This is a genomic window from Caballeronia sp. LZ024, from assembly GCF_031451455.1.
GTDB classification, from domain to species: Bacteria; Pseudomonadota; Gammaproteobacteria; order Burkholderiales; family Burkholderiaceae; genus Caballeronia; species Caballeronia telluris.
Map to the genome: position 1 here is coordinate 1 of NZ_JARUXL010000001.1, position 57,671 is coordinate 57,671.

The 57,671-nt window shown below is 63.5% G+C and carries 44 protein-coding genes and 3 tRNA genes (1 of these 47 running past the window's edge); 29 read left to right on the top strand and 18 right to left on the bottom strand.

The features are described from left to right. The first annotated feature begins 240 nt into the window (after positions 1–240). Entirely contained in the window at positions 241–1,401 is a 1,161-nt protein-coding gene (locus QCE48_RS00005; RefSeq protein ID WP_309786832.1) for a hypothetical protein, read from the top strand. A 225-nt stretch (positions 1,402–1,626) separates the two neighbouring features. Here QCE48_RS00005 and QCE48_RS00010 read toward each other — a convergent pair. Together QCE48_RS00010 and QCE48_RS00020 are read right to left on the bottom strand one after the other, a co-directional pair. Further along, positions 1,627–1,702 (bottom strand) — tRNA-Ala (locus QCE48_RS00010). Between the two features lie 410 nt (positions 1,703–2,112). Beyond that, positions 2,113–3,024 carry a YafY family protein gene (locus QCE48_RS00020; RefSeq protein ID WP_205803150.1) on the bottom strand — a complete coding sequence of 304 codons (912 nt, stop codon included), beginning with the start codon at positions 3,022–3,024 and terminating at the stop codon, positions 2,113–2,115. Between the two features lie 139 nt (positions 3,025–3,163). Here QCE48_RS00020 and QCE48_RS00025 point away from each other — a divergent pair, with 139 nt between their 5' ends. The 5 genes from QCE48_RS00025 (at position 3,164) to QCE48_RS00045 (ending at position 10,939) form a co-directional block, all read left to right on the top strand. Further along, positions 3,164–4,633, top strand: coding sequence for a DUF3375 domain-containing protein (locus tag QCE48_RS00025; RefSeq protein WP_309786830.1), 1,470 nt, complete (start codon positions 3,164–3,166; stop codon positions 4,631–4,633). Then, on the top strand, positions 4,617–5,354 hold the full coding sequence (locus tag QCE48_RS00030) for a DUF4194 domain-containing protein (protein ID WP_309786829.1): 738 nt from the start codon (positions 4,617–4,619) through the stop codon (positions 5,352–5,354). Before QCE48_RS00025 ends, QCE48_RS00030 begins: the two co-directional genes overlap by 17 nt. Beyond that, positions 5,351–8,704 (top strand): SbcC/MukB-like Walker B domain-containing protein, encoded by a 3,354-nt coding sequence (locus QCE48_RS00035; RefSeq protein WP_309786828.1) that lies wholly within the window; start codon positions 5,351–5,353, stop codon positions 8,702–8,704. Before QCE48_RS00030 ends, QCE48_RS00035 begins: the two co-directional genes overlap by 4 nt. Next, on the top strand, positions 8,679–9,914 hold the full coding sequence (locus tag QCE48_RS00040) for a DUF3322 domain-containing protein (protein WP_309786826.1): 1,236 nt from the start codon (positions 8,679–8,681) through the stop codon (positions 9,912–9,914). Before QCE48_RS00035 ends, QCE48_RS00040 begins: the two co-directional genes overlap by 26 nt. Positions 9,915–10,132: 218 nt before the next feature. Next, positions 10,133–10,939 (top strand): hypothetical protein, encoded by an 807-nt coding sequence (locus tag QCE48_RS00045; RefSeq protein ID WP_309786825.1) that lies wholly within the window; start codon positions 10,133–10,135, stop codon positions 10,937–10,939. Positions 10,940–10,984: 45 nt separating this feature from the next. On the opposite strand, the gene QCE48_RS00050 is transcribed toward QCE48_RS00045, so the two are convergent. From QCE48_RS00050 to QCE48_RS00065, 4 genes are all read right to left on the bottom strand, one after another. After that, the gene (locus QCE48_RS00050) at positions 10,985–11,887 is read right to left on the bottom strand and encodes a plasmid partitioning protein RepB C-terminal domain-containing protein (protein WP_309786823.1); all 903 of its coding nucleotides are present in this window, start codon (positions 11,885–11,887) and stop codon (positions 10,985–10,987) included. Continuing rightward, positions 11,884–12,786 carry a plasmid partitioning protein RepB C-terminal domain-containing protein gene (locus QCE48_RS00055; protein WP_309786821.1) on the bottom strand — a complete coding sequence of 301 codons (903 nt, stop codon included), beginning with the start codon at positions 12,784–12,786 and terminating at the stop codon, positions 11,884–11,886. Before QCE48_RS00055 ends, QCE48_RS00050 begins: the two co-directional genes overlap by 4 nt. Further along, on the bottom strand, positions 12,783–14,348 hold the full coding sequence (locus QCE48_RS00060) for a recombinase family protein (protein WP_309786820.1): 1,566 nt from the start codon (positions 14,346–14,348) through the stop codon (positions 12,783–12,785). The genes QCE48_RS00055 and QCE48_RS00060 overlap by 4 nt, the downstream gene beginning before the upstream one ends. Before the next feature lie 155 nt (positions 14,349–14,503). Beyond that, the gene (locus QCE48_RS00065) at positions 14,504–14,947 is read right to left on the bottom strand and encodes a hypothetical protein (protein WP_309786818.1); all 444 of its coding nucleotides are present in this window, start codon (positions 14,945–14,947) and stop codon (positions 14,504–14,506) included. A 727-nt stretch (positions 14,948–15,674) separates the two neighbouring features. On the opposite strand from QCE48_RS00065, the gene QCE48_RS00070 reads away from it, so the two are divergent. Next, positions 15,675–15,980 carry a hypothetical protein gene (locus QCE48_RS00070; protein WP_309786816.1) on the top strand — a complete coding sequence of 102 codons (306 nt, stop codon included), beginning with the start codon at positions 15,675–15,677 and terminating at the stop codon, positions 15,978–15,980. A gap of 7 nt (positions 15,981–15,987) precedes the next feature. On the opposite strand, the gene QCE48_RS00075 is transcribed toward QCE48_RS00070, so the two are convergent. From QCE48_RS00075 to QCE48_RS00085, 3 genes are all read right to left on the bottom strand, one after another. Further along, complete coding sequence (locus QCE48_RS00075) at positions 15,988–19,425, bottom strand: AAA family ATPase (protein ID WP_309786814.1); 3,438 nt, start codon at positions 19,423–19,425, stop codon at positions 15,988–15,990. Continuing rightward, complete coding sequence (gene sbcD / locus QCE48_RS00080) at positions 19,422–20,645, bottom strand: exonuclease subunit SbcD (protein WP_309786812.1); 1,224 nt, start codon at positions 20,643–20,645, stop codon at positions 19,422–19,424. The genes QCE48_RS00075 and sbcD overlap by 4 nt, the downstream gene beginning before the upstream one ends. 67 nt (positions 20,646–20,712) lie before the next feature. Next, positions 20,713–21,591, bottom strand: a complete 879-nt coding sequence (locus tag QCE48_RS00085; RefSeq protein WP_309786810.1) for an AraC family transcriptional regulator — start codon at positions 21,589–21,591, stop codon at positions 20,713–20,715. A gap of 492 nt (positions 21,592–22,083) precedes the next feature. Between QCE48_RS00085 and dbpA the strand changes: the two genes are divergently transcribed. Both dbpA and QCE48_RS00095 read left to right on the top strand, forming a co-directional pair. Then, the gene (gene dbpA, locus QCE48_RS00090) at positions 22,084–23,466 is read left to right on the top strand and encodes an ATP-dependent RNA helicase DbpA (protein ID WP_309786809.1); all 1,383 of its coding nucleotides are present in this window, start codon (positions 22,084–22,086) and stop codon (positions 23,464–23,466) included. 104 nt (positions 23,467–23,570) lie between these two features. Further along, positions 23,571–25,346 (top strand): tetratricopeptide repeat protein, encoded by a 1,776-nt coding sequence (locus tag QCE48_RS00095; protein ID WP_309794046.1) that lies wholly within the window; start codon positions 23,571–23,573, stop codon positions 25,344–25,346. Here QCE48_RS00095 and QCE48_RS00100 read toward each other — a convergent pair. Together QCE48_RS00100 and QCE48_RS00105 are read right to left on the bottom strand one after the other, a co-directional pair. Further along, positions 25,303–26,664 carry an MFS transporter gene (locus tag QCE48_RS00100; protein ID WP_309788312.1) on the bottom strand — a complete coding sequence of 454 codons (1,362 nt, stop codon included), beginning with the start codon at positions 26,662–26,664 and terminating at the stop codon, positions 25,303–25,305. The genes QCE48_RS00095 and QCE48_RS00100 overlap by 44 nt on opposite strands. 158 nt (positions 26,665–26,822) lie before the next feature. Next, on the bottom strand, positions 26,823–27,755 hold the full coding sequence (locus tag QCE48_RS00105; RefSeq protein ID WP_309786807.1) for a 2-hydroxyacid dehydrogenase: 933 nt from the start codon (positions 27,753–27,755) through the stop codon (positions 26,823–26,825). A 165-nt stretch (positions 27,756–27,920) separates the two neighbouring features. Here QCE48_RS00105 and QCE48_RS00110 point away from each other — a divergent pair, with 165 nt between their 5' ends. Next, positions 27,921–29,978 (top strand): bifunctional diguanylate cyclase/phosphodiesterase, encoded by a 2,058-nt coding sequence (locus tag QCE48_RS00110; RefSeq protein WP_309786806.1) that lies wholly within the window; start codon positions 27,921–27,923, stop codon positions 29,976–29,978. Positions 29,979–30,090: 112 nt separating this feature from the next. Here the strand turns inward: QCE48_RS00110 and QCE48_RS00115 are convergent. Beyond that, positions 30,091–30,166: transfer RNA gene (locus QCE48_RS00115), tRNA-Lys, on the bottom strand. Between the two features lie 206 nt (positions 30,167–30,372). Here QCE48_RS00115 and QCE48_RS00120 point away from each other — a divergent pair. The 3 genes from QCE48_RS00120 to QCE48_RS00130 are packed head-to-tail and all read left to right on the top strand — an operon-like array spanning position 30,373 to position 32,152. Further along, positions 30,373–30,777: a PaaI family thioesterase gene (locus QCE48_RS00120; protein WP_309786803.1), complete on the top strand. Its 405-nt coding sequence runs from the start codon at positions 30,373–30,375 to the stop codon at positions 30,775–30,777. A 20-nt stretch (positions 30,778–30,797) separates the two neighbouring features. Continuing rightward, entirely contained in the window at positions 30,798–31,664 is an 867-nt protein-coding gene (locus tag QCE48_RS00125) for a patatin-like phospholipase family protein (RefSeq protein ID WP_309786801.1), read from the top strand. Positions 31,665–31,675: 11 nt separating this feature from the next. Continuing rightward, the gene (locus tag QCE48_RS00130) at positions 31,676–32,152 is read left to right on the top strand and encodes an OsmC family protein (RefSeq protein ID WP_309786800.1); all 477 of its coding nucleotides are present in this window, start codon (positions 31,676–31,678) and stop codon (positions 32,150–32,152) included. A 3-nt stretch (positions 32,153–32,155) separates the two neighbouring features. On the opposite strand, the gene QCE48_RS00135 is transcribed toward QCE48_RS00130, so the two are convergent. Beyond that, positions 32,156–33,175, bottom strand: coding sequence for a D-2-hydroxyacid dehydrogenase family protein (locus tag QCE48_RS00135; RefSeq protein WP_309786799.1), 1,020 nt, complete (start codon positions 33,173–33,175; stop codon positions 32,156–32,158). A gap of 511 nt (positions 33,176–33,686) precedes the next feature. Here QCE48_RS00135 and QCE48_RS00140 point away from each other — a divergent pair. Then, complete coding sequence (locus QCE48_RS00140) at positions 33,687–35,552, top strand: phosphoenolpyruvate carboxykinase (GTP) (protein WP_309786798.1); 1,866 nt, start codon at positions 33,687–33,689, stop codon at positions 35,550–35,552. Between the two features lie 325 nt (positions 35,553–35,877). Next, positions 35,878–36,990, top strand: a complete 1,113-nt coding sequence (locus QCE48_RS00145) for a LysR family transcriptional regulator (RefSeq protein WP_309786797.1) — start codon at positions 35,878–35,880, stop codon at positions 36,988–36,990. 87 nt (positions 36,991–37,077) lie between these two features. On the opposite strand, the gene QCE48_RS00150 is transcribed toward QCE48_RS00145, so the two are convergent. The 3 genes from QCE48_RS00150 to dprA all read right to left on the bottom strand — a co-directional run bounded on the left by QCE48_RS00150 (position 37,078) and on the right by dprA (position 41,672). Further along, positions 37,078–39,729 (bottom strand): DNA topoisomerase III, encoded by a 2,652-nt coding sequence (locus tag QCE48_RS00150; RefSeq protein ID WP_309786796.1) that lies wholly within the window; start codon positions 39,727–39,729, stop codon positions 37,078–37,080. A 204-nt stretch (positions 39,730–39,933) separates the two neighbouring features. Continuing rightward, complete coding sequence (locus tag QCE48_RS00155) at positions 39,934–40,311, bottom strand: thioredoxin family protein (protein WP_309786795.1); 378 nt, start codon at positions 40,309–40,311, stop codon at positions 39,934–39,936. 107 nt (positions 40,312–40,418) lie between these two features. Beyond that, entirely contained in the window at positions 40,419–41,672 is a 1,254-nt protein-coding gene (dprA, locus tag QCE48_RS00160; protein WP_309786794.1) for a DNA-processing protein DprA, read from the bottom strand. Positions 41,673–41,872: 200 nt separating this feature from the next. On the opposite strand from dprA, the gene def reads away from it, so the two are divergent. From def to QCE48_RS00230, 14 genes are all read left to right on the top strand, one after another. Continuing rightward, positions 41,873–42,376: a peptide deformylase gene (gene def / locus QCE48_RS00165; RefSeq protein ID WP_116561280.1), complete on the top strand. Its 504-nt coding sequence runs from the start codon at positions 41,873–41,875 to the stop codon at positions 42,374–42,376. Positions 42,377–42,419: 43 nt separating this feature from the next. Beyond that, positions 42,420–43,406 (top strand): methionyl-tRNA formyltransferase, encoded by a 987-nt coding sequence (gene fmt / locus QCE48_RS00170; RefSeq protein WP_309786793.1) that lies wholly within the window; start codon positions 42,420–42,422, stop codon positions 43,404–43,406. A 60-nt stretch (positions 43,407–43,466) separates the two neighbouring features. Continuing rightward, positions 43,467–44,111, top strand: a complete 645-nt coding sequence (locus QCE48_RS00175) for a LysE family translocator (protein ID WP_309794050.1) — start codon at positions 43,467–43,469, stop codon at positions 44,109–44,111. Positions 44,112–44,228: 117 nt separating this feature from the next. Then, positions 44,229–45,083, top strand: coding sequence for a zinc metalloprotease HtpX (htpX, locus tag QCE48_RS00180; protein WP_309786792.1), 855 nt, complete (start codon positions 44,229–44,231; stop codon positions 45,081–45,083). A gap of 155 nt (positions 45,084–45,238) precedes the next feature. After that, the gene (gene rsmB, locus QCE48_RS00185) at positions 45,239–46,729 is read left to right on the top strand and encodes a 16S rRNA (cytosine(967)-C(5))-methyltransferase RsmB (protein WP_309786791.1); all 1,491 of its coding nucleotides are present in this window, start codon (positions 45,239–45,241) and stop codon (positions 46,727–46,729) included. Then, a complete protein-coding gene (locus QCE48_RS00190) occupies positions 46,726–47,322 on the top strand; it encodes a DUF4390 domain-containing protein (RefSeq protein ID WP_309786790.1) in 597 nt (198 codons plus the stop codon). The genes rsmB and QCE48_RS00190 overlap by 4 nt, the downstream gene beginning before the upstream one ends. 22 nt (positions 47,323–47,344) lie before the next feature. Beyond that, positions 47,345–49,735, top strand: coding sequence for a PAS domain-containing sensor histidine kinase (locus QCE48_RS00195; protein WP_309786789.1), 2,391 nt, complete (start codon positions 47,345–47,347; stop codon positions 49,733–49,735). Next, positions 49,736–50,452 carry a response regulator transcription factor EsaR gene (esaR, locus tag QCE48_RS00200; RefSeq protein WP_309786788.1) on the top strand — a complete coding sequence of 239 codons (717 nt, stop codon included), beginning with the start codon at positions 49,736–49,738 and terminating at the stop codon, positions 50,450–50,452. Positions 50,453–50,533: 81 nt separating this feature from the next. Beyond that, positions 50,534–50,609 (top strand) — tRNA-Phe (locus QCE48_RS00205). A gap of 359 nt (positions 50,610–50,968) precedes the next feature. Beyond that, the gene (gene queC / locus QCE48_RS00210; protein WP_309786787.1) at positions 50,969–51,703 is read left to right on the top strand and encodes a 7-cyano-7-deazaguanine synthase QueC; all 735 of its coding nucleotides are present in this window, start codon (positions 50,969–50,971) and stop codon (positions 51,701–51,703) included. Positions 51,704–51,728: 25 nt separating this feature from the next. Then, complete coding sequence (gene queE, locus QCE48_RS00215; protein WP_309786786.1) at positions 51,729–52,361, top strand: 7-carboxy-7-deazaguanine synthase; 633 nt, start codon at positions 51,729–51,731, stop codon at positions 52,359–52,361. A gap of 20 nt (positions 52,362–52,381) precedes the next feature. Then, positions 52,382–52,828, top strand: a complete 447-nt coding sequence (queD, locus tag QCE48_RS00220) for a 6-carboxytetrahydropterin synthase QueD (protein ID WP_309786785.1) — start codon at positions 52,382–52,384, stop codon at positions 52,826–52,828. Positions 52,829–52,967: 139 nt separating this feature from the next. Beyond that, on the top strand, positions 52,968–53,750 hold the full coding sequence (locus QCE48_RS00225) for an aldolase/citrate lyase family protein (protein ID WP_309786784.1): 783 nt from the start codon (positions 52,968–52,970) through the stop codon (positions 53,748–53,750). Next, positions 53,747–54,424: a tetratricopeptide repeat protein gene (locus QCE48_RS00230; RefSeq protein ID WP_309786783.1), complete on the top strand. Its 678-nt coding sequence runs from the start codon at positions 53,747–53,749 to the stop codon at positions 54,422–54,424. The genes QCE48_RS00225 and QCE48_RS00230 overlap by 4 nt, the downstream gene beginning before the upstream one ends. An 82-nt stretch (positions 54,425–54,506) precedes the next feature. Here the strand turns inward: QCE48_RS00230 and rodA are convergent, their stop codons facing one another. Further along, on the bottom strand, positions 54,507–55,655 hold the full coding sequence (gene rodA / locus QCE48_RS00235; RefSeq protein ID WP_309786781.1) for a rod shape-determining protein RodA: 1,149 nt from the start codon (positions 55,653–55,655) through the stop codon (positions 54,507–54,509). Positions 55,656–55,667: 12 nt separating this feature from the next. Further along, positions 55,668–57,671, bottom strand: partial view of a penicillin-binding protein 2 gene (mrdA, locus tag QCE48_RS00240; RefSeq protein ID WP_309786780.1) — the 3' portion only. The gene runs 327 nt beyond the window's last position; only the last 2,004 of its 2,331 coding nucleotides appear in the window; its start codon lies off the right edge, out of view; the stop codon is at positions 55,668–55,670.

Consider the following 57,671-nt stretch of genomic DNA (forward strand, 5'->3'; position numbering starts at 1 on the left):
GCCGGCAGCTCGTCGTCTCCGGGGCTACGCCGCCTTCGACTTCTCACTACCGGCCAAGATGAATGTCGCTACACCGGACTTAACCATTGTCGCCGCCCATACGGCACCGGCCCGCGGTACATCGCAAGTCTGTGCTCCTAGCCAAACCTCGATGCGCGTGCTTTCTGTAGTTCAAAATCGTCCGTGTGAGTATCTGTCGGGAATTACTGCAGGACTCTGCCAAACACACCGTGTACTTATATGCCCTACGTCCATCAAGACTTTGAACGCGAGAAGTTGTATGAAGAAATCTGGTCGGAGCCAGTCAGCAAGGTGTCAAAAAGGTATCAAGTGTCTGATGTGGGTCTTCGAAAGATTTGTCTGAGCCTGGATGTTCCAGTCCCACCACGCGGCTACTGGGAAAAACTTGCTGCCGGCAAGGCCGTGAAAAAGCCATCGCTGCCGCCGACCAAGGGAGCCACAACTTACCGACGCTCGGTCTTCAGAAACCCACAGGACGATGAGCTGTTACTGCGCACCCAGGTGCGAATCGATGAGGACGCCACCGGTGCCCCGGATGCGCCATCCGTCAGCATGCGCACATCTATTGACGAATGCGTGCCCCTGGTCAAACGGATGGCGAAAAAGCTCGAAGGTAAGCAGCGCGATTCGCGGACATGGCCATATTGCGAAGGAGCCGGACTGATGCGGGCCGCCGTGTCCCCGCAGAACTCGCTGCGCGCGCTTCTCGTGCTGAACATGCTTATCGAGACACTAACGGGCGCAGGATATTCGCTTTCATCTGGCGGCAAAGAGGACGAGCCCGCATATGTGACTCTGCTTGGCAGCAGGTTGACGTTCCGCGTGAGGGAGCGAGCCCGCCAGGAGAATATCCCATTGTCCCGCGAGCAACTGGCCGAAAACAAGCGCGCCGGATACAACCTGCACAGCCAAGGCTACGTCTACCATCCCACGAACGAATTGGAAATATCGGCTTTCAGTGTCGGAAGCACTTATGCAGCGGCAACCGCTGCGGACAGTCGGAGCGCCCTAGTGGAAACGAAGATGCAGGCGTTCGTTGGAAGGCTTCGACATCTGGTTATACGCAACTCTGTACAAGCCGAGATGCGGATTGAACAACGGGCAGCCGCCGCTGTGCAAGAGGCCGAACGCGCAAGGCTGGCGGCGGTTCGTCGAGCGGCATCTGAGCAACTCAAACGGGTCGAAGAATGGGCCTCGAAGCTTGAGCGAGCGAATCGCCTGCGGACGCTCGCAAACGAGTTCGACCTCAAGAAGCTGAAGTCGTCCGACGATGTTATTGATGCCACATGGCTGCGACGAGCTGCGGACTGGCTGGACCCGACTGTCGAATGCCGATGGGACGATATGGACAATGCGCCAGCTGGATACGGTGAGTTCTAGCGGTTGGCTGCCGGCCGTATGTAAGCCGAGTCAGTAACGATGGTATTCAGAACGCTGGCGAGCGTTTGCTGCGAAGGCGTCCAGCGTCGTGGCCAACCTATTGCATCGATGTGCTGCACTGACGTGTTCAGGCGGCAACAGCGGAGCGCACCAGATGGCGCAGGCCGCATCGAAACGCAAAGCAGCGCGTCGCGGGACGGAGCGCGCTTTCAAAAGGCAAATTTTTGGTGGAGCGGAGGAGGCTCGAACTCCCGACCTTCGCATTGCGAACGCGACGCTCTCCCAGCTGAGCTACCGCCCCACGTCGTTGCAATATTAGCATGGCGGAATATTAATTTTCCATGCGATGTGTCGGGGCGTGACCACGATAGTCCTTTTGAGACCAATGGCCTTTAAGTTGTCGACGATTTCCGAATACCCGCCCATTCCGTTCCCGGGGTGATGACTTCAATCTGGGAGACGGAGACCATCCAGATTTCTCCAGGCTGTTGCCGCGCGTTCACGCAATTCTCCTTAGGCGGGTGCGCTCAGCGATGCCATAGTGGTAATCCAGCGCGTCAAAGCGATAACTCTCAAACTCGATGGGGTTTTGGTCGGCGAGGGATGCGAGGTTGCCGGCAATCCAAATGTGGCGGCAGGTTGTAGTCCGGCGTCGATGCATTCGTCCGGTCGAGCGGAACGGGAACACTGATGTCCGGCAGAAGGCGCGTATCAAAATGCACCTTCGTTCAACATGTACGTCTCAACTTCTAACCGGTTCTTTAGAGCAATCTGCTGCGCCTCCGGTTTGGCTTCGCCTTCGAGGTCCAGGCGCAGATGTCGCAGAGCGTAAAAGAGAAACGCCTGTCTGCAATGGAACTCGACTTGTCCGTTCTCCATCCCAAAATCAAGTTCAATGGCAAGTCTGTGCGACTTGCTCAGTTCGGGATGCGGAATCAATACTAAAGGCACTATGGTGTGCCACTTCACATCATCATCCGGACTTGCGGCGGCCGGCTCAAAGCTGTCAACCTCCAGCATGCGCGCAACAACGAAGTCCAGAAACTGGTTGCGCATGTGGCAGTAGGCGCGTGCGTGCCAGCGGAAGCCATCGTGAGCAAGTGCATGCGGAGAAATCGTACGCGGGGAAGGCTGTGGTCGTGTCATCGATTGGTACAACACGCGTATCGCACAGCGCTCGCGAATGGCTCGAAGAAGCGCGACCAATACATCGACACGGATGGTTCGACCTGGATGTGGCACTGTTGCGACCGGAGGCGCCCAAGTGATGAAGCTGCTTTCCTCTGAGTCCAGCCCGGAAGCGTGCGACAACAACTCGTTGAGATAGCGACCAGAGTCGCTCGACGGGTACAGCGGCTTAAAGTCGGCAGACGCTATGTAGACCCGGGAGCTGCGGTCGTAATTTAAGTTAGTCGACGCCAGTTCCGTATATTTAGCGATGTCTAGCGACGCTTGGGGCACGGAAATGCCAAAGAACTCTGTGAGGTCACTGCGGTTGAGACGGCCGTCCCACCGAAGTCGAAAGTCAATGAATTCCAGGCGACGGTCCTGGCTCCACCGACCAGGGGCGCGGCTACTGGATGACCCTGTTGGGTCCGATGTGGTGGGCAAGCGTTCGGGCATCGTCGGAATTCTCTCACGAGTAGTAAAAAGATGTGCGAATAAAAACTAGACTCGTATAGAAAGTAGTCGTATAATGGCTCCAGCAGATTGTCTCGGAGGTCCAAGTGGATAGCGTCACTGGTTACCGTTTCGTTGGGAGATGGGCGTGAAGGCGCTTCGGGGCGCAGCGGCCCTGCGCAATCTGCGCGAGCAACCCCTCTGGCGCCTGTTGGCAGCCACCAAGGCACCCGTAATAATTGCCTTGTTCCAGTCGCTTTTCACGGGCACTGACAAGGCGTTGCCAAGTTCGGTGCTTCATGAGCGCCTCGCTCGTGACATCGACTCGCTTCGCTCGACCGGCGAAGACCTTCCCCAAACATCCCAAGCGTACGTCTCTGAGTGGCTCAATCAAGGCTGGTTGACGCGCCGGTTTCCCCTCGGGGCTCCCGAAGAAGAGTACGAATTGTCGGCCGAAGCGCTTACTTCGGTGCGCTTTGTCACGGGACTCTTGACGCCGAGAACGACCGCCACAGAGAGCCGGCTTTCAGTGGTCATTCACCAACTGTCGCGACTGGCTGAAGAGACCAATACCAACCCCGAAGCACGCTTGGCAGCGCTGCGCGCTGAGCGCGAGCGTATCGACACGGCCATCGCTGATGTCGAGCGTGGCAGCGCGAAGGTGCTGCCCCCGGACCGCGCCATCGAGAGCGCGCGCGAAGTCATCGCTCTGGCCCAAGACCTTGCGGCCGACTTCCGAAGCGTCCGTGACGAGTTCGAGCGGTTGAACCGGGGGCTGCGGCAGAGCCTCATGGAGAACGAAGGTAGCCGTGGTGACGTGCTTGAACAGCTTTTTGCCGGCGTTGACCTTATCGGCGAGAGCGATGCTGGTCGCACTTTCAACGCGTTTTGGCGTTTGCTGACAGACAGCGAGCAAGCCGCCACTCTTCGAGAGTCGTTGGACGAAGTGACGAGCCGGCCCTTTGCGCGACAGTTGGAATCGCACGAACGCAAATTCCTGCATGGGCTAACGGGCGCTCTGTTGAACGAAGGACGAGCGGTACACGACGTGTCGCAGCACTTTGCACGGAGCCTCAAGAGCTTCGTGCAGAGCCGCGAGTTTCTTGAGCACCGGCGGCTGCACCGCCTACTGAAAGAAGCAACGCAGGCAGCGCTCACCGCCAAGAATGCAGTTCGCCCTAATGAGCAGGTTGGTTTCGAGCTCATGCAGTCTAGCAGCCGCATCCGGTCAGTATCACAGTGGGCGCTCTATGACCCCACGCAACGAGTGACGGATTCGTCAATGCGGGTTGCGGAACCCTCTGAGCTCGACCTGGAAACCGTGAGCGAGCTCGTGCGGCAGTCGGAAATCGACTTTCGAACGCTCAAAGCCCACTTGCGGACCATTCTCGAGCGCCAGTCGCAGGTCACCATTGCTCAAACACTAACCGAGTTTCCAGCGGAACAAGGTCTTGGTAGCGTTGTTGGCTATGTGGCGTTGGGTGCCAGGCACGGCGAGGTCACGGACAGCACCGAGCTCGTCTCATGGGAAGGCGACGACGCGACCCAGCGTCGCGCCAAAATTCCAACCATCTATTTCATGAGGGAGCGCTATCTTGAACTCGTTGACTGACCCTACCGACGAAAGCGTCGCTGGCGAGCACGCGCCCGATACCCCAGTTGCTGAGACTGCGACGTTCCGAGGCGATACCGGTTCGCTTCCAATTGATACCAGGCGGGTGCTGGTACAACTGCTTCTGGGCCCTTCCGTGGACGCCCGGCGCCAGTCAAAGCTCTGGCCGGTGCTGCTTCGCGATGAAGCCGTCGTCCGCTCGCGCATGCATGACCTCTTTCTCGAGGTCGTCATTGACCACGAGCAGCGAGTCGCGTTCACGCGGCAGGTCGCCTCCGAGGACATCGATGTCCCCATCCTTCTTCGCAAGGCATCGCTCACCTTCCTGGACACAGCGTTGCTGCTCTTCTTGCGACAGCGCCTGACTCAAGCCGACGCGCAGGGCGAACGGGCTGTCGTGTCGCGCGATGACATGCAAGAACACCTGTCGGTGTTCGAACGGGGGAACAACCCCGACCACGCAAAATTTGAGAAGCAAATCGTCAACGCCGTCGACAAAGCCAAGAAGCTCAGCCTGCTGCAATTCGTTCGCGGCTCTGGCGAGAGGTACGAAGTCTCACCGACGCTCAAGCTCCTCTTCTCGGCTGAAGAAATTCAAGACCTGACACGAACTTATGCCGCTCTGGCGTCCTCGCATTACGCGATAAACACCGGCGAAGGCAACGCCACTGAAGACGATGCATCGGCCAGCAGTGCCGAAAACGAGGAGGACTCGCTGTGAGCATCGACCAGCACGTGTTGTTGGACGGCAGCGATGACCAGTTCCGCCTTACGCGCATACAGACGTTCAATTGGGGAACCTTCTCCAACGTCTTCGACTTCCCCATCCCCAAAGAGGGCTACCTCTTCGTGGGGCCGTCTGGTTCGGGGAAGTCGACGGTTCTGGACGCTCACGCGGCGCTGCTGACGCCACCGAAGTGGTTGGATTTCAACGTTGCAGCGCGTGAAGCAGACCGACATGGACGCGACCGCAGCGCCATGACCTACATTAGGGGGGCTTGGGCCCAGCAAACGGGAGATGGTGGCGAGTACGTTTCACAATACCTTCGCGGCGGCACGACCTGGTCTGCCATCGCCGAGACCTACCGCGATGCACAAGGTCGGGTGGTCGTGCTCGCGCAAGTCCTATGGGTCAAGGGCAACACCACGGCGTCAAGCGACGCCAAACGGCTGTACCTCACCCTCGAGCGTGAGTTCGAGATTCAGGAACTGGAGTTCTTCGCCAAGAACGAGTTCGACACCCGCCGCTTCAAACACGACTTGCTCGATGCGAAGGTGTACACCGAATTCAGCGCATATCAGGAGCGCTTTCGTCGTCTGCTGGACATCGATAACGAGCGCGCCCTCCGCCTTCTGCATAAGACGCAGTCGGCGAAGAATCTCGGCGACCTCAACGTGTTCCTGCGGGACTTCATGCTGGATGAGCCTGAGACGTTCGCCATCGCCACCAGCCTAATCAACGAGTTTGGTGAACTGAACGAGGCACACCAGGAGGTAGTGGCTGCCCGCAACCAAATCCAGATGCTCAAGCCGGCGCGGGAAGAGCACATGGAGCTTGAACGTGGCAACAACGACCGCAACGGGCTGCAGGCAATCCAGACTGCCATTGACCAGTATCGAGAGCACCGTCGCAAGGTCCTCGTGGACGAGCGGATTGCAGAGCTGGAGGTCGACGAGGAAGCATCGCGGCAGGAAGTCCAACGTCTCTCGCAGATTGCCGATGACGAGTCCGTCAAGCTGACGGACCTACAACGTCAGAAGCTCAAAATCGGGGCTGATGTCTTGGTTCGTCTCGAAGAAAGCATCAAGGCGGCGGAGGCAGATAAACTCGTCCGGATGAATAAGCGTGACCAGGCGGCTGTCGCGTGCAAAGTCATGGGATGGGCGATGCCTGACAGCGTGGTGTGGTTCGTCCAGCGAGTCGAAGCGGCCAAACAGCGAGTCCTCAGGGCTCACGACCTGACGAAGGAAGTAGAGGACCGAAAGGACCAGCTCAAGGCAGACCATCGGCAGGCCAGTGAAGAATTCACCACAGCGGTGGCCGAGGTCAAAGCCCTGGAGCGTCAAAGGTCCAACCTTCCGGCACGGCTCGTGGACTTGCGTGAGCGCATGGCCCGTGACCTTTCGATACCCGAGGCGAAGCTGCCTTTCGCGGGCGAACTGGTGGAAGTGCGTTCTGATTCGACCGAATGGCGGGGCGCCATTGAGCGCGTCCTCGGCGGTTTCGCGCGCTCTATCCTCGTGGATGAGAAGCTCTACCCGGCGGTCTCGGCTTACCTGAACGAGCGCAACATTGGCGAGCGACTGGTGTACTTTCGGACTGTCCAGCAGACATCCGGACGCACGCCTGGTCCCAATTCTCTGGTGCGAAAGCTGAACTTCGCGCAGGGAAGCTTTGGTGAATGGGTGCGGGAGGAGCTAAAGCACTCATACGACCTTGAGTGCACCGACACGCTACACGCGTTCCGCAATGCCCCTCGTGCCGTCACCCAAGAGGGCCTGGTCAAACACAACACGGTGCGGCACGAGAAGAACGACCGCCACTCAGTCAATGACCGCAGCCAGTGGGTACTGGGCTTTGACAATAAGGACAAGCTCACTCTGTACAGGAACAAGGCAGCAGAGCTTGGCGGACGCATCGCTGAACTGCGGATGGCGCTGGACAAGATTGGGGATGAAGAAGTCCTCCAGCAACAACAGCTCTTGCACTGCCAGAACCTGTCGAACCTGACGTGGAACGACGTCGACGTCGGCGCACTTCTGGCCCGCATCGACGACTTGACGACACGCCTCAACGCGGAGCGGGACGCCAGGCCGGACCTTGCCATCCTGGATGACCGCATTAAGACGCAGGAGGACGTCCACTCCAAGGCCGTTGGCAAGAAGAACGATGAGGATGTCAAAGGTCGCTCCATCAAGTCCGACATCGAGAAGCTAAATGTCAAGCTGGCCGAGCTGGCTCGTTTGTGGCCCGCCTCTGACAGGCCACCGGCGTTCGCCGCCCAAATCGAAGCGCGGTATGCGGCCACCGGCAAGCAGGTTACTGTCGACAACCTTGACCAGGTGAACGGGCAGGTGGACCGGGGCCTCAGCAATGAATTGCGTGCGATTGAGAGTCGCTTGGGCGACTTGCGTAATGCTATCGTCCAGCGTTTCGTAGAGTTCAACCGCTTGTGGCCTTCGGTTGCTGGTGGTCTGGACGCTACGCTGGCCAGCGCCGACGACTATCTGGCAAAGCTCAAGCGGCTGGAAGATGACAACCTTCCGGCGTTCGAAGACCGGTTCTTTGGGTTGCTACGCGAGCAGAGCGACCAGAACCTAACTCTTCTGGCTACCAAGCTCGACGAGGAGCGCTCGGCAATTCGCTCGCGCATGGAACTGGTCAATGAGAGCCTCGAGACGGCGCCGTTCAACCCGGGAACGCACCTCGTCATCGAAACGACCGACAAGTCGCTCGAGGATGTGCGGCTCTTCCGCGCGAGTTTGAGGGAGTCGCTCAGCCACTCGTTCTCGAACGACCGCGACCTGGCCGAAGAGCGCTTCAAGACGTTGGCTGCCTTGGTTAAGCGCCTCGCCAGCCAGGAAACTGTGGACAGGAACTGGCGAAATCTGGTGCTCGACGTCAGGCAGCACGTGGAGTTCGTTGCTCGCGAGCTTGACGAGGACGACGTCGAGGTGGAGGTCTACCGTAGTGGCGCAGGAAAGTCGGGGGGACAGCGCCAGAAGCTGGCTGCTACCTGCCTGGCGGCAGCCCTGCGCTATCAGCTTGGCGGCCAGGACCGCGCGCTTCCGAGCTACTCCACCGTGGTGCTCGACGAAGCTTTCGATAAAGCCGATGCAGAGTTCACTGCGATGGCGATGAACATCTTCAAGACATTCGGGTTTCAGATGATTGTGGCCACCCCTCTGAAATCCGTGATGACACTGGAACCTTTCATCGGGGGAGCATGCTTCGTGCATATAAAGGACCGCAAGAAATCTGCCGTCATACCCATCGAGTACGACGGCGAGTCCAATCGCTTGAAGTTGACTCAGGACGTACGCAATGCCGAAGAAACTGCTGTCTCCTGAGTCGGCGCGCGAGTTCCTTGTTCGTCGCTTCAATAACCAGCACGAGAGCTGGCTTGCTGGGGAGGGAGCTTGGCCGCTGGTCGTCGCGCTGGGTGCTCCCACCGACAAGGACATCGCCGAGGATGCTTCGGCGGTCCGCACATGGGCTTCCGCTTGGCAGTCGAGAATGGGTCCGGGTGAAGTTGTCTTCGAAGAGCGCCAATTTGCTCGGTTTGGACGGCATCGCCTTCCTGTCAGCCTGAGCTTCGCGAATGCGACTGCGGTTGCGACTGCCGTCGGTCAGACCAGGCGCTGGGAAACTGCAACGGAGCGCTATCAGCAGATGTTGAATCGCTGGCCGGTGCTTGCAAAAAACAAGTTCTTGGCATCGAGGTTCGATGTGCTAGCCGACTACCATCCGGCAGACTTCGAGCGGCTGGTGACGCTGTTGACATGGCTGGAAGCGAATCCCGATTCCGGACTCTATCTTCGGCAACTTCCTGTCGAGGGGCTTGACACGAAGTGGTTGGAGAAGCGAACGGGCCTGGTGGCGGGGCTCCTTCGGTCGTTGCGCGGAGTCACTGTCGACGACACCGACTTCCATGCTTTGTCCGGCCTGAGGAAACCTGCGCACAGGGTCCGAATCCGACTCCTATGCCCAGTCTTGCGCGAACGGGTCGGTGGCCTTTGTGACATCGAGGCACCTATAGCTGAACTTGCGACGCTGCCTATTGAGCCCAAAGCAGTGGTTATTGTCGAGAATCTTGAGACGGGCATGGCACTCCCGGATGTTCCGGGTACCGTGGCAATCATGCGGCTTGGTAATGCGGTGAGTGCGTTGCATGTCCTGCGATGGTTGCGCGGGCCGCAGATTGTCTACTGGGGTGACATCGACACTCACGGTTTTGCAATTCTCGACCGCGCCCGCAGGGTCATGCCTCAGCTTCGGTCGGTACTTATGGACGAAGCAACACTGGTTTCGCACCGCCCGCTGTGGGTGGAGGAATTTTCACTGTGTCCCAATGTCCCGTTTGATGAACTGACGGCTGAAGAGCGACGCGTCTACGACAACCTACGCGCTGGTAGCTGGGGGCAGCGCGTCCGTCTTGAGCAAGAGCGTCTGTACTGGGCTACGTCGATAGAAACGCTAGTGCATGCGCTTGAGGGTCGGACTAACGTCGAGGAAGGCGTGGGACTATCCGTTTCTCCGAACGGCCTCCAGCTGTCTTGAGGTCGGGAAGCTTGGTACGGAGTTTCTCAGCTTATGCGTCCGTTTTTGGCGATGAAAAGGGGAGCGATTTGAGTTCGCTTGGCATGGATAGGAACGGGGACGTACGCAGCGCCTCTGAGTTCAAAGAAATCTTCGGGGAGACCGGTAACTCATACGGTCCGTACAAGTGCCCCTTCTGTGAAGTTCCGTTCGAAGACCGATGCATCGTGACGGAGTGTGTGAAGGCGCCACATTTCAAACTTCCGAACGGAACCGCCCACCGCAATGGTTGCAACGGTGAGGCGGGCGATGGTGTGACTGCTGGCGCGAACGCCCCGTCAGAGGCATCAAAGCGGACCGTCGTGGGGAAAATCGAAATACCTGAGGCTTTGGTGCGCCGACGAAAGGCGTCATCCGTACGCAAACCCGGCGACGATGGGCTTGGAGCACCGCCGGATGCGATTGAAATTGTCCGGCGTCGCAGATTGATTGACTCCGACAAGACCATTTCAAGTTGCTTTACCACTTCACAGCTCCGGCCCATTGTCCACGCATACAAGCGGCTACGGAAGCATGCATACGAGCAGGCTGTCGCAGCCGGGCTCGAGCGCGGAAGTGCCGCATACAACGCACGGTTCCGCGAAATTCTCGACGCCCATGACTTATCGCTTTACAAACAAAAACTGACGTACGGAAGCGCGTTTCAAGGGAGCAGGTTGTCGCCTTGGCATGTAGAGCGCGTATATAACGGTTCAGGGAAGGTCCTTGCGGAGAATGACTGCCTGGTCATCAAAGATATGAATACGTGGCCGAGGCAGCTAAAAAGCAGGGACCTCATACCGTTCGAAATTAAGGTCAGTAAGGCGCTGGCATCAGATGCACCCACCAGTCTTTTGCGCGCGCTAGCAGAGCTGGAACACATTGCCGCATCGGGTGGCGAAGTCGAATGGTGGGCTTACGGCGTGCCGCTTCTTCAAGGTCAGAAATTTGAGCTCTCTGTAGATTCTTTGGACCATATCTACTGGATTGGCCAACATCAGCGTTGAAACTTGAGCTAGATGCCGGCTGGCGTCGCGCGGTTCAGAGTTCGGCTAGAGGGCCGCGCTGAATTGCTGCTGGTCGAGAGAAATGGCCGCAATGATGGACTCGAATTCCACCATTAAATCCGGATGGTGCTGGGCAACGTACTGACGTGCAGATTCGTTTTCGAGGAGCTTGGCGAGATACCCTTTGGCGAGCACCAGGTTGAGCACATCCTGGCCGTAGTTCTGCTCGACCAACTTGTATTGACCTTGGAGATTGCTCATTTCCCGCTCCATTTTCGCCATCTGCTCCGGACTGACACCGGTCAGTTTTTGTGGCTTCTTACCCTCCACCAGAAGCGCTGCTGGCGTAGCAACCAGCAATGCCTCGGCGTAGGCAACGGACACATTGTTCGCGGCGACCATCAGCTCGACGCATTCAACTTGCCGCGTCGGCTTCATTTTGCGGATAGCGCGAACAAGTTCCGCCGAAAACTGCCGGTCGCCGAGAAGTTCAGCCGCTTCCGGGCACACGCCATCGAGGAGCGACATCTTCTTCATGATTTGGGATACGTCGACGGAAAGAGCTTTCGCCAACCGCTCGGGCGATACGCCTCTCTCAATTACGCGCCGTATCATGTAGTGCTCCTGGATTGTCGACAGGCGATTGACACGGTTGTTATAGGTGTAGCTTTCGTCGTCGGTCGCAACAAGGCAGGCGGCACGCTCATGCTTCAGGTCCTGGATGGCGAGTAAGCGCAGATGGCCATCCAGAAGAACATGTTGCCCGGAAGACTGGTCCGCGGCCATTACAGAAAGCGGTTCAATGAGGCCCACCTCCTCGATTGAGGTTCTTATCTGTTTGTATTTGCGTGATTCGACCACGGGCGCAGGTATTCTGCGCGATGGCAAGATGCTGCAGACCGGCACCGATAGCGGCTCTGGAATGAATCCGAGGGTGACTCCAGTCATGTGGCACTCCCGCTTGGCCAAACCCGCTCGGCAAGGTACTTCGGCAGGCTGGCCAGTCCCTCCGCGCGTAAGAGGTTGATGAAGTTCTCATCAGAAAACAGCTGCCTCAATGCACCGACGACAAACAACAACCGCTGTTGTGCGAATTCGGCCTTTCTGACCATGGATTTCTGACGTTCTACTTCTCGCTCGTACGTTCGCACGAGGCTAGATGTCGTGACCGCGGCAGACTTGCTGGTCATATTGTGTGCGGTGCTTCGTCCGAGTGCCTTTCTTCGCTCAATGACACGACGGGCGGTCATCAGTTGCTTGCCCCGCAATTTTCCCGATTCGTACGCCTCCTGGAGCGCGGCCTGTACCTGCGTATCGTCGTCGCCGGCTCCGACAATGATGAGGGCGGCATTCAGGGGAACGAGGCCTTTCTCCACCGCAACAACAAGTCTTTCTTCACCCTGATGCAGCAGCGTGAGGATGCCGTGAACGTAGGTCGCGGTGAGCCCTGTCTTTTCGGCGATGACCTTTGGCGCATATCCCTGTTCCTGCAATTGCCGAATGCCAGCGAGCCGTTCGAGAGGGCGACACTGCCTGCGCGCGATGTTTTCAGTCAGACTCATGACGAACGCGTCCTCGTCGCTGACGCTGACAACGAGCGCGGGGATGGTCGCCTCTCCAAGCGAGCGGAATGCCTCCAATCGGCCTTCGCCGCACACAAGAAGATATTTCTCTATGCCGCTGGTCGTCGCTCGCGGCGTCACCACGATGGGCTTTTTTAGGCCAATAGTCTTGATGTTATCGACGATTTCTTTGAAAACCCGACCATTCCGTTCTCGCGGATTGATAACTTCAATCTGGGCGACGGGGACCATCCGGATTTCTCCGGGCTGCTGCCGCGAATTCACGCTACCCTCCTGAGACGGGCGCGTTCGGCCATGCCATACAAGTAATCCAGTGTATCGAAGCGATAGCTCTCAAACTCGATGGGATTCTGGTCCGCCAGATGAATGCGAGGCTGGCAAAAATCCAGATGTGGCAACAGGTAGTAGTCCAGCGTCGATTCGTTGGCCTGGTCGAGGCGCACGGCAACCGTGATGTCCGGCAGAAGACTGGTATCGAAGCGCACCTTCCAGTGATTGCGACCATTGTCATGTGCCTGACAACGGGCGAGTACGATGCAGGCTGTGAACTCCTCGTTGACCGTCAGCAGGTCGGTTGCGGGGTCGCGTATCACTGTGCCACCCAAATCCGCGATTTTCGTTTCGGTTTGTGAGACGATTTGCGGATGGAGTTGCCGCAGGAAGCGGTTGGTTTCGATGTAACGGTAATCCCGGCCGGGTGTAAAACCAACGGTCTGATACGCGCGAATCAGACTGCCAAAACGGTACACGTAGACCGATGTGGATGGCATGCCATCGGTTTCATCAATCACGACACCAGAAAGAAATCCTCGACTTCGATACAGGCCGCGCAGCCGCTCGATTAATTCCTCGTTTGAATAGCGACGCGCCCGGGCTCTCATGATGCCTTGAGCCGTGTAGAACGTCTCGCTCGGAACAATTGCCTGAAACGCACCTTCTTTTCGAATCCACATATCAGGTGTGTTGGTCACACGCATCTTCTTCAGCTTGAACGACACACGGTTGTACACGTTATTGCCGATGTATTTCTCGTTGGTCAACACCTCGCGTACCGTGGCTCGTGTCCATTCCCGGTCGAGGTCAGTCCGAACGCGCATTCCGTTCAGACGCGCGGCGATTTCGTATTCGTCGAGCGACTCATCGATAAACCAGTCGTAAATCAGGTTGACCGTTCGTACCTCGCTTTCCGGCCCCGGCATGAGAATCACCCGGTCCGTCTGGAGGCTTTTATGTTCGCCGCGGTGCAATTCTGCTTTCATGAGGCCATGGTCATCGACTAACACGCGCCGCAATCCATAGCCTGCCGGCCCTCCTTGGCGGAACCCCATTTCAATCAAGCGGCACTGGCCTGCGAACACCTTAGCCGACAGCTCCCGGCTGTATTCGCCAGCCATGGCCCGCTTCACGCCTTTGACGATAGTCGAGACCGGTGAGCCGTCGTTCTCAAACTGCTCGGCGCAGTACGCGACCTGGATGCCGGCGCGGCGGCAGATGTACTCGTAGTACGCGCTCTCGTCAGCATCCTGGAATCGCCCCCATCGACTCACGTCGTAAACGAGGATGACGCAAAAGTCAGCATTGCCATTGACGACATCAGAGATGAGATTTTGAAGCGCCTGCCGGCCGTCAATCCGTAACCCGCTCTTACCCTCATCAGCATACGTACGGACAATTTGGAATCCGCGACGGGCAGCGTAGTCTCGAATCCGGTCGCGCTGATTCTCGGTGGAATACTGCTGATGTTCGGTCGACATGCGTACATCTTCCGCTGCGCGCCCGGCAGAAGAACTGGCGTCGACCGGCGCATCCGAGCTATTGAATGACATGCTCCACCCCGCAACTCAAACACGGACAGGCCGCACGCATCGGACGCAAGTGAACGCCCGATGCGAACCATCGAATGGTCGCGGTCGAAAGCGAACGGCGACAAGGCAAAGGTAGCAGGCTCGAAACCGATGCGTATCAAGTCATCTATTTGCAATCACGTCGGCGGCGCAGTCGGCGTAGACAGCACGGCGATGTGAACGGTCCACGCGTCCATTTTTGCAACGCTGGCGTCAGCCGCGCGAGACAGCAGGTAGAAGCCAGAGTCCAGCGGCCGGGGAAGCTTGATGACGTCCATATTTGCAATTGCGCTGGAGGCCCGCCGCGCATTGCGCAATCGCTGCATACTGCGGTTGCGCTCGCAATACGCCGGATGCGCACCCCGATATTCACGCCAGTAGCGCGAGTGGTCCGCGCGCCATTTCGCCTGGGCGCGAGCCTGGTTGTCGCGATAGTCACTGTCGTTACGGAGCCGGTTGCTCTGCCAGTCGCGTCGCCGGGCGCGCTGACAAGCCTCCAAGGAGCAATATCGTTGACGGGGGACCTGCGGCAGCGGCGCAAACGCGTTGCCACAGGCAAGGCAAAAGCGGGTCGATTTCATGGGCCCCTCCAGGTCAGGTGGCGACGGGCGCACGCAGAGGTTCCGACCTGTCACGGCGGACTCTGGTGTGTTAGAGACATACATTTTTCGGACAGACTTGCGGGCGAATCACACACTTTTCGGACAAGTCACGGCCGTCGATGCTTGGAATCGCACATGTTTCGGTCCGCCCAAAGTCATTGGTCAGCACGAATCCGCGCACATACCGAAGCGCCGGGTAGATGTGACCCAATTGGCGCGGAAGTCAGAACGCGCACCGCGCAATCGCCGCATGCTGCGGCTACGCTAGTAATACCGGCGGGCAATTTGCGGCTGCGGCGCGAACGCGTTGCCGCGAGCAAGGCAGAGGCGGGTCGATTTCATGGGGCCCTCTCGGTCGCGGCTCGACGGGCGCATGCGGCCGTCTCGACCCGCCAGCGAAATCACTGGCTTGGCAAGGGATGGAGAAGGGACATCCGTGCGCATCCAGCAGATTCCCATCCCCCGCGAAAATCGCTAGAATTTCCTTACTTCAAGCGCAGTTTTTCGAAAAAACGCGCGCGTGCGCGACCGCCGTCCGCTGACGGGAGAGCTCGTTTCCGGGCTTCGAGCACACCTGCATTTGACGTGGCCCTGGTTTGAATTTCCCGGCTTATGCGTCCGCTTTTCTCACGTTATGCGTTCGCACTGGCTGGAGCGCCTTATCTGGCGAGGGCTAGTTTCTCGGGATATGAGACCGTCTACAGGAGTGCCGTCGCTCTTTGACCCCGACCCACCGCAGTTCCTAGGAAAGCCAACTGATCTCCGATCAGTTGGCTTTTTTCATGGCCGAGGGGAAAACTACGTCGGCAGCAACGCGAGCCATCGCGGGATCGTCGGCGCGAGCGCGCTGCCGGACGGTTCGCCGCAGCGTCTGCTCTTCTGCGATCCGCAAGGCAACGCGCGCTTCGACTACACGGCCATCGTGCGCGGAAACGAATGGCGCCTCGACATGCCGTTCTTCATCATCGACGCCATTCAGGCAGGCCGCATCCAGGTTCGCGTTGCGCCGTGAGAAAGCGTCAACCCGTCGTCACCTCGACGGTAGAAAAACCGATGCCCACGCTCTTCGCCACCCGGATCTGCAACGGAATGCGTTCCTTGAGCGCCTCCACGTGACTGATCACGCCGATGGTCTTGCCGGTCGCGTTGAGCGAATCCAGCGCGTTGAGCGCGATTTCCAGCGTCTCGCCGTCGAGCGTGCCGAAGCCCTCGTCGAGAAAAAGCGAATCGATCGACGTCTTGTGGCTCACGAGATCCGAGAGCGCCAGCGCGAGCGCGAGACTCACGAGAAAACTCTCGCCGCCCGAGAGCGTGCGCGTGTCGCGCGCGACATCGCCCTGCCACGTATCGACGACTTCCATCTCCAGATCGCCGCCCGGCTTGCGGTTCAGCAGATAACGCCCGTGCAGGTGCGAGAGCTGCCGGTTGGCGAGATAGACGAGATGATCGAGGGTGAGCCCCTGCGCGAACTTGCGATACTTCGCGCCATCGGACGAGCCGATCAAGCCGCTCAGGCGCTGCCACAGATCGTGCTGTGTTCGCTGCTTTTCGATCTCCGCGAATAGCGACTGCTGATTCAAACGCTGCTGCGCGTCTCGCTTCAGCGTGGCGCGGATTTCGCCGTGTCGCTGATTCAACGTGCGAAGCGATTCATCCAGCCCGGTCAATTGCTGTTGCAAGGCGTCGGCGGATTGATCCGTCTTCGGCTCGGCGACGAGTTCCGCGCGTCGCGCCTCGGCGGATCGTTGCAACGTGCGCGCTTCAGTGAGCCGCTTGTCGAGCGACGCCTTGCACGCTTGCAGACGTTCGCGCTCTTCATGCGAGAGCAATGCCTGGACGAAGGCGTTCTCGTCATCGAAAGGGCTCGTCAGGAGCGCCGCTCCCCACGAAGCCGCGGTCTTTTGCGCCGTCGCCGTGTCGTCCGTCAGGCGATGCGTGAGTGTCGTCTCGGCACCGTCGAGCGCGTTGGCGCGATCGCGCGCCGAGTGGTGATGCGACGCGGCCTTGTCGAAGTCGGCCTGTGCGTCGGCCGACTCAGCGAGCGTCTCCGGTGCGAGTTTCATATCGGCCGCTTCGTATCCGAGCCAACGGGCGGACCATGCCGCTTCTTCCTGCGCCGCCGCGTCGGCGCTCGCGCGCGCGGCCTTCGTCTGATGCGACACCGCGTCGCTTCGTTGCTTGGATGCCTGCCAAGCGCGCCATTCGTCGTTGCGTTGCGCGAGCCAGTCGCGCCAATCCGACGACTCGTCAGGCGGGACATGTCCCGCCTCGACGATCGCCGATTGCAGCGCGCGCAACGTGTGTTCGGTCGAAACCTGCTGCGACGCGATCCGTTCGTTCGCTTCGTCAAGCGACTTCTCACACGCGGCGCGCTTCTCGATGATGAGCGCGAGATCGTGCTTGCTTCGCTCCGATGCCTTCTCGGCCAGGTGCCGCGCATCCGCGCAACGCGCGATGCGCAGATTCAACGCGTCGATGTGCGCGAGCGTCCGTTGCGTTTCGGCCAGCGTCGCGCTGTGCTGCTCGATGTGCCGGTCGAGCGCGCCGCGATCGCTCAACTCGACACCGATTTGCGCGCAACACGCGCTCCAGTCTTGCGCATACACGGCTTCGCTCTGCGCCCAACGATCGATGCGCATCTCCAGTTGCCCGATTGCCGCCGTCGCAACCGCCGCGGCGGAGGCCGAGGCTTGCCGCCGGTCGGTCGCTTTCTGAAGCGCGACTTGCTTCGCTTCGAGATCGCGCTCGGTCGTGGATGCTTCGAGCGCCTGATATTCGACGATCGCCGGATGCGCATTCGAACCACACAGCGGACAGGCTTCGCCCTCGCGCAACGCAGCGCGATGATCGGCGAGCTGCAGGATCACCTTCTCCTGTTCGAGCAGTTTGCGTTTGTCGGCAATCTGCTCGTTCAACGCGCGGCATTCGTCGTCGATGCGCTTGATCTCGTCTTGTCGGGCGGCGAGCGACGCTTGCTGCGTCGCCAGATCGGCGATGTCGGTGCGCTGCTGCCGTGCACCTTCGTCGCGCGTGTCGGCCAGTTGACGCAGACGGTTCAGCACGGTCTGCTGCTGTTGAAGCGTCTGGAATCGCGTCTTGAGCGCGGCCTCGTCGTGCCCGCCGAGCGCTTGCGCAAGACGGCCGCGCTCGTCGGACTCCGCAGTCTGAGCCGCTTGCAACGTGACCGTCGCCTGATTCACGACGCCGTGTTGCGCATCGATATCGTTCGCATGCTTCGCGACCGCTTCGGCGAAACCGCGCTGGCTCTTGCGCGTCGCGTCGATGTCGTTGAGCACATGCTGACGCGCTTCGAATTCCGAGCGCCATGTCGCGATGTGTTCGCCAAGCCTGCTTCGATGCGCATGCCGTTCGAGGGTTTCCTGCACGCGCCGCGCTTCAGCGATCAATTCGTCCAGCGACGCGCGTCGCTCACCAGCAATCTGCCTTCTCAGATGCAGCGCGAGGCGCGCGCTACGCGCCGCATCGAGCGATGCGCGCTCGCGTTCCGCCTTCGCATCCGCGAGACGCTTCGACGTTTCATCGAGCGTGCGCCGCGCATCGAGCATCGCGCGATGGTCTAAGCGCAGCTTCTCGGCCGGTTCGCTGGCAGCGAGCCGGTCGAGATCGTGCCGGGCGTCGGCGATCATTTGAAGCGCGCTTTGTTCGTCGATGCCGGCTTGCCGCACCTGCGCCTCCGCCGTCGATATGTCCTTGCGCCATTGCAACATCGCCTGCGTCGAACGCTGTTCGGTGCCGAGCACGCGCGAGCGGTCATCGAGTGCCGCTTCTTCCTGCTTCAGCGCGTCGAGCTGCGCCGCATCGAGCAACTGCACGCCGTCCACGCGTGCCTGCAGCTTGCCGAGCGCGTTCTCTTCGTCGCGCATCCGCTGAAACACGTTCTGCGAAATCAGCCCGTAAATATCCGTGCCCGTCAGTTCTTCGAGCAGTTCGGCGCGCTCGTTGGCCCTTGCTTCGAGAAACGCCGCGAAGCCGCCTTGCGCGAGCATCATCGACTTCGTGAAGCGCTTGAAGTCGAGACCCGTGATCTCTTCGACGAGCTTCAGCTTGTCGTTGATCTTCTCGGTGACGATGGTGCCGTCGAGGCGCGCGAGTTCGACCTTCGGCGGCTGGAGATTGCCGCTCGCCTTGTCGCGTGCGCGGCGCTGGCTCCAGAACGCGCGATAGCCCTTGCCCTTCACGTCGAATTCGACTTCCGCGAGACACTCGAACGTATGCCGCGTCATCAGTTCATTGGTGCTCGCGGACACCGCTTCCATGCGCGGCGTGCGGTGATAGAGCGCGAGGCAGATGGCGTCGAGAAGCGTGGTCTTGCCGGCGCCCGTCGGACCGGTGATCGCGAAGAGTCCGTTGTCCTTGAACGGCGGCTGGCTGAAGTCGATTTTCCAGTCGCCCTTGAGCGAGTTCAGGTTGCGCAATCGCAGCGACAGAATTCTCATGACGCATCCGCCTCGCCGATGCCCGCGACGACTTCGCGATACATCGACGTCAGTTGCGCGCGCAGATCGTCCTCGAGCGTTTCGGACTGAAGGCGGCGCGCAAACACGTCGTCAGGCGTGAGTTCGTTGAGCGTCTCTCTGGCCTGCGCCTGCAAGGCGTTCTGCTGCGCCGAACGTTCGCGCCGGATGCGCAGCACTTCGACGGGCAGTCCGCGCGTGATGTCTTCGATGCGCGTCTGCAGATCGCTCAGGTAGTCGTCCGCGCAGACGACCACTTCGAGCCACACGGTCGTGCCTTCCGTCGCGCTTTCGGCGGCATCGCGGATCGATGCGGCGAGTTCCTTCAGCGATCCCTTCACCGCGTGCATCGGCTGGAAGCAGGGCACGTCGATCGGCGTGACGGCTTCGAGTCCTTGCATCGAAACATCGACCAGCAGCATCTGCTTTTGCTGGCGCGCTTCGTCGAAGCTGAGCGCGATCGGCGATCCGCTATAGCGAATGTGCTCGAACCCGCCGACCTTCTGCGGCCGATGAATGTGCCCGAGCGCGATGTAGTCGGCGGCGGGAAACGCGGCGGTCGGAAACGCTTCGAGCGAGCCGACGTAGATTTCCCGCACCGACTCGCTCGCACTCGCGCCGACTGTCGTCAGATGGCCCGTCGCGATGATCGGCAGACGCAGGCCGAGTTCCGCGCGCTTTTGCTGGGCGAGCGCGAAGATCGCCTGATAGTGCGCATGGATGGCGTCTTGCAGCGACGCCTCCTTGTCACGCGCGGTTTGTCCCGCGACGCTCAGCAGCACGTCGCGCGGACGAATGAACGGAATCGCGCAGACGATCGCGCCGGGCGTGCCGTCGAGCGATTTCAGCACTTGCACCTGCTGGTTCGGATCGTCCTGCACCGACGGAATCACGAACGTGTTCAGCAACGCGAGCAACTCGCGCGACTCCTGCAGCATCGCCACCGAGTCGTGATTGCCGGCGAGCACGGTGAGCCCCACGCCCGCGTCGCGCAGTGCGAGGATCAGCCGGTTGTAGAGCTCGCGCGCGTAGCTCGGCGGCGCGCCGGTATCGAAGATGTCGCCGGCGATCAGGACCGCGTCGACGCGATGTGCGCGCGTCTGTCCGACGAGCCAGTCGATCAGCCTCTGATGTTCCGTCTGTCTGGAATGCCCGAGGAAATACTGGCCGAGATGCCAGTCTGAAGTGTGCAGGATGCGCATCGGCGAAGGGTGGGTTGCAGCGGTGGATCGTTGCCGCAAGTTTAGCCGATGGCGCGGCGCGCGCGCCTCACACAGACGGCCTGACCGGCAGCCATATCTCAGTGACGAGCTCGGTGGGCGGCGTGTCGCGCGGGTCGTTGAGATAGACCTCGTGGACCGGCGCATCGGCGGTTTCGCGTCCGGATTGCGGCAGCCACTCGCCGTAGAGCCACTGATACGCGAAGCACAATTGCGCATAAGGGCCGACATGCGTGAGCACTGCGAACTCGCCGCCCTTCACATCGACGCGCGATACGGGCGCCGCAAACGGAACCTCGTCCGGCCGCGCGATCTCGACGCATGCTTGCGAGCGCAACTCGCTTTCGGGCGTCGCGCTTGGATCGTCGAAATAGATGCCGAGCCAGCGCGCGTCGCGATAGGGGACATTCGCCCTTGTCAGCCAGTGCGACACGGTTTCGAACGCCTGGCCGATGTTCATGTACGGGCCGCGATGATCGGCGGCGGCGACCGTAAACCCTTCGTGCTGGCGGATATCCACGCGATTCATGATCTCATCTCCCGGTTGCGTTGAATCGGGCGAAAGCGGACGCCATTGCGCCGCGCCGCCCTCGTTGCGAAACTGCGCGGGCGGCATGCGGTAGCTCGCCTGAAACGCCCGCGAAAACGACTGCGCGCCGCTGTAGCCCGCGCGCTGCGCGATGGCGTCGATCGGCGCCGAGCCGCGCACGAGTTCGTTGGCCGCGCGGTGCAGCCGCAGCCGCCGAACTGTCGCCGCGGCGGTCTCGCCGTAGAACGCGTGATAGATCCGGTGCCAGTGATACGGCGAAAGGCACGCGATCTCAGCGAGGCGATTGAGGTCGAGATCGTCGTCGAGATGATCGTGGATGTAGTCGATCACGCGCGAGAGCCGCATTTCGTACAGGCGCGGATTGGGGGTGTCGGTCATCGTCGTTCCTGGTTCGGATGCGATGAAACAACGGTAGCACGCCCGCATTTAGCAAATCTTGCGGACTTGCTGAATGCCGTTTGCGCCGCCGGTTTTCCACACACGCGTACACTTCGGCATCGAACCTGCAAAATTCAGCGCGCCTGCCGGCCAAGCGCGCTCATCTCCTATCCGAAAAGATCATGTTTACCTGTCGAAACCAGCCATGCGGCGCCAATTGGGAAGTGTCGGACGTCGACATTCATAACGAGGGCCAGGGGCTTCTGTTCCGCTGCCCGCAGTGCGGTGCGCGCAACCACGTCGTCCGCCACGAAGCAGCGGACGGCGCCGTCAACTATGAGCAGCAAGACCCGGCGCCGGTAAAGAGCGAAACCCCGAAGCCGGAAAGAAGTACGCCGAAGAGCGCCCCGAGGACCGCCCCGAGGACCGCCCCAAAGACCGCCCCAAGGACCGCCCGCAAGAGCACGCCCCCGAAGCGCAGCCGATAACGCCATGACGACCGATACCGCTTTCACGAGCCTCCCGCTGTCGCCCGCGATGCAGGCGAACCTGCAACAACTCGGCTACCTGACGATGACGCCGATCCAGGCCGCGAGCCTGCCGGCCGCGCTCGGCGGACACGATCTGATCGCGCAGGCGAAGACGGGCAGCGGCAAGACCGCTGCCTTCGCTTTGCCGTTGCTCGCGAAGCTCGATCCGCGCGACTTCCGTCTTCAGGCGCTCGTGCTGTGCCCGACGCGCGAACTCGCCGATCAGGTCACGCAGGAAATCCGCCGCCTCGCGCGCGCGGAAGACAACATCAAGATCCTGACGCTCTGCGGCGGCACGCCGATGCGGCCGCAGATCGCGAGTCTCGAACACGGCGCGCACATCGCGGTGGGCACGCCGGGCCGCATTCTGGATCATCTGGAACGCGGCACGCTCGCGCTCGACGCGCTGCGAACCCTCGTACTCGACGAAGCCGACCGCATGCTCGACATGGGCTTCTTCGACGATATCGCGTCGGTCGCGCGCCAGTGTCCGAAGGAGCGGCAGACGCTGCTCTTCTCCGCGACGTATCCGGAAGGCATCGCGAAACTGAGCCAGCAGTTCCTGAAAAAGCCGAAGGAAATCAAGCTCACCGAGCAGCACACGAACGCGAAGATCAAACAGCGCTTCTACGAAGTGGACGACAACGAGCGCCTGCACGCCGTGGGTCTCCTGCTCGACCATTACCGGCCGGTCAGCACGATCGCGTTCTGCAACACGAAGCAGCAATGCCGCGATCTGCTCGACGTGCTGCGCGCGCAGGGCTTCGAGGCGCTCGCGCTGCACGGCGAACTGGAGCAGCGCGAGCGCGATCAGGTGCTCGTGCAGTTCGCGAATCGCAGTTGCTCGGTGCTGGTTGCGACCGACGTCGCCGCGCGCGGGCTCGATATCGCGCAACTCGAAGCGGTGATCAACGTCGACGTGACGCCCGATCCCGAGATTCACGTGCACCGCATCGGCCGCACGGGCCGCGCCGACGAGGAGGGCTGGGCGCTCACGCTCGCGAGCATGGACGAGATGGGGCGCGTCGGCAGCATCGAGCAGGCGCTGGGCAAGGAAGTCGAGTGGCATCCGCTTGCCGAGCTGACCTCCGCGACGCCCGGCCATCTGAAGCCGCCGATGGCGACGCTGCAGATTCTCGGCGGCCGCAAGGACAAGATCCGTCCCGGCGACGTGCTCGGCGCGCTGACCGGCGAGGCGGGCTTCACGGGCGCGCAGATCGGCAAGATCAACGTGGCCGACATGGTCACTTACGTCGCAGTCGAGCGCAGCATCGCCGACGAAGCCCTGCGCAAGCTCGGCGCGGGCAAGGTAAAGGGCAAGAAAGTGAAGGTGCGGCGCATTTGACGCGGCTGATACGGCGAAAGCGCATCGTTGATCGGACGATTCCAATAGTCTGCGACGAGGGTCTCGAATAGCATCGACCGGTTCTCACTCGCCGATCGTCCGCCATGCCCGACACCCTCACACCGCTCAACATCGCGCTCGACCATCATCACGCCGGTCGCCTCGACCACGCCGAAGCGGGCTACCGCGGCATCATCGAAGCGCATCCCGGGCATGTGGAAGCGCTGCATTATCTCGGCGTGCTGCTGCATCAGCGCGGACAGTACGAAAGCGCGGGCCGCCTGCTCGATCGCTCGCTCGAATTGTCGCCCGGTTTCGCGGCGTGCTGGAGCAATCGCGGGCTGGTCGCCGCCGCGCTCGGCGACGCGCGGTTCGCCGTCGATTGCCACGAGCGCGCGCTCTCGATCGATCCGTCGTTCGCGAATGCGGCGAATAATCTCGGCGTCGCGTTGCAACTCGCCGGCCGCGGCGGCGAAGCACTCGATGCCTATCGCCGGGCAATCTCCCTGCAACCCGGTTTCATCGACGCCCGCACGAACCTCGGCGCAACGCTCGCCAAGCTGGGGCGTCACGAAGAGGCGCTCGCCGTCTATCGCGAAGCGCTCGCCCGCGATCCGGCCAATCCGAGCGCGCATTTCGGCGCGGGCAATGCGCTGCGCGAACTCGGCCATCTCGACGATGCAATCCAGAGCCTGCAACGCGCAGTCGAACTCGCGCCGGGTCATTTCGAGTCGCGCGTGAATCTCGGGACGACGCTCGGCCGGCGCGGCCGTTTCGTCGAAGCCGAAGCGCAGTATCGCCACGCGCTGACCTTGCGCGACGACCCGCAGATCCACGTCTGCGTGGGCGCGACGCTCGGCGCGCGCGGGCGCTTTCACGACGAAGAGACGTACTACCGCCACGCGCTCACGCTCGACCCCGATCACGCGGACGCGCACCACAATCTCGCGCTCTTGCATTTGCGGCGCGGCGAATTCGCCGAAGGCTGGGCGTTCTACGAAAAGCGCTGGCAGGCGAGCAAGTACGCACCGATCGAGGTGCCGGGCATCGTCGAGTGGAAGGGCGAGCCGATTGCGGGCCGCAAGCTGCTGCTGATCGGCGAGCAGGGCCACGGCGATCAGCTCCAGTTCGTGCGCTACGCGGCCGTGCTCGAACGCATGGGCGCGACCGTCGATGTGCTCGTGCCGCGCAACATCGCGGAACTGGTGAGCGGCGTGCGCGGCGTCAATCGCGTACTCGTCGACAAGCCGCAGCACGGCTACGATTTCTGGACGCCGATGATGAGCGCGCCGTATCGCGTGGCGAGCATCGAGCCGGGCGTGCCGGCAGAGATTCCGTACCTGCACGTGAGCGCCGCGCGCATCGGCGAATGGCCGCGGCGCGTCGCGGAACGCGCGGGCACGCATCGGCGCGTGGGCATCGTGTGGGCGGGCAGCCCGACCTTCGCGAACGACCGCTTCCGTTCGATGCCGCTCGCCGCGCTCGACGCACTCGCCGGCGTGCCGGACATCGCATGGTTTTCGCTGCAAAAGGGCGCGGCGCGCGCGCAACTCGAAGGCTCGGCGCTCAAGCCCTTCGACCTGACGGACCACGTCGACGATTTCGCCGATACCGCCGCGTTCGTCGAACAACTGGATCTCGTCATCACGGTCGACACGTCGGTCGCGCATCTCGCGGGCGCGCTCGGCAAGCCGGTGTGGGTGCTCTTGCCGGCGAACTACGACTGGCGCTGGATGCTCGATCGCGACGACAGCCCCTGGTACCCGACGATGCGTCTTTACAAGCAGACGACGCTCGGCGACTGGGCGCCGGTCGTCGACTCGGTTCGCGGTGCCCTTATTCCTTCAGTTCCAGCGTCCGCACGCCCGAATCGCGCGTGATGAGTCTCAGCCCGCTCGCGACGCTCGCCGCCCCGGCGAACGCCGCGCCGAGCGACAGCGCGAGTCCCGGCCCGTGCTTTCTCGCAATCCCGAAGCACAGCGCGACGAGCGCCGCGCCGGTCGCCTGGCCGAGCAGACGCGCCGTCGCCACGACGCCGGAGGCGCCGCTCGCGCGCTCACGCGGCGCGCTCGCCATGAACGCCTTCAGGTTCGGCGACTGAAAAAAGCCGAAGCCCGCGCCGCAGATCGCCATCCGGATACCGATTTCGAACGCGTGCGGATCGGCGGGCAGCATTGCGAGCGAAATCATGCCGCCGCACATGATCGCGAGTCCGATGCCGCCGAGCAGTCCCGGCGGATAACGGTCCGACAGCCGCCCGGCGATCGGCGCCATCAGCGCGACCAGCACCGACCACGGCGTCATCAGGAATCCCGTCTCCACTTGCGTGCGCCCGAGCACGCTCTCGAAGTAGAACGGCAGCGACACGAACGCCAGCCCTTGCGCGGCGAACGAGCACACGGCGGTCATCGTCGAGAGCGCGAACATCGGGCGCTTGAAAAGATCGACGGGGAGCATCGGCGCGGGATGGCCGCGCTCGCGTCGAAGCAGGAGGCCGCCCGCGACGAGCGCCGCCGCGAGCGCGATCAGCACGACTTGCAGCGACGCGCGCTGCGCCCCTTCGCCGAGCGCGAAGATCAGCGCCGCGAAGGTGATTACGTTCAGCGCCGCCGCGACGCGGTCGAAGCCGTGCGCGGCGCGCGGCGTCTGCGGCAGCGACGGCCACGCGATGCAAAGCGCGAGCACGCCGACCGGCAGATTCACCGCGAAGAGCCACGGCCAGGTGCCGAGCGAGAGCACGATCGAGGCGACCGTCGGTCCGACCGCGAACGCCATCCCGACGACGAGCGCGTTCAGCCCGACGCCGCGTCCCAGCCGGTGCGGCGGAAAGATCGCGCTGATGAGCGCGGTGTTGACGCTCATGATCGCGCTCGCGCCGAGTCCCTGAAGCAGACGAGCTGCGACGAGCGTCGGCAGCGACCACGACAGCGCGCAGACGGCGGACGCCACCGTGAAGACGATCAGGCCGCCGAGATAGAGCCGCCGCTGTCCGACGATGCCGCCGAGCGCCGCGAACGGCAGCAGAGTCGCGACCATCGCGAGCTGGTAGGCGTTGATGATCCAGACGGAGGCGGCGGGCGTCGCGTGCAGGTCGTGGCCGATGGCGGGCAGCGCCGTGTTGGCGATGGCGGTGTCGAGCGTGGCGAGCGCCACGCCCAGGCAAAGCGCCGCCATGCCGCGGCGTTCGAGCGGGGTCATCGGCGCGTCGGGGTCGCGCGGCGGATTCTTGAAAGTGTTCTCGGTCGGCACGGTCTTGAGCGAATCGGATTGGACGGACAACGCCGGTTTAAGCGGTCATTGAGTCCGACACGATACGGGAACGCGCGGATTTGCGCAGACAGGCGCCGCGCAAGCTTTCAAACAGGTGTCAGCACGGGCTGGCCGGCGAAGTGGCGCGTCGCGTTTTCGACGAACAGCGCCGCCGATGCCGCCAGCGCTTCCGGCGAGCGGCCGCCCACGTGCGGCGTCAGCACGACGCGCGCCGAACCCGTCAGCCGCGCGGGCGGCGCGGGCTCGCCTTCGTACACGTCGAGGCCCGCGCCCGCGATCGCGCCGTGCGCGAGCGCATCGGCGAGCGCTGCCGTATCGACGACGCTGCCGCGCGACACGTTCACCAGATAGCCCTGCGGCCCGAGCGCTTCGAGCACGTCGGCGTCGATGAGATGCTGCGTCGCCGCGCCGCCGGGCGTCGTCACGACGAGGTAATCGGCCCAGCCCGCGAGCGCCATCAGCGAATCGAAGTACGCGTAGGGCACGTCCGGTTGCGGGCGGCGGTTGTGATAGCCGATCTCCAGTTCGAAGCCCGACGCGCGCCGCGCCACTTTGCGTCCGATAGCGCCGAGTCCGACGACGCCGAGCCGCTTGCCCGAAAAGTTCGGCTGCATCGGCAACTGCTCGCGCCAGATGCCGTCGCGGCACGCGCGATCGAGCACGGGGATCGCGCGCACGGCGGCCAGCAGCAAGGCGAAGGCGTGATCCGCGACGCAACTGTCGTTGGTCCCCGCGCCGTTCACGACGACGATGCCGCGCGCCTTCGCCGCGTCGCGCGCGATGTTCTCGTAGCCCGCGCCGAGCGCGCCGATCAGCTCCAGGTTCGGCAGACGCTCGATGTCGCTCGCGGCGATGCCAGTCGTGCCGTTGGTCAGCACCGCGCGAATCCGCTCGCCGTGGGTGGCGATCGCGTGATCGCGCGAGGCCGGATCGGACGCATCGACGAGGTCGAACGCGGCGGAAATGGAAGCGCGGTTTTCGACCACGAGCGGGATCAGAACGAGAAGAGTAGGCGGCATAAGGCTCGGCGAGTGGTGGACGTTAACCAGACAGTGAAAAATCGGCGAAGAAACATTCGAATCCGGCGGCCCGACCCTTCAGAATGCGAGCTCTTCAGACGTTAAACGAAGACGCGACCGGCGTTTTGGCCGTCGATACGCGCGTTGTTCGGAGAGGACCTCAAGATGCTGGTCGGGAGTTACAACAGTCTACTGGTGCTGTTTTCTTTTTTGGTCGCCGTGCTCGCGTCCTACACGGCGCTCGACCTGGTCGGCCGCATCAGCAGCGCGCGGCGCGTCGCGGCGCGCTGGTGGCTCGGCGGCGGCGCGCTCGCGCTCGGCGTCGGCGTCTGGTCGATGCACTTCATCGGCATGCTCGCGTTCGACCTGCCGATCTCGCTCGGCTACGACATCGGCCTGACGCTTTTGTCGCTCCTCATCGCGATTGCTTTTTCGACCTTCGCGCTCTGGCTGGGCAGCCGGCCGGAACTGCCGCTGCGGCGCCTTCTGACGGGCGCGCTGCTGCTGGGCGGCGGCATCGCGGCGATGCACTACACGGGCATGGGCGCCATGCGGATGGAGCCGGGCATCGTCTACAGGCCGTTGATCGTCGGCGCGTCGGTCGCGATCGCCGTCGCCGCGGGCGGTGCGGCGCTCTGGATCGCGTTCCAGTTGCGCAGCCACAGCGCGCGCGTGCGCAGCTACCGCATGGGCGCCGCGCTCGTGATGGGCGTCGCGATCGTCGCGATGCATTACACCGGCATGGCCGCCGCGCAGTTTCCGCTCGGCTCGGTCTGCGGCGCGTCGAACGGCGGACTCACGAGCGACTCGCTCGCGCTCCCGATCATCGTCGTCACGATTGCCGTGCTGGCCGTCGCGCTGATCACCTCCGTGCTCGACATGCGGCTGGAAATCCGCACCGCCGCTTTGTCGACGTCGCTTGCCGAAGCCAACCAGGAACTGTCGTACCTCGTGCTGCACGACAACCTCACGAAGCTGCCGAACCGGCTGTTGCTGGAAGACCGCCTGAAGCAGGCGATCGATCACGCCAACGCCGAGAAAGGGCGCTTCGCGGTGATGTTCCTCGATCTCGACGGCTTCAAGGCGATCAACGACACGTTCGGCCACCAGGTCGGCGACATGCTGCTCGTGCAGGCCGCCGAGCGCCTGCGCGCGAGCGTGCGCGCGCAGGACACGAGCGCGCGCGTGGGCGGCGACGAATTCGTGCTGGTCGCGTCCGTGCGCGAGCCGGGCGATGCCGCGACGATCGCCGACAAGCTCGTCGCCGCGATCGGCGAGCCGTTTCTGGTGTCGGGGCATGACTTGCGGGTGTCGGTGAGCATCGGCATCGCGATCTATCCGGGCAACGGCGCCGACGAGCACGAACTGCTGAAGAACGCCGATGTCGCGATGTATCACGCGAAGTCGCTCGGGCGCAGTCAGGCGTGCTTCTTCGAAGGGTCGATGAACGCGAACAGCGAAGATCACCTGAATTTGCTGCAGGATTTGCGGCTCGCGCAGAAGCGCGAACAACTGGTGCTGTACTACCAGCCGAAATTCCAGGCGCCGAGCGGGCCGGTGACGGGCGTCGAGGCGCTGTTGCGCTGGAACCATCCGACGCGCGGCATGCTGTCGCCGGATTGCTTCATTCCGCTCGCGGAGCGGACCGGGCTGATCGTGCAGATCGGCGAATGGGTGATCGACGAGGCCTGCCGGCAGGTGTCGATCTGGCGTCGCTCGGGACAAGAGACGCTGACGGTGGCGGTGAATATTTCGGCGCTGCAGTTCAACAACAGCCGGCTGGTGCCGGCCGTGGAGGCGGCGCTCGCGCGGCATCGGATCGACGGCGCGGCGCTCACGCTGGAGATCACCGAATCGACCGCGATGCAGGATGTCGATGCCAGCCTGCATATCCTGCATCGGCTGCGCTCGCTCGGCGTGCGGATTTCCATCGACGATTTCGGGACCGGGTATTCGAGTTTGCTTTATCTGAAGCGGCTGCCGGCGAGCGAGTTGAAGATCGACCGCGGATTCGTGAGCGAGTTGGCGCAGGATGGGGAGGATGCGGCGATCGTGTCGGCGATCATCGCGCTCGGGCAGACGATGAATCTGGACATCGTCGCGGAAGGGGTGGAGACCGGGGCGCAGCGGGATCTGCTGACGAAGCTGGGATGCGATTCGTTGCAGGGATATTTGCTCGGGCGGCCGGCGCCGGCGGGGGAAGTGGTTTGGGGTGCGGCGTAGGTTTTCGAGAGGCGACGGGCGGCGCGATGACCGGCTGCCGCGCGCGTTTTGGCAGGACACTGGAAATGCAAAAAGCCCGGTCAAGTGACCGGGCTTTTTGTTCGGGAATTCCTGGTGGGGCGTGAGTGACTCGAACACTCGACCTACGGATTAAGAGTCCGCTGCTCTACCAACTGAGCTAACGCCCCGAAAAACTGAATCCGAATTATAGCGACACTTTTCGTAACGCCGCAAGCCCCCGGCGACAAAAATTGCTCGAACTCTCGCCTTGGCCGGGTCGGTGCCCGTCGGTGAGTCTCAAAAATGCCTCAGCCGGTATGATGGCAGACACAATCGAACCGTCGTTCGATTCACTTCCAGCACAACTTCGCGCCCAGACGAGGCCCTGCACACCATGGACGAAACCGCCATCCGCGATCTTCTCGACAGCATTCTCGCGCCCTGGGTGCGCGACCTGTCGCTGTCGCCTGCGGCCATCAGCGCCGATTCCGTCATCCTGCGCCTGCCGTTCTCCGACACCCTGCGCCACGCGGGCGGCGTCATCTGCGGGCAGGTCTTCATGGCCGCCGCCGACACGGCGATGGTCGTCGCCATTTCCCACGTTCTGGGCGGCTTCAAACCAATGACCACCGTCTCGCTCAACACGAGCTTCCTGCGCCCGGTGAAAACCGGCGACGTGCTCGTCACGGCGAAGGTCCTGCGCCGGGGCCGCAACCTGGTATTCGGCGAGATAGAACTGCGCGACGCCGAAGGCGAACTCGCCGCGCACGCCACCACGACCTACGCGCTCCTCGGCTAACCGCAACTTCACCAAACCATATGTTCGATCAAGTCGTCTTCGCGGGCGGCGGCAACCGCTGCTGGTGGCAAGCCGGATTCTGGGACGTCGTGCAGCCGGAACTGAACCTGCGTCCGCGCGTCATCACGGGCATCTCGGCGGGCGCCGCGACAGCCTGCATGCTCTACACGAACCACGCGCAATGGGTGATGGACTACTACGCGCACGCCCTGCGCGACAACAAGAAGAACGCCTACTGGGGCAACGCGCTGCGCGGTCAGTCCGTGTTTCCGCACTACCGGATTTACCGTCAGGCGCTGCTCGACATCTTCCGCGATCAGTTCCCGTCGCTGCAATCCGCGCCCGAGATCCGCATCGGCGTGTCGCATCTGCCTCGCTGGCTGGGCGCGCGCAGTGCGGTCGCGGCCGGTCTCATTGCGTACAACATCGAAAAGTACGTCCGCAAGACGCTGCATCCGACGCTCGGTCAGACGCTCGGCTTCCATCCCGAATTCGTGACGGCGCAGGAATGCGCGAGCGTCGACGATCTCGCCGACCTGATCCTGCAATCGTCGAGCACGCCGCCGTTCACGCCGGTGCTCCGGCGCAACGGGCGTCCGGTGCTCGACGGCGGCATGGTCGACAACGTGCCCGTCGGCGCGCTCGATCTTTCGCCCGGCATGGTGCTCGTGATGGTGACGCGTCTGTATCCGCGTCCACAGACGTTCGTCGTCCCGCACGGCGAGCAGCAGCGCGTCTATGTGCAGCCGTCGCGCAAGGTGCCGATTTCGAGCTGGGACTACACGAGTCCGTCGCAGATGCAGCATGCTTATGACCTCGGCCGCGCCGACGGCGAGCAGTTCCTCGCGCGCGTTCCTCAACTCATGGGCGCAGCCGCGCACCGCTGAAGGAGCCGGACATGTCGAAGAAGCATCGTTACACGGTGGAAGTCGCCTGGACGGGCGACCAGGGCTCGGGCACGTCGCGCTACGACGCCTATTCGCGCGACCATCTCGTGCGCGTCGCCGGCAAGGCGGCGATCGAGGCGTCGAGCGACCCGTCGTTTCGCGGCGATCCCGCGCGGCACAATCCGGAGGAGCTGTTCGTCGCGTCGCTGTCGTCGTGCCACATGCTCTGGTATCTGCATCTGTGCGCGACGAACGGGATCGTCGTGACGGGTTACGTCGACGATGCGCTCGGCACGATGGAAGAAAGCACGAAAGGGGACGGGCGTTTCACCGACGTTCTGCTGCGCCCGCGCGTGACGATCGGCGCGGGCGGGGATATCGAACTCGCGAAGCGGCTGCACGACGATGCGCACCGCTTTTGTTTCATCGCGAACTCGGTGAATTTCCCGGTGCGCTGCGAGCCGTCGACGGACGTGTCGACACTCTAGCGCTTACGCCCGCCGGCGTCCGCCGACGAGCGCATCCGGGTTCGACACGCTCGCCGTGTCGCCGGCATCGAACGCGAGGATGTTCTTGAACGCCGCGCTGAAATAGAGCTCGTAGCTCTCGTGCTCCACATAGCCGATGTGCGGCGTGCAGATCACGTTCTCCATGCGCAGCAATCCGTATCCTTGCAGGATCGGCTCGCTTTCGTACACGTCGATGGCGACCATGCCCGGGCGGTTGTGGTGCAGCGCATTCAGCAGCGCGTTTTCCTCGAGCAGTTCGGCGCGGCTCGTGTTGACGAAGAGCGCCGTCGGCTTCATGCGCAGCAGATCCTGCTGCGTGACGATGCCGCGCGTGTCGTCGTGCAGACGCAGATGCAGCGTCAGCACGTCGCTCTGTTCGAACAGCGCCTCGCGATTCTCCGCAATGTCGTAGCCGTGCTCGCGCGCGAGTTCGAGCGAATGCTCGCGCCCGTGGATCAGCACGTTCATGCCGAACGCCTTGCCATATCCCGCCACCAGCCGGCCGATCTTCCCGTAGCCCCAGATGCCGAGCGTCTGACCGCGCAGCACTTGTCCGAGACCGAAGTTCGGCGGTAGCGCGGACGTCTTCAGCCCGGACTGCTGCCACGCGCCCTGTTTCAGGTTCGCGACGTACTGCGGAATGCGCCGCTGCGCCGCCATGATCAGCGCCCACGTCAGTTCGGCTGGCGCGATCGGCGAGCCGGTGCCTTCGAGCACCGCGATGCCGCGCTCCGTACACGCGTCGATGTCGATATGGCCGCCGCCCGCCTTGCCCGTCTGACTGATCATGCGCAGGCGCGGCAGCTTGTCGAGCAACTGGGAGCTGATCCGCGTGCGTTCGCGGATCAGGACGAGCGCATCGACTTCCGACAGTCTGCTAGCCAACTGTCCGAGACCGCGTACCGTGTTATTGAAGACCTTGACCTCGTGGTCGTCGAGCAGATGAAAGCAATCCAGCTTGCGGACCGCGTCCTGATAGTCGTCGAGGATGGCGATTTTCATGGGAGTCGATTGGCTTTTGTTGGGCATCAAACGTGCTGCAAGCGATCTGTGGAAGAAAATAGAGGAGCCAACTTCGGGTAAATACCGAGAAAATCGGTGATTTGCCGTTTATTGCACCGCGTCAAGAGATTCAAGCTGTCGAGTGCTATGCTTGAACTCCATTTTTTGGACAGTGAACGGACGCGTCGAAACGCCGTCCGACTAGATAAAAATGCCGGGCAAAGCCGGAAATCTGCGAGGAGGCAAGGCTACTTAGTATCTCTTTTTAACAGTTTGTTCCGTGCCGACGCAAGCCGCGATTCCAGACGGCCGCGGCCGACAAACTGTTTTCGGCTCGTCGCGTCGTGCCTATATGTGCCCATTTGCGCAGTGGCGGCAACCGGCTTTCGCGTGAAGACGACCGCGAAAATGTCGCAGCCCGAACGCCGCCGCCGTGCAGAATGCGCCTCTCGCCAGGCAGCGTCCGATGAGCGCCTACCGTTTTATAGCCCTTAGGAACGGAGACAGCTCGATGAATCAGCCCGCAGTAGTCGAACAGAACAACGCCGCCGAAATCGATGCGCCGGCGTATGTCAGGCACCGAAAACTCATCGACTGGGTGCAGCGCGTCGCCGCGCTGACCAAGCCCGAGCGCGTCGTCTGGTGTGACGGCAGTCAGGCGGAATACGACCGTCTATGCGAACAGATGGTTTCCGCCGGCACGCTCAAAAAGCTCAACCCCGCCAAACGTCCCAACTCCTTCCTTGCCTGTTCCGATGCATCCGACGTCGCCCGCGTCGAGGATCGCACCTTCATCTGCTCCGAACGTCCGGAAGACGCTGGACCGACCAACAACTGGATCGACCCGCAGGAAATGCGCACGACGCTCGACGGCCTCTTCGACGGCTCGATGCGCGGCCGCACGATGTACGTCGTGCCGTTCTCGATGGGCCCGCTCGGCTCGCCGATCGCGCATATCGGCGTGGAGCTGTCGGACAGCCCGTATGTCGTGACGAACATGCGCATCATGACGCGCATGGGCCGCGCGGTGTACGACGTGCTCGGCACCGACGGCGCATTCGTGCCGTGCGTGCATTCGGTCGGCGCGCCGCTCGTCGAGGGCAAGAAGGACGTGCCGTGGCCGTGCAACGACACCAAGTACATCGTCCATTTCCCGGAATCGCGTGAAATCTGGAGCTTCGGTTCGGGCTACGGCGGCAACGCGCTGCTCGGCAAGAAATGTTTCGCGCTGCGCATCGCCTCGACGATGGGCCGCGACGAAGGCTGGCTCGCCGAGCACATGCTGATTCTCGGCGTGAGCTCGCCAGAAGGGCGCAAGTATCACGTCGCGGCGGCGTTTCCGTCGGCGTGCGGCAAGACCAACTTCGCGATGCTGATTCCGCCGTCGGACATGAACGGCTGGAAGGTGACGACGATCGGCGACGACATCGCCTGGATCAAGCCCGGCCGCGACGGCCGTCTCTACGCGATCAACCCGGAAGCGGGCTATTTCGGCGTCGCGCCGGGCACGAGCGAGAAGACCAACTTCAACGCAATGGCGACGCTGAAGGAAAACGTGATCTTCACGAACGTGGCGTTGACCGACGACGGCGACGTCTGGTGGGAAGGCATGACCGACACGCCGCCCGCGCACTTGATCGACTGGCAGGGCCGCGACTGGACCCCGGAAATCGCGAAGGAAACCGGCGCGAAGGCGGCGCACCCGAATGCGCGCTTCACGGCGCCGGCGTCGCAGTGTCCGTCGATCGATCCGGACTGGGAAAACCCGGCCGGCGTGCCGATCGACGCGTTCATCTTCGGCGGACGGCGCTCGAACACCGTGCCGCTCGTGACCGAGGCGCGCGACTGGAAGGAAGGCGTCTACATGGCCGCGACGATGGGATCGGAAACGACGGCGGCTGCGGCGGGCCAGCAGGGCGTCGTGCGCCGCGACCCGTTCGCGATGCTGCCGTTCTGCGGCTACAACATGAGCGACTATTTCGGCCACTGGCTCAAGATGGGCGAACGGCTCGACGCGATGAACGCGAAGGCGCCGAAGTTCTTCTGCGTCAACTGGTTCCGCAAAGGCGACGACGGCAAGTTCGTGTGGCCCGGTTTCGGCGAGAACATGCGCGTGCTGAACTGGATGGTGGGCCGGATCGAAGGCACGGCAGCCGGCGACGAACACGCGTTCGGCATCTCGCCGCGCTACGAGGACATTGACTGGGGCGGCCTGCCGTTCACCCGGGAGCAGTTCGAGCAGGTGATTTCCGTCAACGATACCGCGTGGCGCGAGGAACTCGCCCTCCACGACGAACTCTTCACGAAGCTTCAGCAGGGCCTGCCCGAGCAATTGCCGCAAGCGAAGGCGGGCATCGAAAAGCGGCTTACCGCCTGACCTTTCGCGCTGATTAGCGTGATTGGCTGAATCAATCCCCAATACCGGCTTCGCATCCCGAAGCCGGCATTGGGGCGTCCTATCCCGCCAAAATTGGCGCGGCCAGCTTTTCCCTTTCCTCAGTGCTTACATAAACCCCACGCAAATGTTGCCTATTACGCAACGACCTGCGATTTCTCACGTTTTTAGGGCGCAAACCCGCAAGCTTTCGCCGAAAAAAGACTAGTAATCGGCAACTTCTGCACGATTTCGCGAGTCCTAGGATAATTCGCAATTGCGTTGCACAAAGAATTAGGAAAGCCGTATTTGCGGCAGGAGTTGTCCCATGGATCATTTGCAGTCGATGAAGGTGTTTGTCCGTGTTGCGGACCTGGGCAGTTTCGCCCGCGCAGCCAGCTCGATGGATATTTCGAACGCGGTGGCGACGCGCCATATCGCGGATCTCGAAGGGCGGCTCGGCACGCGCCTGCTCAATCGCACGACGCGCAGCCTGTCGCTCACCGAATCGGGCCAGGTGTATCTGGAGCGCGCGCGGCAGATCCTCGACGAACTCGATGACGTCGAGCAGATGGTGGTCGCGCGCAATCACGAACCGGTCGGCTCGCTGCGCATCGTCGCGCCAGTCGTGTTCGGGCTGCACAATCTCGCGCCGGTCCTGCAGACCTATGCGCAGCGGTATCCGAAGGTCGTCCCGGACGTGACGCTCGTCGACCGGCAAGTCGATCTCGTCGAAGAGGGTTTCGATGTCGGCATCGTGATCGCGCGCCAGGTGAGAAGCGCGAGCGTCGTCACGCGGCGCCTGACGACCGGTTGCATGACCGTCTGCGCGACGCCTGAGTATCTGGCGACGCACGGCACGCCGACGCGCCCCGAGGAGTTGCTGGCGCATCCGTGCCTCAGCCTGCCGTCGGAATACTGGGGCGACGAGCGTGTGTTCACCGGTCCGGAAGGCGAAGTGCGCGTGCGGCCGTCGAACGTGATCGTCGCGAACAATACGGAAATGCTGCGGCAGTTTGCGCTGCTCGGCATGGGCATCGCGATCCTGCCGAGCTATCTGATCGGCAACGATACGACGAGCGGGCGCTTCGTCAGGCTGCTGTCGGACTATCGGCTGCCGCAGGTCGAAATCAACGTCGCGTATCCGAGCCGCCGTCATCTGCCGGCGAAAGTGCGCACGTTCATCGACCATCTGGTCGAGCATTTCAGCCAGACGCCGAATCATCAACTGGGCGAGCAGTGGGCGAAGGACGGGTTCGCCAAGCCGGGCGCATCGGCGCTCGACGAGGAATCCGCGCCGCACGCGGCGTATGCGCACGATGGCGCGGACGAACGCCATGCGACGACGACCGTCGCGCGTCCGGTCGATCGAGAACTCGGTTCGAAGCTTGGCAAACCGACGCGTTCGCGGGCGCGGATGCCGGCGCACTCGCCTTATTGATCCGAGCGCGCTTCAACTGAAGCTGGAATGACAAACGGCCCGCGTATCGCTTCGCGGGCCGTTTTATTTGGCATAGGACCAGCGGAATCAGCCGGTCTTGCGCGCAGTCGTCTTTTTCGCAGCCGCCTTCTTGGCCGGCGCCTTTTTCGCCGCGGTCTTGGCGGGCGCCTTGGCGGTTTTCGTCGCGGCTACCGCGACATCGCCATCGCCTTCATCCTCGGCGCCTTCGGCGGGCGCTGCCGCCGCGCCGCGCTTGACCGCCGTCTTCGCGCCGGGTTTCGGCTCCTTCTTCTCGAATTCGAAGCCGATCTTGCCGTCCGGCTGCTTCACGAGGAACGCCTTGAAGTTGCGCCCGGTCCGCGACGACTTGAAGTTCGTCAGCAGGTCGGTGCGGCCTTCTTCGAGCAGCTTCGACATCTGATCTCGCGCGATTTCCTGCTGCAAGATCACCTTGCCGGAGCGGAAATCGCACGTTTTCGGATTCGACACGAAATTTTCGCAGACGTAGCTCATCCCGTGCTCGTACACGCGCGACTGGCACTTCGGACAATGGCCGACCGGCGTCTGCTCCGAAAAATCGGGCGGTTCGCCGTCTTCGCCGCCGGTGTCCTGGCCGAAGTCGAATTCGAGCTTGAAGTTCTTGATCTCGTCGTCGAAGGATAGCTTCAGGATCGCCGAAAACGGGCGGCCCATCTTGCTGCGGAATCCCGACAGCGGCCCGATCGTCTTTTCCTTCAGCAATTCCTCGACTTCCGGAATTTCGAACTGGCGTCCGCCGGGAATCTTCGAAATCGAGAACTCGCATTTCGTGCAGGCAAAGCGGCGATAGTTCTCCTTCACCTGACCGCCGCAATTCGGACACGGCGTTTCGAGCGTCGCGTAATCGCCGGGGATCGTGTCGGAGTCGTACTCCTTCGCGCGCTTGACGATGGTCTGCGTCATGCGGGCGATTTCCTGCATGAACGCATCGCGATGCAGGTTGCCGCGCTCCATCTGCGAGAGCTTGTGCTCCCACTCGCCGGTCAGTTCGGGCGCCGTCAGTTCTTCGACGCCCAGGCCGCGCAAAAGCGTCATCAACTGGAACGCCTTCGCGGTCGGAATCAGCTCGCGCCCTTCGCGCACCATGTACTTCTCGCCGAGCAGCCCTTCGATGATCGCCGCGCGCGTCGCCGGCGTGCCGAGACCCTTCGCGGCCATCGCCTCGCGCAATTCTTCGTCTTCGACGAGCTTGCCCGCGCCTTCCATCGCCGAGAGCAGCGACGCTTCGTTGTAGCGCGCGGGCGGCTTGGTCACGAGACCGTGCGCCGCGACTTTCTCGACATCGACCTTTTCGTCCTTCTGCACCGGCACGAGATTGGCGTCGTCGCCGGAGACTTCCTTGCCGTAGACCTGCAGCCAGCCCGGCTCGACCAGCACCTTGCCCTCGGTCTTGAAATGATGACCGGCGACTTCGGTGATGCGCGTCGTCACGAGATATTCGGCCGGCGGGAAGAACACGGCGAGAAAGCGCTTCACGACGAGGTCGTAAAGCTTCTGCTCAGGCTCCGACAGCGCTTTGGGCGCCTGCAACGTCGGGATGATGGCGAAGTGATCGCTGATCTTCGAGTTGTCGAAGATGCGCTTGTTCGGCTTCACCCAGCCCTTGTCGAGCACCTGCTTCGCGTGCGGCAGATAGTTGTTGCTCTCCTTCAACATCGAGAGCGTGTCCTTCACCGTCGCGATGTAGTCCTCGGGCAGCGCGCGCGCGTCGGTACGCGGATAAGTCAGCACCTTGTGCTTTTCATACAGCGCCTGCGCGAGACCGAGCGTGTTCTTCGCCGAAAAACCGAAGCGGCCGTTGGCTTCGCGCTGGAGGCTCGTCAAGTCGAAGAGCATCGGCGACATTTGCGTCGACGGCTTCGATTCTTCCGTCACCGTGCCGGTCTTGCCGCGGCAGGCCGCGACGACCGATTCCGCTGCCGCGAGACTCCAGAGCCGCGAATCGCGCTGCTCGGGATCGCCCTCGACGCGCTTGAACTTCGGATCGAACCAGCGGCCTTCGTACAGACCCTTCGCGGCGATGAATTCGGCGCGCACTTCCCAATAATCGCGCGGCACGAAGCGACGGATTTTCTCCTCGCGTTCGACGACGATCGACAACGTTGGCGTCTGAACCCGGCCGACAGTCGTCAGAAAGAACCCGCCGCCCTTGCTGTTGAACGCGGTCATCGCGCGCGTGCCGTTGATGCCGACGAGCCAGTCCGCTTCCGAGCGGCAGCGCGCGGCGTCGGCGAGCGGCTGCATGTCGGCGTCGCTGCGCAGATGGGCGAAACCTTCGCGGATCGAGCCGGCGGTCATCGACTGGAGCCAGAGGCGCTGGACCGGCTGCTTCGCCTTCGCGTGCTGTGCGATCAGGCGGAAGATCAGCTCGCCCTCGCGCCCCGCGTCGCAGGCGTTGATGAGGCGGTCGATGTCCTTGCGCTTGAGCAGCTTCGTGAGCACCTTCAGGCGCGATTCGCTCTTCGCGATCGGATTCAGATCGAAATGCGGCGGAATGACGGGCAGATTGGCGAAACTCCACTTGCCGCGCTTGACGTCGTATTCCTCGGGCGCCGCGATTTCCAGCAGGTGGCCGACAGCCGACGACAGCACGTAGTCGTCGCTTTCGTAGTAGTCGTCATGCTTGGTGAAGCCGCCCAGCGCGCGCGCGATGTCGTTCGCGACAGAAGGCTTCTCGGCGATGATCAGGGCTTTGGACATGACTCGATTCGGTTGGGGACTGGCATGGGTCCGGTTTTGGACCCGTTAACGCCGCTTTATAGCACACGGTTCGGGCAACGCGAGACCCGTGTCATATAAAAGCGGCGCGTGAAAGGGTGCGCCCGGACGTTGCGGGATCGGCGTGCCCGCCGCTTTCAGGCAGCGGCGCGAGCGCGGCGGAAGACCGCTTCCGGCGCCTGGATGCTAGGCTTCCACGAGCGCGGGACGCAGTTTCGGCGCGCCCACGACACCCGGCAGCGCGGTCAGATCGACCAGCATGCGCTCGACGATCGACACCTGCGGCAGCACGGTGCCGAAAAAGCGCGTCGTGACGGCGTCCTCGATCAGGATCGTCGGGAAATTCTCGACGTCGAGATCGTCGAAACGGTCCGCCTGGTTCTCGATGTCGATCCAGGCGAAGCAGATTTCCGGGTGAGCGTCGGCGAGCCGGTCGAAGCCCTCGCGATAGTCGCGGCACGTCCCGCACCAGTCTGCGCACAGGCAGGCGACGAAGAGCGTATCCGGATCGGCGATACGTTCGGCGATCTGCTCGGCGTCGGTGTCGAGATTCAGCGCGGGCATGGTGGTCCTTGATGATCCTGGGTGGTTCGCCGGGCGATTCTTTTTGCAGCCCGGGCCGGCGAGGCGGTTTCTGGCCGGTATTTTGGCGAATGTAGCATGAGCCAGCCTCAGGAGCGCTCGATGCGCGTGAAGCGTCCTCCCGGCAGCGTTTCGATATGGCCGGCCAGTTCGAGCCGCAGCAGCAGGCCTTGCAGCGCCGAGCCTGTCAGGTCGGTGCGAGAAGCGAGGATTTCAAGCGTTGCCGGCGAGTGACCGAGTGCGGCGAGCACGCGATCCTCGTCGGGCGTGGGTTTCGGCGACGCGGCGCGGGCAGAGGCCCAGGACGCGGTGGCGGGCGGCGGGGTGTCGGCGCGGCGTGGGCGAACGTTGTTCGCCGCGGCGCCCGAGCGCTTCCGGGCCGCTGTCGCCGCCGGCGCGACCGGCGCGATCCCGAACTCCTCCTGCACCTCCTCCGGCGTTTCGACGAGCTTCGCGCCTTGCTTGATCATCCGGTGACAGCCGCGCGAGAGCGGCGCGTGGATCGATCCGGGTATCGCGAACACGTCGCGCCCCATTTCGTTGGCGAGCCGCGCCGTGATGAGCGAGCCGGAGCGCATTGCCGCCTCAACGATCAGCACGCCGCGCACGAGGCCCGCGATCAGCCGGTTACGCTGCGGAAAGTTCTCCGACCGCGCGGGCGTGCCGAGCGGCCATTCGGAGACGATGGCGCCACGTTCCGCGATGTCGTGCGCGAGCGCGTGATGCTGCGATGGATAGACCAGATCAGCGCCCGTGCCGATCACGGCAAGTGTGCTCGCGGCGCCCTCAAGCGCGCCGCGATGCGCGGCAGCGTCGATTCCGAGCGCGAGCCCCGACACCACCGCAATCCCGGCGTCCGACAGCGCGCGGGCGAAACGCCGCGCGTCCTCGATGCCTTGCGGCGTGGCGCTCCGGCTGCCGACGATCGCGACCGCGCGCGCCTGCAACATGTTCAGCCGCCCCTTTACATATAGAAGCGGCGGCGGATCGGGCATCGTGAGCAGCGCCTGCGGATACGCGGCGTCGGCGAGCGTCACGACGTGATTGTTCGCCTGCGACATCCACTCGACGGTGCGCTCCACGCGCTCGTCGAAACCTGCGCGCCAATCCGGCGGCGGCGCGAGCGCGGCCCTCGCCGCATCGTCGCCGGCGACGCGCGCCAGATCGGCGAACGACTGCGCGAGCACAGCCTGCGGGCCGCCGAACGCGCCGAGCAACGCGCGCAACGCAGGGGGACGCAGACCCCGCGCGTGAGCGAGCCGCAGCCACGCCGGAAGGTCGTCGGGAGGGGCGGGAGCCAGTTCCGGCGCGGCTCGCGCGGTCAGCAGGGCAGCGGTCGTCATGTTAAGATTTTCATATTCCGAAACACATAAAGGGTCGCCGCGCGGCCGCGCTCACATGTCCGATGCGCGGCGCAGCCGTCAGTTGGCTGCGTTGAAACCGGCGAGATTCAGCCGCCTATCTTCCGCACCCTGGCACCCGCCCGCAACCTGGCCGAATGGCCGACTTCCGCGCGCCGCGCTGCGCGCCGATACTTCGAAACATGGCTCTGCTCAAGATACTCAACTACCCCGACAAACGGCTCAACAAGGTGGCGAAGCCCGTCGCCGTCGTGGACGAGCGCATTCGCAAGCTCGTCGCCGACATGGCCGAGACGATGTACGCCGCCCCCGGCGTCGGCCTCGCGGCCACGCAGGTCGATGTGCACGAACGCGTGATCGTGATCGACGTCTCCGACGCGCACGACGATCTCCAGGTCTTCATCAACCCGGAGATCGTCTGGTCGAGCGACGTGAAGAAGGACTGGGAAGAGGGTTGCCTGTCGGTGCCCGGCATCTATGACTTCGTCGAGCGTCCGGAGAAAGTGCGCGTGAAGGCGCTCAATGCAAAGGGCGAATCGTTCGAGATCGACTGCGACGGGCTGCTCGCCGTCTGTATCCAGCACGAAATGGATCACCTGGAAGGGCATGTGTTCGTCGAATACCTGTCGCAGCTCAAGCAGACGCGCATTCGCGGCAAGATGAAGAAGCTCGAAAAGGCGCTGTGACGCTTTTTTAATCGTTTCACCGAATAAGCAGGCTGCCTGATCGATGACCCAATCGCTGCGTGTCGTTTTTGCCGGAACCCCGGAGTTTGCCGCCGCCGCGCTCGCGGCAATCCATGCAGCGGGATTCGCCGTGCCGCTCGTGCTCACCCAGCCCGACCGGCCCGCCGGGCGCGGCATGAAGCTGACCGCCAGTCCGGTGAAGCGATATGCGGTGGAGCAGGGGCTGCAAGTCGCGCAGCCGACGTCGCTGCGTCGAAACGGCAAGTACCCAGAGGAAGCATCGGCGGCAATCGACCTGCTGCGCGCCACGCCGCACGACGTGATGGTGGTCGCCGCTTACGGGCTGATCCTGCCGCAGGAAGTGCTCGACATCGCGCCGCACGGTTCGATCAACATTCACGCGTCGCTCCTGCCGCGCTGGCGCGGCGCCGCGCCGATCCACCGCGCGATCGAAGCCGGCGACGCGGAAACCGGCATCACGCTGATGCAGATGGACGCCGGGCTCGACACCGGCGCGATGATCCGCGAGGCGCGCACCGTCATTCTTCCGAACGACACGACCGGAACGCTGCACGACCGTCTCGCGCAACTCGGCGCGGATCTCGTCGTCCAGGCGCTGCGCGATCTGGAGCGCGAGGGCCAGCTTCCCGCCACGCCGCAGCCGGACGAAGGCGCCACCTACGCCGCGAAGATCGCCAAACATGAAGCCGCGCTCGACTGGCGCCGTCCCGCCGATGCGCTCGCGCGCCAGATCCGCGCGTTCGACCCGTTCCCCGGCGCGTTCGGCACGCTCGACGGCGCCGCGGTCAAGTTGTGGGCCGCCGAGACGCTGGAGATGCCGGCGAGCCAGGCGCCCGGCGCGATTCTCGATGTGTCGGCGCAAGGCGTCGTCGTGGCGTGCGGCGAGGGCGCGCTGCGGCTTACCCAGCTTCAGAAGCCGGGCGGCAAGCGCCTGCCGGTGCGCGAGTTCCTCGCGGGTTTCCCGCTTGCGCGCGGCCAGCGGTTCGCACCGGCTCCCGCCGATGCGTAATGCCGGGGTCGCTGGGGCTAGAATCGAAGGTTCGAATCACACGCTTTCCGGAGCCCCAAGATGCTCGGCATTACCAGTTTTTCGCTCTTTCTCGTCGCGGTTTTCCTGCTGAACGTCACGCCCGGACCCGACACCGCTTACATCGTCGGCCGTAGCGTCGCGCAGGGGCGCGGGGCGGGCATCGTGTCGGCGCTTGGCATTTCGGCCGGCTGCATCGTCCATACGCTCGCTTGCGCGTTCGGCCTGACCGCGCTTCTCGCCGCATCGGCCACTGCGTTTACCGTCGTCAAGTTCGCCGGCGCGATCTATCTGATTTATCTCGGCGTGCGCCTGATTTTCGCCAAGCCGGAAGCCGCGAGCGAAGCAGGCGCCACGCAGAAGCTCAAGACCGCACCCAAATCGCTGCGGCAGCTTTTCGCGCAGGGATTCGTCACGAACGTGCTGAATCCGAAAGTCGTGCTCTTTTTCGTGTCGTTCTTCCCGCAATTCGTCGCCGCCGATAGCCCGCACAAGGTCCTCGCGTTCCTCGCGCTCGGCCTCGTCTTCATCCTGATGAGCACGGTCTGGAACAGTTTCGTCGCGTGGATCGCGGGCAGCGTCACGCAGCGCTTCTCCGGCAAGCCCGGCGTGAAGCGCTGGCTCGATCGCGGCGTCGGCAGCGCATTCGTCGGACTGGGAATCAAGCTCGCGACTTCGCACAGGTAATTGAATTATCGAACGATGCCCCTATCTAACGTTTTGCTTACAATCGTGGCGCCGGGCAATCGTGCTTCGGTCCATTCGCGCGAAACGCGCATTTGAATAAGGGTGAGGAGTTCAGACATGTTCAATTGGGTCAAAACCGCGATGCTGATGGCAGCGATCACGGCCCTTTTTGTCGTCATCGGCGGGATGATCGGCGGGTCGAAGGGGATGATGCTCGCGCTCATCGTCGCTCTCGGCATGAATTTCTTTTCCTACTGGTTCTCGGACAAGATGGTCCTGCGCATGTACAACGCGCAGGAAGTCGACGAAGCCAGCGCGCCGCAGTTCTATCGCATGGTGCGCGACCTCGCGGCGCGGGCCGAACTGCCGATGCCGCGCGTCTATCTGATCAACGAGGACGCGCCGAACGCGTTCGCGACCGGCCGCAACCCGGAGCACGCGGCCGTCGCGGCCACGACCGGCATTCTGCGGGTGCTGTCCGAGCGTGAATTGCGCGGCGTGATGGCGCACGAACTCGCCCACGTGAAGCATCGCGACATCCTGATTTCGACGGTCTCGGCGACGATGGCCGGTGCGATCTCCGCGCTCGCGAACTTCGCGATGTTCTTCGGCGGGCGCGACGAGGAAGGCCGTCCGACGAATTTCATCGCGAGCATCGCGGTGGCGATTCTCGCGCCGATCGCGGGCGCGTTGATCCAGATGGCGATCTCGCGGGCGCGCGAGTTCGAAGCCGACCGTGGCGGCGCGCAGATTTCGGGCGATCCGCAGGCGCTCGCGAGCGCGCTGGAAAAGATTCACGCGTATGCGACGGGCGTCCGGTTCCCGACGGCGGAGGCGCATCCGGCCACCGCGCAGATGATGATCATGAATCCGCTGTCCGGTGGCGGGATCGCGAATCTGTTCTCGACCCACCCGGCCACCGAAGAGCGCGTCGCAAGACTGATGGAAATGGCGCGCACCGGCAGGATGTGATCGCGACGTGAGTGCACGGAAGGGCCGCTGAGAAGCGGCCCTTTTGCATGGCGCCGCCGCGTGGCGTCCTGGCCTTTCTGCCCCGCCTTTCCCACCAGTTACAATGCCTCGTTTGTGCGAGCCGGCATGTCGCCGCTCGACGTCCTGGCTCCCACATGACCGACAAGCCTTCCCGACGACCCGCTCCCGCCCCGGCCGATCAGGCGCGAGCGCCGTCCGACGCACGTCTCAGCACGCTGCACCTCGCACCCGATTCGCTCGCGTTCGCGCTCGACGGCGCCGCGCAAGCGGTCGGCGCGGTGCGCGCCGGCGCGGCCTTGCCCGCGGCGCTGCAGACCGTGCTTGCTGCCGGCCAGTCGGCGGCGCGCGGGGCGACGCAGGACATCGCGTATCGCACGATGCGCCGTCTTGCCCTCGCCGATGCGCTCCTGCACAAGCTCGTGCGCAAGGCGCCGCCGCCGCACGTCGCGAACGTGCTCGCGTGCGCGTTCGCCCTGCTCGTCGACGATGAAGCGCACGCCGCCTACGCGCCGTTCACCGTCGTCGATCAGGCCGTGAACGCGATTGCCGCGCGCCGCGAGTTTGCGTTCGCGAAGGGGCTCGTCAACGCCGTGCTGCGCAACTTCCTGCGCGAACGCGACAGCCTGCTCGACGCGGCGCGGCAGGAGCCCGTCGCGCGCTGGAACTACCCGTCGTGGTGGATCGACGCCGTGAAGCGCGGCCAGCCCGACGCGTGGGAGAGCATCCTCGATGCGGGCAACCGTCAGGGTCCGCTCACGCTGCGCGTGAACACGCGCCGGACCACGGTCGCCGACTATCTCGAGACGCTCAAGGCCGCGAACATCGAAGCGGACGCTGCCGGCGAACACGCGGTTCGCCTGCAAACGCCGATGCCGGTCGACCGGATTCCGGGCTTCGACGACGGCGTCGTCTCCGTGCAGGACGCGGGCGCGCAACTCGCCGCGCAACTGCTCGGCGCGAAAAACGGCATGCGCGTGCTCGACGCGTGCGCCGCGCCCGGCGGCAAGACGGGCCACATTCTGGAGCTGGCCGACGTCGAACTGATCGCGCTCGAAAGCGATGCGCAGCGCGCGAGCCGCATCAAACAGAATCTCGGGCGCCTGAAGCTGGATGCGGAAATTCGCGTCGGCGACGCGGGCGACCCGTCGGCATGGTCCGACGGCGATCCGTTCGATCGCATCCTCGCCGACGTGCCGTGCTCGGCATCGGGCATCGTGCGGCGTCATCCGGACATCCGCTGGCTGCGCCGGCCGTCCGACATCGCGGCGCTCGTCGAAGAGCAGCGGCGCATCGTGTCGGCGCTGTGGCCGCTCGTCGCGAAGGGCGGCGAACTGCTCTACGTGACGTGTTCGATCTTCCCCGAGGAGGGCGAGGAGCAGGCCCGCTGGTTTGGAGCCGTGCACGAAGATGCGGTACGATTGGGCGCGCCGGGCCAGATATTACCGACTGCCCGGCCGGCCAGCGCCCGCGCGGGCGCCGTTCCTTCGCAGGATTCAGCGGACGGTGCGCGTGACGCGGAAGCCGGTCAGGGCGAGGCGCATCGTACCCGCTCCCTCTCGAACCAGGACGCGGAACCCATCGCGGACCACGACGGATTCTTCTACGCGCGCTTTCAGAAACGGTGACGATCAAACGCTTTTTTCCGCTTCGGCTTGTGGCCGTGGTCTGGACCGTGCTGGCGCTGCTGTTGAGCCTCGCCGCGGCCGACCCCGCATTCGCCGACACGATCGCCGTGCAGCGGGCCTCGCTGCAGGCGGACGGCAGCGGGTGGAGCATCGACGCGCGCTTCGACTTCGATCTCAACAGCAGTCTCGAAGACGCCGTCAACAAGGGCGTGCCGGTCTACTTCACAACCGACTTCAACCTGTCGCGCCCGCGCTGGTACTGGTTCGACGAAGAGCCGGTGAACGTGTCGCAGAGCATTCGGCTGTCGTTTCAGCCGCTGACGCGCGAGTACCGCGTATCGACGGGCGGCTTGCAGCTCGGCTTCACCTCGCTCAATGAAGCGCTCGACGTGATCAAGCACGTGACGTCGTGGCACGTGATCGACCGCAATCAGGTGAGGCCGGGCGAGACCTATAACGCATCGGTGCGCATGCAGCTCGACATCGCGCTGATGCCCAAACCCTTCCAGATCGACGCGGTCAACAACCGCGACTGGAGCCTCGCCTCCGACTGGAAGCGTTTTACCTTTACGGCGGCTGAGCGTGCTAAATAAACTCCGCCGGCGTCGCACGAACATGAAGAGCTTTGTCGTTCGCCTGCTGGTCTCGACGGTCGCCATCACGGCAGTGCTGCTGCTCGTGATGCTCGCGCTCGCCAGTGCCAACACCGAGTTCTTCGACCGCTACTACTCGTGGCTCTACGCGGCGAACGTGGCCGTGGCGCTCACCTTCCTCGCGATCGTCGCGGGGCTCGTGCTGATCATCGTGTCGCGGGTGCGGCAGGGCAAGTTCGGCACACGGCTGCTCGCGAAGCTCGCGTTCATCTTCGCGCTCGTCGGCGTCGTGCCGGGCGGCATCATCTACGTCGTGTCGTATCAGTTCGTCTCGCGCAGCATCGAATCGTGGTTCGACGTCAACGTCGAGACCGCGCTGACCTCGGGCCTGAATCTCGGGCGCGGCATGCTCGACGCGTCGCTCTCCGACCTGCAGAACAAGGGCCGGTTGATGAGCGACCAGCTTTCGAGCGCCGATCCCACGAGCCTCACGCTCGCGCTCCTGCGCCTGCGCGACCAGTTCAACGTGCAGGATGCGACCATCGTCGAGCCGATGCGCGGCGGCGGCACCGCGCCCGATGTGCGCGTGGTCGCTCAGGCGTCGAGCAACTTCTCTGCACTCGTGCCGGACAACCTGCCGACGCCGCTGATGATCGCGCAGTCGCGCGACCGTCCGTATGGCGCGATCGAAGGCGAAGTCGACGGCGAGCCGGGCGTGACGGGGCCGAAGGGCGCGCTGCGGCTGCGCGTGATCGTGAAGATCCCCGATTCGACCACGACGGAACTGCAGCCCGCCGAGCGTTTCCTGCAAATCGAACAGCCGGTAAGCCAGGCGCTCGCGCGCAACGCCGACGCCGTGCAGCGCGCGTACCGCGAATATCAGGAGAAGCGGCTCGGGCGCACCGGCCTGCGCAAGATGTACATCGGCACGCTGACGCTGGCGCTCTTCCTCGCCACCTTCATCGCGATGATGCTCGCGCTCGCGCTCGGCAATCAGCTCGCGCGGCCGCTCTTTTTGCTCGCGCAAGGCACGAAGGAAGTCGCCGAGGGCGACTACACGCCCAAGCGCGAAGTGAAGTCGCGCGACGAACTCGGCTTTCTCACGCAGTCGTTCAACGCGATGACACGGCAGTTGTCCGAAGCGCGCGCGGCTGTGGAGGCGAATCGCGTGGCGCTCGAACATTCGAAGGCGTATCTCGAAAGCATTCTCGCGAACCTGACGGCGGGCGTCTTCGTGTTCGACCGCCAGTTCCGGCTGACCACCGCCAATCGCGGCGCCGAGCGCATTTTCCGGCAGCCGTTCAACGCGTCGCTGAATCAGCCGTTCGAACAGATCGACGTGCTCGCGGAGTTCGGCGCGATGGTGCGCAAGGCGTTCGCCGAACGCGACGCGGCGTCTCGCGGCAGCGGCAAGCCGATCGGCGATCGCGGACACTGGCAACAGCAGATCGCGGTGACGGTGCCGGGCGAAAACGATCCGCTCACCTTGCTCGTGCGCGGCACGCAGTTGCTGAGCGCGACCGAAAGCGACACCGAAGACGCCGAGACGGCCGGTTACGTCGTCGTGTTCGACGACATCTCCGACGTGATCTCGGCGCAGCGTTCGGTTGCGTGGGGCGAAGTCGCGCGGCGGCTCGCGCACGAGATCAAGAATCCGCTCACGCCCATTCAGCTCTCCGCCGAGCGCCTGCAGATGAAACTCGCCGACAAGCTCGCGCCGCACGACGCCGACGTGTTGAAGCGCGGCGCCACGACCATCGTGAATCAGGTGCAGGCGATGAAGCAGATGGTCGACGATTTCCGCGAATACGCGCGCACGCCGCCCGCGGTGCTCGGCAATCTGCAACTGAACGATCTCGTCGCGGAAGTGCTGACGCTCTATGGCATCGAAGAGGGCAAGAGCCCGATCGCGATCGATCTCGCCAAGCTGCCGGTGATCCGCGGCGACGCCACGCAGCTTCGCCAGGTGATCCACAACCTCCTGCAAAATGCGCAGGACGCGGTGGCGGATGTTGCGGAGCCGCGCGTGCTGCTCGAAACGAGGACAGTAGAATATGGCGACCCCGACCCGTCGGGCCACGCGCGGGTTGCGGTGCGGCTGACGGTATCGGACAACGGTCCGGGCTTCTCCGCGCGCATCCTTTCGCGCGCGTTCGAACCTTACGTCACGACGAAGGCGAAGGGCACGGGCCTGGGGCTTGCAACGGTGAAGAAGATCGTCGACGAGCACGGCGCGCGCATCGACATTCGCAATCGGCTGAAGGCGGCCGAGGTGATCGAAGGTGCGCAGATATCGATCCTGTTTCTCCAACTCGCGGACGACGCCGCTCAGCCGGGCGCGACGCCGCCGGCAGCGAGCGCGGCGCCAGGCCACGGAACGACAAAAGCAACAGTGCAGACAAGGGCAGCGTAAATGGCAACCATCCTGGTGGTAGACGACGAAATGGGTATCCGGGAATTGCTCTCGGAAATCCTGAGCGACGAGGGGCATGTCGTGGAGACGGCTGAGAACGCGCAGCATGCGCGCGACTACCGTCTGCGGATGGCGCCCGATCTCGTCCTGCTCGACATCTGGATGCCCGACACCGACGGCGTGACCCTGCTCAAGGAATGGGCCGCGCAGGGCAAGCTGACGATGCCGGTCATCATGATGTCCGGCCACGCGACCATCGACACGGCCGTCGAAGCGACGAAGATCGGCGCGCTCAATTTCCTCGAGAAGCCGATCGCGCTGCAAAAGCTGCTGAAGGCGGTGGAGCAGGGGCTCGCGCATGGAACGGCGGCGGCGCCCATCCTGTCCACGACGGCGAAGCCGCTCGCGCCCGCAGGGCTGTCGAGCGTGCCGGCGGCAGCGGCATTGCCGAGCGCGTCCGCGCTGGGTGCGACGGGCGATGCGGGCGCGGCGGGCGCGCCGCAAGCGCAGATGGGCCAGACGGCATCGATTTCGTTTGACATCCCGCTGCGCGACGCACGCGACGCGTTCGAGCGTGCGTACTTCGAATATCACCTCGCGCGCGAGAACGGCAGCATGACGCGCGTCGCGGAGAAAACCGGCTTGGAACGCACGCACTTGTATCGTAAGCTCAAGCAGCTCGGCGTCGATCTCGGCAAGAACAAGAGCGAGGCGTGAGCGTCGGATCATCGTTTTAAGAAAATTGCACAAAAGGGCTTGAGGCAGTGAAACCCCTTTGATATACTTTTGCTCTTCGTTGGCCCGGTAGCTCAGTTGGTAGAGCAGCGGATTGAAAATCCGCGTGTCGATGGTTCGATTCCGTCCCAGGCCACCACAGTTGCAAGAAGGCCCGGAAATCGCAAGGTTTCCGGGCCTTTTCTATGGTTCTCCTTCAACGCGTCCCGTCGCAGTTGGCGCGCCCGGCGAAGCTTCCGTCCCGCGTGCTAAAATTCGTGTCCGCTCAAGGACTTGCAGCATTCGGCCGGCAAGTCCTTTGTCGTTTTCGAGGTGTCGAGCGCGTCGCGGACCCGGTTTGCGAATGAGTGTCGACGATAAGCACGGTATAAGCCCCGCGTGCGCTCCGGCGAATCGAGGCCCTCTATACTGAATTGGCCGGTCTTCGCCGGCCGCGCGAAGGCGGGTCGTACACCGCGGCATCGCGCGCCCTATCAGCCACATTCACGGAGTTTCACGGTGACTCGGACAGACGCTAAGGACAGCGCGCTCGTGCTGTTTTCCGGCGGCCAGGACTCGGCTACGTGCCTTGCCTGGGCACTCGAACGCTACAAGACGGTCGAGACCCTCGGCTTCGACTACGGCCAGCGGCATCGCGTGGAACTGGAATGCCGCGACGGTTTTCGCGCGGCGGTGACGCGCGAATTTCCGCACTGGGCGGACCGGCTCGGCGACGATCACATGATCGACCTGTCGGTGCTCGGCGCGATCAGCGAAACCGCGATGACGCGCGAAATCGAAATCGAAGCGACGGCCAATGGCTTGCCGAACACCTTCGTGCCGGGCCGCAATCTGATGTTCATGACGATCGCGGCGGCGGTGGCGTATCGGCGGGGATTGAAGGTGCTCGTCGGCGGTATGTGCGAGACGGATTTCTCGGGCTACCCCGACTGCCGCGACGACACGATGAAGGCGCTGCAAGTCGCGCTGAATCTCGGCATGGAAACGCGCTACGCGCTGGAAACGCCGCTGATGTGGCTCGACAAGGCCGATACGTGGCGCCTCGCCGAAACGCTAGGCGGCGAGAAACTCGTCGAACTGGTGCGCGTCGAGACGCACACGTGCTATGTCGGCGAGCGCGCCGAGTTGCACGAATGGGGCTTCGGCTGCGGCCAGTGTCCGGCGTGCAAGCTGCGCAAGCGCGGCTTCGAGGCGTATCGCGCGGGCGAGCAGGTGACGACCGAACCGGTCTGATTTTTTTGGGAACGACAGAGCAGTCATGACGTACGCGGTAAAGGAAATCTTCTACACGTTGCAGGGCGAGGGCGCGAACGCCGGGCGCCCGGCCGTGTTCTGCCGCTTCGCCGGCTGCAATCTGTGGTCCGGCCGCGAGGAAGACCGCGCCGGGGCCGTCTGCCAGTTCTGCGACACCGACTTCGTCGGCACCGACGGGGAGAACGGCGGCAAGTACCGCACGCCGGCCGATCTCGTCGCGATGATCGCGTCGCAGTGGCCGGCAGGCGAGGCGCACAAGTTCGTCGTGTGTACGGGCGGCGAGCCGATGCTGCAAATCGATCAGCCGTTCGTCGATGCGCTGCACGAAGCCGGTTTCGAAATCGCGATCGAGACGAACGGTTCGCTGCCGGTGCTCGACACGATCGACTGGATTTGCGTGAGTCCGAAGGCCGACGCGCCGCTCGTCGTGACGAAAGGCAACGAGCTGAAAGTGGTCGTGCCGCAAGACAACCAGCGTCTCGCCGACTACGCGAAGCTCGACTTCGAGTATTTCCTCGTGCAGCCGATGGACGGTCCGTCGCGCGACATCAACACGAAGCTCGCGATCGACTGGTGCAAGCGACATCCGAAGTGGCGCCTGTCGATGCAGACCCACAAGTACCTGAACATTCCCTGATTCAAGAAGATTGAGCCGACGTGCAGACGATTACCCGAAAACTCGAATTCGACGCGGGCCACCGCATCCCCGATCACCGCAGCCAGTGCCGCAACCTGCACGGGCATCGTTACGTGCTGGAGATCACGCTGCAAGGCGATCTCGTCGACACGGAAGGCGCGCCGGATCGCGGCATGGTGATGGATTTCGCCGACGTGAAATCGCTCGCGATGGAGCATCTCGTGAACAAGTGGGACCACGCGTTTCTCGTCTACGAAGGCGACGCGAAAGTGCGCGAATTCCTCGATTCGATGGCGGGCCACAAGACCGTTGTGCTCGACCGCATTCCGACCGTCGAGAACATGGCGGCGGTGGCGTTCGGCATTCTCGCCGAGGTCTACGATGCGCATTACGGCGTCAATCTGAAACTCAAGCGCGTGCGTCTCTACGAAACGCCGAACTGCTGGGCCGACGTCGAACGCGCCTGAACGGGCGCTGCGGCGCCGCCGTTTTTGTCACGGTATGATCGCCCGATAAGCCGCTTCTGACCGGGCGGCGCGAAAACGGAGCGAGACCCATGCCGTCGTCCTTTCTGCCACCCGCCGCGCTCCACCACGGAGCCGCGCGTTGAGCACCTTCACCAATCCCCTCAAGCAGCGCTTCGCCGAGTCGGGCACCCTGTTCGGCTTGTGGCTGTCGCTCGGCAGCGCCGACGCCGCCGAAGCGCTCGCGCACGCCGGCTTCGACTGGCTGTGTATCGACATGGAGCATTCGGCGAACGACAGCCGCGATGTCGTCGATCAGTTGCGCGCGATCGCCGCCGCGCATCTGCCGAGCGAGCCGGTCGTGCGTGTGCCGGCCGCCGAGGGCTGGCTCGTCAAGCGCGTGCTCGACGCGGGCGCGCGCACGCTGATGTTTCCGAACGTCGAGTCCGCCGACGAGGCGGCGCGCATCGTGCGCCTCACGCACTATCCGACCGCCGACGCGCGCGACGGTCTACGCGGTGCGGCGGGCGCCGTGCGCGCGGCGGCCTACGGCATGCGCCGCGACTACATGACGAGCGCCAACGCGCAGATCGCGACCATCGTGCAGATCGAATCCGCTGCGGCGCTGGACGCCGTCGACGCGATCGCCGCGACGCCCGGCATCGACTGCCTGTTCATCGGACCGGCCGATCTCGCGGCGAGTCTCGGCCATCTCGGCGACGCGAAGCATCCCGACGTGCAGGCAGCGATCGAACGCGTCGTCGCGGCGGCGCAGCGCGCGGGCATCGCGAGCGGCATCTTCGCGCTCGACGTCGCGAGCGCGCGCCAGTATGCGCAGGCGGGCATCAAGGTGATCTCGCTGGCATCCGACGGGATGTGGCTGTTGAAAGCGACGCGTCAGGCGTTGCAGGAGGCTCGGACATGAACACGTTCAAGTGGGGCAGTGCGGTCGCGCTGGTGCTGGCGTTGAGCGGCCCGGCGCACGCGCAGACGCAATTGAAATCAGAGGATGTCGCGACGCAGAACGCGGTCGCGAATTACAACGCCGGCAATTTGATCGCGGCGCGTTCCGAGTTCCGGCGCGCGGCGCAAAAGGGCAGTCGTCTCGCGGAATTCAACTACGCGATGATGCTGCTCAACGGCGAAGGCGGTCCCGCCGACATCGACGAAGGCAAGGTGTGGCTGCGCCGCGCCGCCGATGCCAACATGACGCACGCGCAATACGTCTACGGCAAGATGTATGACGACGGCGAGTTCGTCGAGAAGGACCCGGCGGAGGCGCATCGCTGGTTCCTGCGCGCGGCGAACCAGGGGCACGTGCAGGCGGAACTTGCGCTCGCGAACCAATTTCTCGACGGACGCGGCACCGCGCGCGACAACTCGCAGGCGTTCAACTGGTACAAGAAAGCGGCGCAAGGCGGCGACATGACCGCGCAGTACGTGGCCGGATCGTTTTACGAGCGCGGCGGCGATGGCGTCGAGCGGAACCTCAACGTCGCGCGCGCGTACTATGCGGCGGCCGCTGCTCAGGGCGATCCCGCCGCGAAGCTCAAATATCAGCAACTCAGCGCCGAACTGGAGCGCAGCAAGCCGCAGTAAAGCGTCGCGGACAAACGAAAAGGCCGTTCCGGAATGATCCGGAACGGCCTTTTTTGCTGCCTGATCGAAGAAAGAACCGCGCCTAACTCTGCATCAATCGCTTCTGCCGCGCGACGCTCATGATGAGACCGACCGCGACGCCGAGCGTCGTCAGCGCCGTGCCGCCGTAACTCATGAACGGCAACGGAACGCCGACCACCGGCAGAATGCCGCTCACCATCCCGATATTGACGAACGCGTAGGTGAAGAACGCGAGCGTCAGCGATCCCGCGAGCAGCCGTCCGAACATCGTCGAGCCGTTCGCGGCGATGTAAAGCCCGCGCGCGATCAGCGCCATATAGAGAAAGAGCAGGACGAGGCCGCCGGCAAGGCCGAATTCCTCCGAGAAGACCGCGAAGATGAAGTCGGTATGTTTCTCGGGGATGAACTCCAGGTGCGCCTGCGTGCCCTTCAGCCAGCCTTTGCCGAGCGTGCCGCCGGAACCGATCGCGATGACCGCCTGGATCGTGTGAAAGCCCTTGCCGAGCGGATCGGAAGTCGGATCGAGCAGCGTGCAGATGCGGTGCTTTTGATAATCGTGCATCAGCGGCCAGTTCACTTCGGGCTGGCAGATGCGGTTCTGGAACACGGCGACGCACGCCACCACGACGACACCCGCCGCCAGCACCGGCACGAGCAGCTTGAAACTCAGTCCCGCGAAGTAGATGACGAAGAAGCCGGCTGCGAACACGAGCACCGCGGTGCCGAGATCGGGCTGCTTCGCGATCAGGCCGACGGGCACCATCAGGATCAGAAAGCCGACGATGTAATCCCACCAGCGGATCTGGCCTTCGCGCCGCTGGTAGTACCACGCGAGCATCAGCGGCATCGCGATCTTCATGATCTCGGACGGCTGGATCACCACGCCGACGTTCAGCCAGCGCTTGGCGCCCTTGCGCGTGAGCCCGAAGGTCGCGACCGCGATCAAGAGCGCGACGCCGAACGTGTAGAGCGGCACGGCGAAGCGCATGAGCGTCGGCGGCGGAATGTTCGCGAGGATCCACATGAGGCCGAAGGTCAGCATGATGTTGCGCAGCTGGTCTTCGACGCGGCCGGGCATGTCGAGACTCGCGCTGTACAGCGTGACGATGCCGACGCACAGCAGCAGAAACACGATCAGCGCGAGCGGGCGGTCGAAGCCCGCGAACATGCGTTTTGCCCGGTCGATCCAGGCGCGCTTGTCGAATTGCATCCTGTTCTCCCCTTATTCGTCGATGCCGCCCGTAGGCGCCAGGGTTTGGACCGTGTCGTTACGCGGAATGGCCGGCTGCGACGCGCCGCCCGGGCCTTTCGGTGCGCGCTTGCGATTCGGCGCGGTCGTAGCCGATGCGGCGGCCGGCGCGGAAGCGGCGCGGACAGCCGGAGCCGAAGCCGGGCGGGCAGCGGGCGCCGCGGGTGCTGCGGGCGTGACAGCCGCCGAGGCGGCGCGCGGCGCGCTCGCCGCCTTGCCGCCCGCCACGACGCGCGATGCCGCCTGCGCGACCGCCGGATTCGACGCCGCCGCGGGTGAAAACGCCGGCGATGCGTTCGCGACCGACGCGGGCAACGCCGCCTCGACGGGCGACTGTCCGCCGCCGATGACGGGCGTCCCGGCATCCACCGTCGCCGATGCCGCTGCCGCGACGGCCGCGGCCTGCGCGCCCGGCTTCAGCTTGTCGACGAGGTAATAGTCGAGCACCTTGCGCGCGATCGGGCCCGCCGCTTCCGCGCCCCAGCCGCCGTTTTCGACGATGAGCGCGAGCGCGATCTTCGGCTGCTCCGCCGGCGCGAACGCGATGAAGAGCGCGTGGTCGCGCAGATGTTCCGCGATCGCGTGGCCCTTGTAGTTCGCGCCTTGCAGCGAGTAGACCTGCGCGGTGCCCGTCTTGCCCGCCGCCAGATACGGCGCGCCGATGAACACTTTCGACGCCGTCCCGTTCGTCACGACGCCTTCCATCGCGCGCTTGATGACGTCGATGTCCTGCTGGCGTACGGCGATCTTGTCGCTCGGATCGCGCACGGTGACCCGCATGTCCTTGGTGATCGGATTCTCGATGTCGCGCACGAGGTGCGGCTTCATCACGACGCCGTCGTTGGCGAGCGTCGCGGTGGCGTGCGCGAGCTGGAGAATCGTGAACGAGTTGTAGCCCTGGCCGATGCCGAGACTGATCGTTTCGCCTTCGTACCAGCGTTGCTGCTCGGGCTTGCGGTACGCCTTCTTCTTCCATTCCGTCGACGGAAGAATGCCGCGCGCTTCGCCGGAAATGTCGATGCCGGTGATCTGGCCGAATCCCCACGGCTTCATGAAGCCCGCCATCGCGTTCACGCCGAGATCGCGCGCGAGCATGTAGAAATACGTATCGTTCGACACGACGATCGCGCGGTTCATGTCGACCCAGCCCTGGCCGGAGCGCACGTCGTTGCGGAACGTGTGGCCGCCGAACGTGAAGTAGCCCGGGTCCTGGAAGCCCCAGCCGGGCGTGCGCTTCTTGAGCGTGAGTGCGGCGAGCGCCATGAACGGCTTGTAGGTCGAGCCCGGCGGATACGTGCCGTGCAGCGGACGGTTCAAGAGCGGATGCTCGGGCGAATTGTTGAGCGAGTCCCAAGTCTGCTGGTCGATGCCGTCGACGAAGGAATTCGGATCGAAGCTCGGCGCCGAGACGAACGCGAGAACGTCGCCCGTCGCCGGCTCGATCGCGACGAGCGCGCCCTTCTTGCCTGCGAACGCCTGCTCGGCGACCTGCTGCAAGCCGATATCCAGCGATAGCACGAGGTTGTTGCCCGGCGTCGCCTGCGTGCGCGACATCGTGCGCACGGGACGCCCGCCTGCGGTCACTTCGACTTCCTCGAAACCCGTCAGGCCGTGCAGCTCGGTCTCGTAACTCTGCTCGACGCCGATCTTGCCGACGTAGTCCGTGCCCTTGTAATTGTTCGCGTCGAGCCGCGGATCGTAATGTTCGGGATTGGCGTCGTTCTGGTCGCTGGCGTTGTCGATGCGTTCCTGGTCGCGCTGCGAAATCCGCCCGATATAGCCGATCACATGCGCCGCCGTCGGCCCGAGCGGATATTGGCGGAACAGGCGCGCGCGCACTTCGACGCCCGGAAAGCGAAAACGCTGCGCGGTGAAGCGCGCGACTTCCTCGTCGGTGAGGCGCGTGCGGATCGGCAGGCTTTCGAAGTTCTTCGAATCTTCGAGGAGCTTCTTGAAACGCCGGCGGTCGCGGGCGTC

Coding starts and splice junctions, on each gene's coding strand:
- QCE48_RS00005 (WP_309786832.1), top strand. CDS start 241: ATGCCCTACGTCCATCAAGACTTTGAACGCGAGAAGTTGTATGAAGAA.
- QCE48_RS00020 (WP_205803150.1), bottom strand. CDS start 3,024: ATGCCCGAACGCTTGCCCACCACATCGGACCCAACAGGGTCATCCAGT.
- QCE48_RS00025 (WP_309786830.1), top strand. CDS start 3,164: ATGGGCGTGAAGGCGCTTCGGGGCGCAGCGGCCCTGCGCAATCTGCGC.
- QCE48_RS00040 (WP_309786826.1), top strand. CDS start 8,679: ATGCCGAAGAAACTGCTGTCTCCTGAGTCGGCGCGCGAGTTCCTTGTT.
- QCE48_RS00050 (WP_309786823.1), bottom strand. CDS start 11,887: ATGACTGGAGTCACCCTCGGATTCATTCCAGAGCCGCTATCGGTGCCG.
- QCE48_RS00060 (WP_309786820.1), bottom strand. CDS start 14,348: ATGTCATTCAATAGCTCGGATGCGCCGGTCGACGCCAGTTCTTCTGCC.
- QCE48_RS00065 (WP_309786818.1), bottom strand. CDS start 14,947: ATGAAATCGACCCGCTTTTGCCTTGCCTGTGGCAACGCGTTTGCGCCG.
- QCE48_RS00075 (WP_309786814.1), bottom strand. CDS start 19,425: ATGAGAATTCTGTCGCTGCGATTGCGCAACCTGAACTCGCTCAAGGGC.
- sbcD (WP_309786812.1), bottom strand. CDS start 20,645: ATGCGCATCCTGCACACTTCAGACTGGCATCTCGGCCAGTATTTCCTC.
- QCE48_RS00085 (WP_309786810.1), bottom strand. CDS start 21,591: ATGACCGACACCCCCAATCCGCGCCTGTACGAAATGCGGCTCTCGCGC.
- dbpA (WP_309786809.1), top strand. CDS start 22,084: ATGACGACCGATACCGCTTTCACGAGCCTCCCGCTGTCGCCCGCGATG.
- QCE48_RS00095 (WP_309794046.1), top strand. CDS start 23,571: ATGCCCGACACCCTCACACCGCTCAACATCGCGCTCGACCATCATCAC.
- QCE48_RS00100 (WP_309788312.1), bottom strand. CDS start 26,664: ATGACCCCGCTCGAACGCCGCGGCATGGCGGCGCTTTGCCTGGGCGTG.
- QCE48_RS00105 (WP_309786807.1), bottom strand. CDS start 27,755: ATGCCGCCTACTCTTCTCGTTCTGATCCCGCTCGTGGTCGAAAACCGC.
- QCE48_RS00110 (WP_309786806.1), top strand. CDS start 27,921: ATGCTGGTCGGGAGTTACAACAGTCTACTGGTGCTGTTTTCTTTTTTG.
- QCE48_RS00120 (WP_309786803.1), top strand. CDS start 30,373: ATGGACGAAACCGCCATCCGCGATCTTCTCGACAGCATTCTCGCGCCC.
- QCE48_RS00125 (WP_309786801.1), top strand. CDS start 30,798: ATGTTCGATCAAGTCGTCTTCGCGGGCGGCGGCAACCGCTGCTGGTGG.
- QCE48_RS00130 (WP_309786800.1), top strand. CDS start 31,676: ATGTCGAAGAAGCATCGTTACACGGTGGAAGTCGCCTGGACGGGCGAC.
- QCE48_RS00135 (WP_309786799.1), bottom strand. CDS start 33,175: ATGAAAATCGCCATCCTCGACGACTATCAGGACGCGGTCCGCAAGCTG.
- QCE48_RS00140 (WP_309786798.1), top strand. CDS start 33,687: ATGAATCAGCCCGCAGTAGTCGAACAGAACAACGCCGCCGAAATCGAT.
- QCE48_RS00145 (WP_309786797.1), top strand. CDS start 35,878: ATGGATCATTTGCAGTCGATGAAGGTGTTTGTCCGTGTTGCGGACCTG.
- QCE48_RS00150 (WP_309786796.1), bottom strand. CDS start 39,729: ATGTCCAAAGCCCTGATCATCGCCGAGAAGCCTTCTGTCGCGAACGAC.
- QCE48_RS00155 (WP_309786795.1), bottom strand. CDS start 40,311: ATGCCCGCGCTGAATCTCGACACCGACGCCGAGCAGATCGCCGAACGT.
- dprA (WP_309786794.1), bottom strand. CDS start 41,672: ATGACGACCGCTGCCCTGCTGACCGCGCGAGCCGCGCCGGAACTGGCT.
- def (WP_116561280.1), top strand. CDS start 41,873: ATGGCTCTGCTCAAGATACTCAACTACCCCGACAAACGGCTCAACAAG.
- fmt (WP_309786793.1), top strand. CDS start 42,420: ATGACCCAATCGCTGCGTGTCGTTTTTGCCGGAACCCCGGAGTTTGCC.
- QCE48_RS00175 (WP_309794050.1), top strand. CDS start 43,467: ATGCTCGGCATTACCAGTTTTTCGCTCTTTCTCGTCGCGGTTTTCCTG.
- htpX (WP_309786792.1), top strand. CDS start 44,229: ATGTTCAATTGGGTCAAAACCGCGATGCTGATGGCAGCGATCACGGCC.
- rsmB (WP_309786791.1), top strand. CDS start 45,239: ATGACCGACAAGCCTTCCCGACGACCCGCTCCCGCCCCGGCCGATCAG.
- QCE48_RS00195 (WP_309786789.1), top strand. CDS start 47,345: ATGAAGAGCTTTGTCGTTCGCCTGCTGGTCTCGACGGTCGCCATCACG.
- esaR (WP_309786788.1), top strand. CDS start 49,736: ATGGCAACCATCCTGGTGGTAGACGACGAAATGGGTATCCGGGAATTG.
- queE (WP_309786786.1), top strand. CDS start 51,729: ATGACGTACGCGGTAAAGGAAATCTTCTACACGTTGCAGGGCGAGGGC.
- QCE48_RS00230 (WP_309786783.1), top strand. CDS start 53,747: ATGAACACGTTCAAGTGGGGCAGTGCGGTCGCGCTGGTGCTGGCGTTG.
- rodA (WP_309786781.1), bottom strand. CDS start 55,655: ATGCAATTCGACAAGCGCGCCTGGATCGACCGGGCAAAACGCATGTTC.